Annotated in this window: 58 protein-coding genes and 2 pseudogenes (2 of these 60 cut by a window edge); 15 read left to right on the plus strand and 45 right to left on the minus strand. The window is 70.7% G+C overall.

The features are described 5' to 3' along the window. Positions 1–324 carry the 3' portion of a bacterial proteasome activator family protein gene (locus ACPXB1_RS07910; RefSeq protein ID WP_355587316.1) on the plus strand. 279 nt of this gene lie to the left of the window's left edge, so only the last 324 of its 603 coding nucleotides appear in the window; its start codon lies off the left edge, out of view; its stop codon occupies positions 322–324. Positions 325–331: 7 nt separating this feature from the next. Here ACPXB1_RS07910 and ACPXB1_RS07915 read toward each other — a convergent pair whose 3' ends face one another. The 3 genes from ACPXB1_RS07915 to ACPXB1_RS07925 all read right to left on the minus strand — a co-directional run bounded on the left by ACPXB1_RS07915 (position 332) and on the right by ACPXB1_RS07925 (position 2,922). Further along, positions 332–1,144: an HAD family hydrolase gene (locus tag ACPXB1_RS07915; protein ID WP_355587314.1), complete on the minus strand. Its 813-nt coding sequence runs from the start codon at positions 1,142–1,144 to the stop codon at positions 332–334. After that, positions 1,144–1,965 (minus strand): HAD family hydrolase, encoded by an 822-nt coding sequence (locus tag ACPXB1_RS07920; RefSeq protein WP_355587312.1) that lies wholly within the window; start codon positions 1,963–1,965, stop codon positions 1,144–1,146. Before ACPXB1_RS07920 ends, ACPXB1_RS07915 begins: the two co-directional genes overlap by 1 nt. Positions 1,966–2,175: 210 nt before the next feature. Continuing rightward, on the minus strand, positions 2,176–2,922 hold the full coding sequence (locus tag ACPXB1_RS07925) for a hypothetical protein (RefSeq protein ID WP_425734998.1): 747 nt from the start codon (positions 2,920–2,922) through the stop codon (positions 2,176–2,178). Between the two features lie 172 nt (positions 2,923–3,094). Between ACPXB1_RS07925 and ACPXB1_RS07930 the strand changes: the two genes are divergently transcribed. From ACPXB1_RS07930 to ACPXB1_RS07940, 3 genes are all read left to right on the plus strand, one after another. Further along, positions 3,095–3,526: an OsmC family protein gene (locus ACPXB1_RS07930; protein WP_355631962.1), complete on the plus strand. Its 432-nt coding sequence runs from the start codon at positions 3,095–3,097 to the stop codon at positions 3,524–3,526. A gap of 168 nt (positions 3,527–3,694) precedes the next feature. Further along, the gene (locus ACPXB1_RS07935) at positions 3,695–4,042 is read left to right on the plus strand and encodes a metallopeptidase family protein (RefSeq protein WP_197281399.1); all 348 of its coding nucleotides are present in this window, start codon (positions 3,695–3,697) and stop codon (positions 4,040–4,042) included. Positions 4,043–4,148: 106 nt separating this feature from the next. Beyond that, positions 4,149–4,871, plus strand: coding sequence for an AIM24 family protein (locus ACPXB1_RS07940; protein WP_425734999.1), 723 nt, complete (start codon positions 4,149–4,151; stop codon positions 4,869–4,871). A 75-nt stretch (positions 4,872–4,946) separates the two neighbouring features. Here the strand turns inward: ACPXB1_RS07940 and pheA are convergent, their stop codons facing one another. The 5 genes from pheA to ACPXB1_RS07965 all read right to left on the minus strand — a co-directional run bounded on the left by pheA (position 4,947) and on the right by ACPXB1_RS07965 (position 8,413). Next, positions 4,947–5,903: a prephenate dehydratase gene (gene pheA / locus ACPXB1_RS07945; protein ID WP_355587305.1), complete on the minus strand. Its 957-nt coding sequence runs from the start codon at positions 5,901–5,903 to the stop codon at positions 4,947–4,949. Between the two features lie 10 nt (positions 5,904–5,913). Then, positions 5,914–6,498, minus strand: a complete 585-nt coding sequence (locus tag ACPXB1_RS07950; protein WP_425735000.1) for a hypothetical protein — start codon at positions 6,496–6,498, stop codon at positions 5,914–5,916. An 85-nt stretch (positions 6,499–6,583) separates the two neighbouring features. Further along, positions 6,584–6,973, minus strand: a complete 390-nt coding sequence (locus tag ACPXB1_RS07955; protein ID WP_355587303.1) for an ACT domain-containing protein — start codon at positions 6,971–6,973, stop codon at positions 6,584–6,586. Positions 6,974–7,048: 75 nt separating this feature from the next. Further along, a complete protein-coding gene (locus ACPXB1_RS07960) occupies positions 7,049–7,507 on the minus strand; it encodes a hypothetical protein (RefSeq protein ID WP_355587301.1) in 459 nt (152 codons plus the stop codon). A 165-nt stretch (positions 7,508–7,672) separates the two neighbouring features. Next, entirely contained in the window at positions 7,673–8,413 is a 741-nt protein-coding gene (locus ACPXB1_RS07965) for a hypothetical protein (protein WP_355587298.1), read from the minus strand. Between the two features lie 163 nt (positions 8,414–8,576). Between ACPXB1_RS07965 and ACPXB1_RS07970 the strand changes: the two genes are divergently transcribed. Next, the gene (locus tag ACPXB1_RS07970; protein ID WP_355631959.1) at positions 8,577–9,806 is read left to right on the plus strand and encodes an arginine deiminase; all 1,230 of its coding nucleotides are present in this window, start codon (positions 8,577–8,579) and stop codon (positions 9,804–9,806) included. 26 nt (positions 9,807–9,832) lie between these two features. Here ACPXB1_RS07970 and ACPXB1_RS07975 read toward each other — a convergent pair whose 3' ends face one another. The 13 genes from ACPXB1_RS07975 to ACPXB1_RS08035 form a co-directional block, all read right to left on the minus strand. After that, complete coding sequence (locus ACPXB1_RS07975; protein WP_355587293.1) at positions 9,833–10,720, minus strand: DUF5926 family protein; 888 nt, start codon at positions 10,718–10,720, stop codon at positions 9,833–9,835. Positions 10,721–10,781: 61 nt separating this feature from the next. After that, complete coding sequence (locus tag ACPXB1_RS07980; RefSeq protein WP_355631968.1) at positions 10,782–11,198, minus strand: ATP-binding protein; 417 nt, start codon at positions 11,196–11,198, stop codon at positions 10,782–10,784. A 61-nt stretch (positions 11,199–11,259) separates the two neighbouring features. Beyond that, a complete protein-coding gene (locus ACPXB1_RS07985) occupies positions 11,260–12,711 on the minus strand; it encodes a PAS domain-containing sensor histidine kinase (RefSeq protein ID WP_355587292.1) in 1,452 nt (483 codons plus the stop codon). Between the two features lie 52 nt (positions 12,712–12,763). Next, a complete protein-coding gene (locus ACPXB1_RS07990; RefSeq protein WP_355587290.1) occupies positions 12,764–13,552 on the minus strand; it encodes a glycerophosphodiester phosphodiesterase in 789 nt (262 codons plus the stop codon). Between the two features lie 10 nt (positions 13,553–13,562). Further along, complete coding sequence (locus ACPXB1_RS07995; protein WP_355587287.1) at positions 13,563–13,898, minus strand: rhodanese-like domain-containing protein; 336 nt, start codon at positions 13,896–13,898, stop codon at positions 13,563–13,565. Positions 13,899–13,956: 58 nt separating this feature from the next. Continuing rightward, positions 13,957–14,919, minus strand: a complete 963-nt coding sequence (locus ACPXB1_RS08000; RefSeq protein WP_355588425.1) for an LCP family protein — start codon at positions 14,917–14,919, stop codon at positions 13,957–13,959. 168 nt (positions 14,920–15,087) lie between these two features. Continuing rightward, positions 15,088–16,119: an LCP family protein gene (locus ACPXB1_RS08005; protein WP_355588423.1), complete on the minus strand. Its 1,032-nt coding sequence runs from the start codon at positions 16,117–16,119 to the stop codon at positions 15,088–15,090. Positions 16,120–16,616: 497 nt separating this feature from the next. Beyond that, positions 16,617–17,018 (minus strand): hypothetical protein, encoded by a 402-nt coding sequence (locus tag ACPXB1_RS08010; RefSeq protein ID WP_355587284.1) that lies wholly within the window; start codon positions 17,016–17,018, stop codon positions 16,617–16,619. An 86-nt stretch (positions 17,019–17,104) separates the two neighbouring features. Further along, positions 17,105–18,328, minus strand: coding sequence for an LCP family protein (locus ACPXB1_RS08015; protein WP_355631956.1), 1,224 nt, complete (start codon positions 18,326–18,328; stop codon positions 17,105–17,107). A 76-nt stretch (positions 18,329–18,404) separates the two neighbouring features. Then, complete coding sequence (locus ACPXB1_RS08020) at positions 18,405–19,382, minus strand: NAD-dependent epimerase/dehydratase family protein (RefSeq protein ID WP_053651553.1); 978 nt, start codon at positions 19,380–19,382, stop codon at positions 18,405–18,407. A gap of 93 nt (positions 19,383–19,475) precedes the next feature. Further along, on the minus strand, positions 19,476–21,167 hold the full coding sequence (locus tag ACPXB1_RS08025; protein ID WP_425735001.1) for a solute symporter family protein: 1,692 nt from the start codon (positions 21,165–21,167) through the stop codon (positions 19,476–19,478). Further along, positions 21,145–21,510: a DUF485 domain-containing protein gene (locus ACPXB1_RS08030; protein WP_355587277.1), complete on the minus strand. Its 366-nt coding sequence runs from the start codon at positions 21,508–21,510 to the stop codon at positions 21,145–21,147. The genes ACPXB1_RS08025 and ACPXB1_RS08030 overlap by 23 nt, the downstream gene beginning before the upstream one ends. A 169-nt stretch (positions 21,511–21,679) precedes the next feature. Further along, on the minus strand, positions 21,680–22,432 hold the full coding sequence (locus tag ACPXB1_RS08035; RefSeq protein ID WP_425735027.1) for a flavin reductase family protein: 753 nt from the start codon (positions 22,430–22,432) through the stop codon (positions 21,680–21,682). A 475-nt stretch (positions 22,433–22,907) separates the two neighbouring features. On the opposite strand from ACPXB1_RS08035, the pseudogene ACPXB1_RS08040 reads away from it, so the two are divergent. The 3 genes and pseudogenes from ACPXB1_RS08040 to ACPXB1_RS08050 form a co-directional block, all read left to right on the plus strand. Then, a pseudogene (locus ACPXB1_RS08040) lies at positions 22,908–22,994 on the plus strand (XRE family transcriptional regulator); the annotation flags it as partial. After that, a pseudogene (locus tag ACPXB1_RS08045) lies at positions 22,954–23,691 on the plus strand (DUF5753 domain-containing protein). The pseudogenes ACPXB1_RS08040 and ACPXB1_RS08045, both read left to right, overlap by 41 nt. Continuing rightward, a complete protein-coding gene (locus tag ACPXB1_RS08050) occupies positions 23,688–23,894 on the plus strand; it encodes a DUF397 domain-containing protein (RefSeq protein WP_425735002.1) in 207 nt (68 codons plus the stop codon). The pseudogene ACPXB1_RS08045 and the gene ACPXB1_RS08050 overlap by 4 nt, the downstream one beginning before the upstream one ends. Positions 23,895–23,931: 37 nt before the next feature. On the opposite strand, the gene ACPXB1_RS08055 is transcribed toward ACPXB1_RS08050, so the two are convergent. The 5 genes from ACPXB1_RS08055 to ACPXB1_RS08075 all read right to left on the minus strand — a co-directional run bounded on the left by ACPXB1_RS08055 (position 23,932) and on the right by ACPXB1_RS08075 (position 27,750). Beyond that, positions 23,932–24,444 (minus strand): S26 family signal peptidase, encoded by a 513-nt coding sequence (locus ACPXB1_RS08055; RefSeq protein WP_425735003.1) that lies wholly within the window; start codon positions 24,442–24,444, stop codon positions 23,932–23,934. A gap of 14 nt (positions 24,445–24,458) precedes the next feature. Then, a complete protein-coding gene (locus ACPXB1_RS08060; RefSeq protein ID WP_425735004.1) occupies positions 24,459–26,288 on the minus strand; it encodes an ABC transporter ATP-binding protein in 1,830 nt (609 codons plus the stop codon). Positions 26,289–26,350: 62 nt separating this feature from the next. Further along, positions 26,351–26,554, minus strand: a complete 204-nt coding sequence (locus ACPXB1_RS08065; RefSeq protein ID WP_355587269.1) for a hypothetical protein — start codon at positions 26,552–26,554, stop codon at positions 26,351–26,353. A gap of 90 nt (positions 26,555–26,644) precedes the next feature. Then, positions 26,645–27,202, minus strand: a complete 558-nt coding sequence (locus ACPXB1_RS08070; RefSeq protein WP_355587267.1) for a TlpA family protein disulfide reductase — start codon at positions 27,200–27,202, stop codon at positions 26,645–26,647. After that, positions 27,199–27,750 (minus strand): MauE/DoxX family redox-associated membrane protein, encoded by a 552-nt coding sequence (locus ACPXB1_RS08075; protein WP_355587264.1) that lies wholly within the window; start codon positions 27,748–27,750, stop codon positions 27,199–27,201. The genes ACPXB1_RS08070 and ACPXB1_RS08075 overlap by 4 nt, the downstream gene beginning before the upstream one ends. A gap of 152 nt (positions 27,751–27,902) precedes the next feature. Here ACPXB1_RS08075 and ACPXB1_RS08080 point away from each other — a divergent pair, with 152 nt between their 5' ends. Then, entirely contained in the window at positions 27,903–30,659 is a 2,757-nt protein-coding gene (locus ACPXB1_RS08080; protein WP_355587262.1) for an ABC transporter permease, read from the plus strand. A 12-nt stretch (positions 30,660–30,671) separates the two neighbouring features. On the opposite strand, the gene ACPXB1_RS08085 is transcribed toward ACPXB1_RS08080, so the two are convergent. Then, positions 30,672–31,421 carry an ABC transporter ATP-binding protein gene (locus ACPXB1_RS08085; RefSeq protein WP_355587260.1) on the minus strand — a complete coding sequence of 250 codons (750 nt, stop codon included), beginning with the start codon at positions 31,419–31,421 and terminating at the stop codon, positions 30,672–30,674. Positions 31,422–31,616: 195 nt separating this feature from the next. On the opposite strand from ACPXB1_RS08085, the gene ACPXB1_RS08090 reads away from it, so the two are divergent. Further along, complete coding sequence (locus tag ACPXB1_RS08090; protein ID WP_355587258.1) at positions 31,617–32,384, plus strand: AfsR/SARP family transcriptional regulator; 768 nt, start codon at positions 31,617–31,619, stop codon at positions 32,382–32,384. A 22-nt stretch (positions 32,385–32,406) separates the two neighbouring features. Here ACPXB1_RS08090 and ACPXB1_RS08095 read toward each other — a convergent pair whose 3' ends face one another. The 12 genes from ACPXB1_RS08095 to ACPXB1_RS08150 all read right to left on the minus strand — a co-directional run bounded on the left by ACPXB1_RS08095 (position 32,407) and on the right by ACPXB1_RS08150 (position 46,482). Continuing rightward, on the minus strand, positions 32,407–34,110 hold the full coding sequence (locus ACPXB1_RS08095) for an ABC transporter permease (RefSeq protein ID WP_355587256.1): 1,704 nt from the start codon (positions 34,108–34,110) through the stop codon (positions 32,407–32,409). Further along, positions 34,095–34,859, minus strand: coding sequence for an ABC transporter ATP-binding protein (locus ACPXB1_RS08100; protein ID WP_355587253.1), 765 nt, complete (start codon positions 34,857–34,859; stop codon positions 34,095–34,097). The genes ACPXB1_RS08095 and ACPXB1_RS08100 overlap by 16 nt, the downstream gene beginning before the upstream one ends. A gap of 89 nt (positions 34,860–34,948) precedes the next feature. Next, positions 34,949–36,589: a cation acetate symporter gene (locus tag ACPXB1_RS08105; protein WP_355587250.1), complete on the minus strand. Its 1,641-nt coding sequence runs from the start codon at positions 36,587–36,589 to the stop codon at positions 34,949–34,951. Continuing rightward, complete coding sequence (locus ACPXB1_RS08110; protein ID WP_355587247.1) at positions 36,590–37,003, minus strand: hypothetical protein; 414 nt, start codon at positions 37,001–37,003, stop codon at positions 36,590–36,592. A gap of 37 nt (positions 37,004–37,040) precedes the next feature. Further along, positions 37,041–39,161 (minus strand): DUF4153 domain-containing protein, encoded by a 2,121-nt coding sequence (locus tag ACPXB1_RS08115; protein ID WP_355587246.1) that lies wholly within the window; start codon positions 39,159–39,161, stop codon positions 37,041–37,043. Continuing rightward, entirely contained in the window at positions 39,158–40,237 is a 1,080-nt protein-coding gene (locus ACPXB1_RS08120) for a sensor histidine kinase (protein WP_355588419.1), read from the minus strand. Before ACPXB1_RS08120 ends, ACPXB1_RS08115 begins: the two co-directional genes overlap by 4 nt. Continuing rightward, on the minus strand, positions 40,237–40,914 hold the full coding sequence (locus tag ACPXB1_RS08125; RefSeq protein WP_355587244.1) for a response regulator transcription factor: 678 nt from the start codon (positions 40,912–40,914) through the stop codon (positions 40,237–40,239). Before ACPXB1_RS08125 ends, ACPXB1_RS08120 begins: the two co-directional genes overlap by 1 nt. 122 nt (positions 40,915–41,036) lie before the next feature. Beyond that, positions 41,037–41,699 carry a DUF5701 family protein gene (locus ACPXB1_RS08130; protein ID WP_355587241.1) on the minus strand — a complete coding sequence of 221 codons (663 nt, stop codon included), beginning with the start codon at positions 41,697–41,699 and terminating at the stop codon, positions 41,037–41,039. Positions 41,700–41,764: 65 nt separating this feature from the next. Continuing rightward, entirely contained in the window at positions 41,765–42,523 is a 759-nt protein-coding gene (locus tag ACPXB1_RS08135) for a LytR/AlgR family response regulator transcription factor (protein ID WP_355587240.1), read from the minus strand. Next, on the minus strand, positions 42,520–43,746 hold the full coding sequence (locus ACPXB1_RS08140) for a sensor histidine kinase (protein WP_355628436.1): 1,227 nt from the start codon (positions 43,744–43,746) through the stop codon (positions 42,520–42,522). Before ACPXB1_RS08140 ends, ACPXB1_RS08135 begins: the two co-directional genes overlap by 4 nt. A gap of 38 nt (positions 43,747–43,784) precedes the next feature. Beyond that, positions 43,785–45,356, minus strand: a complete 1,572-nt coding sequence (locus ACPXB1_RS08145) for a sugar transferase (protein WP_355588417.1) — start codon at positions 45,354–45,356, stop codon at positions 43,785–43,787. A 265-nt stretch (positions 45,357–45,621) separates the two neighbouring features. Then, on the minus strand, positions 45,622–46,482 hold the full coding sequence (locus ACPXB1_RS08150; RefSeq protein ID WP_355587235.1) for an Fpg/Nei family DNA glycosylase: 861 nt from the start codon (positions 46,480–46,482) through the stop codon (positions 45,622–45,624). A 24-nt stretch (positions 46,483–46,506) separates the two neighbouring features. On the opposite strand from ACPXB1_RS08150, the gene ACPXB1_RS08155 reads away from it, so the two are divergent. After that, positions 46,507–47,781: a glycosyltransferase gene (locus ACPXB1_RS08155; RefSeq protein WP_355628434.1), complete on the plus strand. Its 1,275-nt coding sequence runs from the start codon at positions 46,507–46,509 to the stop codon at positions 47,779–47,781. Between the two features lie 221 nt (positions 47,782–48,002). Here the strand turns inward: ACPXB1_RS08155 and ACPXB1_RS08160 are convergent, their stop codons facing one another. The 5 genes from ACPXB1_RS08160 to ACPXB1_RS08180 all read right to left on the minus strand — a co-directional run bounded on the left by ACPXB1_RS08160 (position 48,003) and on the right by ACPXB1_RS08180 (position 51,774). Next, positions 48,003–48,722, minus strand: a complete 720-nt coding sequence (locus tag ACPXB1_RS08160; RefSeq protein ID WP_355587232.1) for a CDP-alcohol phosphatidyltransferase family protein — start codon at positions 48,720–48,722, stop codon at positions 48,003–48,005. Further along, positions 48,697–49,764, minus strand: coding sequence for an iron-containing alcohol dehydrogenase family protein (locus ACPXB1_RS08165; RefSeq protein WP_355628431.1), 1,068 nt, complete (start codon positions 49,762–49,764; stop codon positions 48,697–48,699). Before ACPXB1_RS08165 ends, ACPXB1_RS08160 begins: the two co-directional genes overlap by 26 nt. After that, the gene (locus tag ACPXB1_RS08170) at positions 49,752–50,483 is read right to left on the minus strand and encodes a phosphocholine cytidylyltransferase family protein (RefSeq protein WP_355628428.1); all 732 of its coding nucleotides are present in this window, start codon (positions 50,481–50,483) and stop codon (positions 49,752–49,754) included. The genes ACPXB1_RS08165 and ACPXB1_RS08170 overlap by 13 nt, the downstream gene beginning before the upstream one ends. Before the next feature lie 77 nt (positions 50,484–50,560). After that, the gene (locus tag ACPXB1_RS08175) at positions 50,561–51,328 is read right to left on the minus strand and encodes a hypothetical protein (protein ID WP_355587225.1); all 768 of its coding nucleotides are present in this window, start codon (positions 51,326–51,328) and stop codon (positions 50,561–50,563) included. Next, positions 51,325–51,774, minus strand: a complete 450-nt coding sequence (locus ACPXB1_RS08180) for an NUDIX domain-containing protein (protein ID WP_355587222.1) — start codon at positions 51,772–51,774, stop codon at positions 51,325–51,327. The genes ACPXB1_RS08175 and ACPXB1_RS08180 overlap by 4 nt, the downstream gene beginning before the upstream one ends. 114 nt (positions 51,775–51,888) lie before the next feature. Between ACPXB1_RS08180 and ACPXB1_RS08185 the strand changes: the two genes are divergently transcribed. The 4 genes from ACPXB1_RS08185 to corA all read left to right on the plus strand — a co-directional run bounded on the left by ACPXB1_RS08185 (position 51,889) and on the right by corA (position 55,562). Further along, positions 51,889–52,281 carry a CBS domain-containing protein gene (locus ACPXB1_RS08185; RefSeq protein WP_355628425.1) on the plus strand — a complete coding sequence of 131 codons (393 nt, stop codon included), beginning with the start codon at positions 51,889–51,891 and terminating at the stop codon, positions 52,279–52,281. 86 nt (positions 52,282–52,367) lie between these two features. Beyond that, a complete protein-coding gene (locus ACPXB1_RS08190; protein ID WP_355587218.1) occupies positions 52,368–52,826 on the plus strand; it encodes an ester cyclase in 459 nt (152 codons plus the stop codon). A 105-nt stretch (positions 52,827–52,931) separates the two neighbouring features. After that, positions 52,932–54,026, plus strand: a complete 1,095-nt coding sequence (locus ACPXB1_RS08195) for a PLP-dependent aminotransferase family protein (protein ID WP_355587215.1) — start codon at positions 52,932–52,934, stop codon at positions 54,024–54,026. Positions 54,027–54,413: 387 nt separating this feature from the next. After that, positions 54,414–55,562: a magnesium/cobalt transporter CorA gene (gene corA / locus ACPXB1_RS08200; RefSeq protein ID WP_355628422.1), complete on the plus strand. Its 1,149-nt coding sequence runs from the start codon at positions 54,414–54,416 to the stop codon at positions 55,560–55,562. Positions 55,563–55,672: 110 nt separating this feature from the next. Here the strand turns inward: corA and ACPXB1_RS08205 are convergent, their stop codons facing one another. Further along, positions 55,673–56,042 carry the 3' end of a hypothetical protein gene (locus ACPXB1_RS08205; protein WP_355628419.1) on the minus strand. 410 nt of this gene lie beyond the right edge of the window, so the window shows 370 of its 780 coding nt (coding positions 411–780); its start codon lies off the right edge, out of view; its stop codon occupies positions 55,673–55,675.

A 56,042-nucleotide genomic window follows, 5' to 3' on the forward strand; every position in this document is an offset into this window, starting at 1 on the left:
GAGCTCAAGGAGGGCCTCGCCCCCGAGCTGCGCGACGAGCTGGAGCGGATCTCGCTGCCCTTCACGGAGGACAAGGCGCCGAGCGAGGGTGAGCTGCGGATCGCGCACGCCCAGCTCGTCGGCTGGCTGGAGGGCCTCTTCCACGGCATCCAGGCGGCCCTGGTCGCCCAGCAGATGGCCGCCCGGGTGCAGCTGGAGCAGATGCGCGGCGGCCGGCAGGCACTGCCCAGTGGCCCTGGCGGTCCCGGCGGGATGGTGCCCGGGATGCCGGGCATCGGCCAGCCGGCCGGCGGCGAGGGGCACAGCACCGGCCAGTACCTGTAATCGGCGCTCAGCCCACCTCGAAGATCTTCTCCAGGTACGCCGCCACGCCGTCCTCCGAGTTCGCCGACGTCACCTCGTCGGCGACCGCCAGGACGGCGTGGTGCGCGTTCGCCACCGCCACGCCGCGCCCGGCCCAGGTCAACATGGGTACGTCGTTGGGCATGTCACCGAAGGCCACGACGTCCGCCGCGGCCACGCCGAGCCGGTCGCAGTACCAGTCGAGCCCTGCCGCCTTTGTCACCCCGGCAGCGGAGATCTCCACCAGCCCGGACGACGACGAGTGCGTCGCCTCGGCGAGCCCCGCCACCGCCGAGGCGATCAGCGCGGCGAACGCGTCCGGGTCCTGCTCGCCGGCCCGTGCAAGCAGCTTCACAGCAGGCAGGGACAGCAGCTCTTCCGGCGTCTCGATCGGCCGGATGCCGTCGGGGTCGACGTCCCAGCGCAGCGGGTAGTGCGTCTCGTGACGCATCTCCCGGCTGTCCAGGATCTCCACGGCGAAGCTGATGCCTGGCACCTCGGCACGTAGCCGTTCGGCCACCTCGGCGAGGTGCTGCGGAGCGAGCGGATCGGCCCGCAGCACCTCGTCGCGCACCGGGTCGTAGACCACGGCGCCGTTGGCGCACACCGCCGGCAGCGGCTGGGCCAGCTGTTCGTACACCATTTTGAGCCAGCGGACCGGACGGCCGGTGACAAGCACCACCGGCGTGCCCTCCGCTACGAGCCGGGCGAGCACGCCGGCGGTGCGGGCGCTTACCGTGTGGTCGTCGCGGATCAGCGTGCCGTCAATGTCGGTGGCGACGAGTCGAGGGGTCTCTCCCATCACCGGGACAGTAGTCGGTCCAGGTAGACGGCCACCCCGTCGTCGTCGTTGCGCAGGGTCACCTCGTCGGCGATGGCGCGCACCATCGGGTGCGCGTTGGCAACCGCCACCCGGGACCAGCCGGCCCACTCGAACATCGGCAGGTCGTTGGGCATGTCACCGAAGACCAGCACGTCACCCGGGTCGACACCGAGGGTCTGTGCGACAGCCGTCAGCCCGGACGCCTTGTCCACGCCGGGCGGGCAGATCTCGATGAAGCCGAGCCCGGCCTGGGTGAGTGTCGCGATGTGCGGCGGGATGACCTGCCGGGCCACCGCCAGCAACTCGTCCACGTGGTGGTCGGCGGTCCGCGCGAACGCCTTGATCACGTCACCGGAGAGGCACTCCGCGCGGCTGCGTGCCTCGAACCGGTCCTGGTAGGGCCAGCTCGCGTGGTAGTCACCCCACAGCGGGGCGTCGTGCTCGTCGGACGCCTCGACCATGACAGTCAGCGGGCCGGCCGCCGCCTCCAGGTCGGCGAGCAACTGGGCGACCACCTCGCCGGCCAGCCGCTCGTCGCGGAGCACCACCGGGCCGGTCGGGTCGCTCTGGTCGACGACCCGACCGCCACCGGCCATCACCAGGAAGTCGGCGGCCCGGATGTCGTTGCGGGTCAGCTCGGTCAACCGGGGGCCGCGTCCGGTCGCGGCGACGACCGGAATTCCGGCGGCCCGCACCCGGTCCAGCACCCCATGGGTGTACGCGGAGACGGTCTCGTCGCTGCGAACCAGCGTTCCGTCGAGGTCGGTTGCGATCAGCTTGGGCAGTCCCGGGCGGGTCATCGTTCCTCCTTCGCCCGCCGCCGTCGCAGCCTGCCGTACGGTCCTGGATCGAGACCCGGCGTGACGGCGGGCAGCAACCGTACCTCGCGTGAGCGGTCGCAACCACGGCTTCCAGGCGAATCGGGAACCAACGGGCGCCCTACCGTCGGTGTCGCCGAAACGGCAGGTCAGGCGGGTGCACCCGGACCCGTCGGGGTCAGGGCGCGCAGCTCAGGCCGGAGGTTGGGGGTGCGTGAATGGTGCCGCCGACGTGACGGTCAGGTCGGCCGGCGCGGGCAGGCCGTCCTCCGGGGTCGAGGCCCGGTCCCGGCGGCGGCGCCAACCGCGCTCCGGTGGCCCGTCGTCGGGGTGGTCGTCGGCAGTCGGCCCCGCCTGCACCTGCTCGGGAGCGCTCGGGGCCAGCCGCAGGGCCGCCCCGAGCAGCACGCAGGCGACGAACGCCATCACCAGACCGCGGCCGTACTCGACCCGGAAACCGTCCTGCGGTGCGTAGAAGTAGGTCCGCTGACCGCTGTCGTTAAGCGTCGCCGTGGCTGCGATCAGCAGCGCCAGCAGGGCTCCGGCGAGGGCGAGCCCCATCAGCCGGGCGTTCTGCCGGACCGACGCCGTGCCCCGCAGCGCCAACGCGACGGTGCAGACCAGGCCGAGAAGACCCACCAGATAGCCGACCCCGAAACCGCCGATGTCGGACACGCCGGCCGGAACGTCGATGGTGCTGGCCCCGACCGGCCCGCTGTTGGGCAGGGTCATCACCAGCCACTCGCCGATCAGCGAGGCGACCCCGGCGACCGCGCCGAGCCCGGCGAGCAGCAGGGGCAGCCGGGGGTCGCGGGTGAAGCCGGTGAGCGACAAGCCGAAGCGTCGACGCTCGGTGGGCTCGTCGTCGCCACCCCACTCGATCACGCTCGGCCCGTCGGACGGGTCGCCCTGGCGGGGGATCGGCAGCTCATCGGACATCGGCCATCCTTCCGCCGGTCACGGGCCTGCGTCGAATCATGGCACAGAGCGAGTGGCTGGTCGCGTTGGCGAAGTCGCCCACGCCGAACCGCGATCAGGTGACAGGGATCGCAGGGCGGGCGTCGGTGCCGGTCGGTCGCTCGGCGGTCACCTTTCCGCTAGCGTTCTCCTCATGCCAATCCGTACCGCTTCCGCACAATGGCAGGGCAATCTCACCGAGGGTTCCGGCACGGTCCGCACCGGTAAGGGCGGCCTGTCCGGCAACTACTCCTTCAAGTCACGCTTCGAGGAGGGCGAGGGCACCAACCCCGAGGAGCTGATCGCCGCGGCACACGCTGGCTGCTTCTCGATGGCGTTCTCGAAGGGCCTCGCCGACTCCGGCTCGACGCCCACCTCCGTCGAGACCACCGCCAAGGTCCACCTGGACAAGACCGACGCCGGGATGACCGTGACCCGGATCGACCTGGAGACCGTCGGCCAGGTGCCTGGGATCGACGAGGCCGAGTTCCAGAAGCTCGCCGAGGCCGCCAAGGCGAACTGCCCGATCTCCCGCCTGCTCTCGCCGGGTGCCGAGATCACCCTCACCGCTCGCCTGGCCTCCTGAGGCGACGGACCTCTACCCCGTACGTTCACGGAGGGAGCCTCCGCCCGACCGGGCGGCCGCTCCCTCCGCGAGCGCGCGGGCATCGCGCCTTCGCCGCCGGCCCTCGATCAGGTCCCGCGGCGTGACCGGGCCGGTCGGCCGGACGTCGGGCACAATGGTGGAGTGCCGGTGGAGATGACCCGCGAGCGTTTCGAAGAGCTGGTCGGTGACGCCCTCGACGAGGTGCCCGGCGAGCTGCTCGGCCTCATGAACAACGTCGTGATCCTGGTCGAGGACGACCCGCCGCCCACCGAGCCCGACCTGCTCGGCCTCTACGAGGGGCACGCGCTCACCGACCGGGGCTGGGACTACGCCGGCGTGCTGCCGGACCGGATCTTCATCTACCGCCGCCCGATCCTGCGGATCTGCGACAGCGACGAGGACGTCGTCGACGAGGTGGCCGTCACGGTGGTCCACGAGATCGCCCACCACTTCGGCATCGACGACGCACGGCTGCACGCGCTGGGCTGGGGCTGACCCCGCGCTACGGCCCGCCAGCGGTACGCCGCTCGGCTGATGGTCCGTGCTTGCTGGAGTCGCCTACCGTCGGTGCAGCAACCGCGACCTTTCAGGAGGCACCCTCATGCGCAGCGAGCTGTTCTCCGCCGAGAACCTCGAGAAGGAGTCCGCGCAGCCCGGCATGCGGCTGCAGAGCTCCAAGATGTTGAAGATCGAGCTCAACGGTGAGGCGATGGCCCGGGTCGGGTCCATGGTCGCCTACCAGGGAAACGTGCAGTTCCAGGCGTTGGGCTCGGGCGGGCTCGGCAAGTTTCTCAAGCAGAAGCTCACCGGCGAGGGCGTCCCACTGATGAAGGTCACCGGCCAGGGTGACGTCTTCCTCGCCGAGTTGGCAAAGGACGTGCACATCATCGACCTGGAGCCGGGCGACGCGCTCTCCATAAACGGCTCCAGCGTGCTCGCCTTCGACTCGACCCTCCAGTACGACATCAGGATGGTCGGCGGCGCCGGCATGACCTCCTCGTCGGGCCTGTTCAACTGCGTCTTCAGTGGGTACGGCCGGATCGCCATCACCACCAAGGGCACCCCGGTCGTGCTCAACGTGGACGCCCCGACCTATGTCGACCCGCAGGCAGCGGTCTGCTGGTCGGCAAACCTCCAGACCGGCTACCACCGCGCCGAGCAGCTCGGTCTCGGCACGCTGCTGGGCCGGCGCACCGGTGAGGCGTACACGATGAGCTTCGCCGGTCACGGCTTCGTGGTGGTGCAGCCGTCCGAGGAACCGCCGGTCAGGGGCAGCGGCGAGCAGCAGCAGGAGGGCGGCCTGCTCGGCGGCCTGCTGAGCTGACCCGATCGGTTGGCTGGGCGGGCGCTTCAGTCGTGCGGGGTCGCCAGCCCAGCCCAGCCCGCCAGCCCAGCCGGGTCAGGTCAGCTCGCCGGTGCGCAGTCGGGCCAGCCAGGCAGCCGCATCGGCGTAGTCGACGTCGGAGAGACCGGCCGGTGCCGGTACGGGTCGTTCTCCGGCTGTCTCGGCCCAGCGGTGCCGGGGATAGGAGCCCAGGAAGCGGACGTCGGCGCAGACCCGGTGCAGCCCCTGCAACGCCTCGCCCAGCCGCACGTCGGCCACGTGCCCTGTGCAGTCCAGGAAGAAGACGTACCGACCCAGGGCCTCGCCGGTCGGCCGGGACTCGATGCGGGTCATGTTGACCCCACGGACGGCCAACTCCATGAGCACCGTCAGCAGCGCACCGACACGGTCGTGGGCGATGTAGACGGCAAGCGAGGTGAGGTCGTCACCGGTCGGCGGCGGGGGCGGGCCGGGGCGGGAGGCCAGCACGAACCGGGTCACCGCGTCGGGGTGGTCGGCGATCTTGTCGGCGAGCAGCGCGAGCCGGTGCCGGGTCGCCCCGATCGGCGCGCAGATCGCCGCGTCGAACTCACCTGAGCCGGCGCCTGCGGCGGCTGCGCCGTTGGAGAGCACGTCGAACACCACCGCGTCGGGCAGGTGGTCGCGCAGCCAGCCCCGGCACTGGGTGGACGCCTGCGGGTGCGCCGCGATCGTGCGGATCGACGGCAGCGACGTCCCCGTCCGTGCGGCGAGCACGAAATCCACAGGCAGGATCACCTCGCGGGTGATCACCAGCGGGTCGCCCTCGATCATCTCGTCGAAGGTGATGCCGACCGCCCCGCCGATCGAATTCTCCAGCGGCACCAGCGCGGCATCGGCGTCTCCCGCCCGGACGCTGTCCAGCGCCTCCCCGACACTGCGGGCGGGCGTACGGCTGCCGTGTTCGGCGGCGGGGATCGTGCGCAGGGCCTGTTCGGCGAAGGTGCCCTCCGGGCCGAGATAGACGAAGCGCGTGGGCGGTGTTCCGGGCATGTCGACCAGCCTACGCACCCGATCCGGGCGGTGTGCCGGCGTCACAGGCGAGGGTGCGGATCCCGACCGGCCCGGTGGCCCGGACCTCGATGGTGCACACGTCGGTGCCGGCGGTGACCAGCTCGGGGGCGCTGGGTCGCCCCCGGGTGACGACCTGGAGTTCCTCGTGCCCGGTCACCGTGACCACGGTGTACTGCCAGTCGGCGGCGCAGAGCGGCCCGCTGCGGACCTTCACCTGCACGTTGCTCGGGAGGACTCCGGTCCGGCCGCGTAGCAGCCGGAGGACCTGCTGACCGGTCGGCCCGCTCCGGCAGGCGGTGGCGACCAGGCCGGCATCGGGCGTGGCCGACGGGGTGCCGACCGGAGGGGCGGTGGGCACGGCGGTGGGCGATGCCGTCGGAGTGCCTGTCGGCCCGGGTGCAGTGGGCGTGCCGGTGACCGTTGGCACGCCGGATGGCTGCCGCAGCTCAGGTGGGGCCCCGCAGCCGGTCAGTGCCACGATCGTCAAGAGCGCCGCCAGGATCCGGGTCACGGGCAGCGTTCGGACCGTCGCCTGCGGTGGGGGAGACGGGCGGCGGAACGGGGTGAACGGCACGGGCCGATCCTCGGGGGCATCGGGGAAGGTCGCGGCCGGGGGGTGGCCGAGCCCATCGTAGGGCGAGCGGCCGGCCGGGTGAAGCTCAGCCGAGGACGCGGTGCCCGGCGCGCTCCAGGGCGGCAGTGCCTTCGGCCAGGCGGACGATCGGCACCAGCAGGTAGTCGGTGTCAAAGGTCGAGAAGGTGACCACGTTGACCCGGGCTTCGGTGAGCGGCGCGACGAGGGCCGCAAGCGTTCCCGTGGCGGCCACGCCGTCCGGGCCGGCGACCTTGAGGCAGCGCCAGGAGGTTTCCACGACCGCCTGTGCCGGGGCTCGGGTGGTCGGGCAGATCACCGATATCCCGTCGGCGGTCCAGCTCACAGTTACCACCTCGGCGCGGTCCAGTTCGCTCGACAGCGCGTACGGCAGGGCGGCGCCGGGGGCCAACCGGCACACGGCGTACTCCCCTGGCAGCAGAGCGATATCGAGCATGAGGGCACCTTACGGTGTCGGTGTGGGCCGACGCCGACATCGCCGCGTGCGGTGAACGCCACACTCCGCCGCAGGTCAGACCTCGGAGAAGAAGGTGAGGGAGCCTGCCACGGCGCCGTGGGCGTGCACCGGGGTGGAAATCGCGTCGACAGTCGCGTCGGAGCTGCCCGCCGCGGCGCCCTGCACCCGCAGCAGCCCTCTGGCGAGACGGCCGGAGGAGAGCGCCAGCAGGGGCGGGATCTTGTCGATCTCGGCCTCGGTCAGCTCGCCCCGGTTGGCGGTGAAGTCCAGCAGGCGCAGCCCGCCGTCGAGCAGCGGCCGCCCGATCAGGCCGGCCGGCTCGCCCAGGCAGAGCAGCTCGCAGCCGGCCGTGGAGATGGCGACCACCCGGGTGTCGGCGTCGATAAGCAGGCACGGCTCGTCGGCCCGGCAGACCGTCGAGGACCACTGGCCGAAGTTGTCGAACTCCGGCTCTGTGGAGGCTCGCGCCGCCGGCACGAACACTTCCGAGAGCGAAAGTTCGACGTGGGCCACCGAGCCTCCTATGTACACCGACGGACTGTCCACGCTAGCCGGTCTCCGACGGGACCACCGAGCGCACCTTGTCACCGGGCCGCACGGTCGAAACCGGGGCGGTCGGTGACGGCGCGGGAACCGGTGGGGGGTGGGAACCGGGGCCGCGTGGCGTCGTCGGTGACGTTACCGGTGGTGGGCCGGCTTGTCAGCGGCCGTTCGGCCCTCGTCGTACCACCGGTAGTCGGCCGTTGGACGGTACGTGCCCTTCAGCCAGGTGCTGGGATGCTGCGCCACCCGGGACAGCTTCTCGGCAGTGGCGGGGCTGATCCGGCTGCCACCGGCCACGAGGAGCCGGTCGAGCTCCCGGTGGGTCGCCATCAGACAGTCCTTCGGCAGGCCGTAGACGCTGATCACGCCGGAGCCCACGAAGGTCAGCACCGGCGACACCGGAATCGTCAGCCCCACCGCGTCGCTGAGGGCCTTGCTGGCCCGCTTGGCGTCCCGACGGGCCTCGGCCACGTACGGCGGCCGCTTGCCGTTGATTTGCACCACGTCACCGGCGACGAGGACCCGGGCGCGACCGTGGTCGGCGATGGTCACCGCGAACAGGCCGCTCGGCCCGATGGCGAGGAACCCGGCGCGGTCGTCCTGAGCGCGGTCGAGCAGGGCGTCCGCCACATCAGTGCGGGGCCATTCGATGACGTGCCAGGCTGGCCCGAGGTGGTCGAGCTGACCGAGTGCCCGTGCTCCGGCCGCCTCCAGCCGACGTGCGCCCCGCTCGGCACGGCGGCGGCGCGCCCATTCGAGCGGTGTCGGACGGATCGGTTCGAGAACCCCCGGCGACTCGACGCGGGGGTGGGGCACGGCGGCGGGCGGCAGTGCCCGACCGGTCGGTACGGCTCGTCGTGCGGGAAAGACAGTCATCGCGACCTCCGGCAAAAGGTCCCTCGAAGTTATGTCCTCACTACCCTACGTTGCCAGTCCCGGTGTTCGGCAAGCCGGAGCGCCGGAGTGACTGTGGATGAATGCCATATTCATCCACAGTTCTTTTGTCGGATGCCGCTAAACCCTGCCCTACGCTGCGGGGGTGACCCACTACGTCGACAGCGAAGTCGGCCGGCTCGGCACCGTGCTCCTGCACCGGCCCGGCCCGGAACTGGCCCGGCTCACCCCCCGCAACAACGACTCCCTCCTGTTCGACGCGATCCCCTGGGTGGGCCGTGCCCAGGAGGAGCACGACGCGTTCGCCGCCGCGCTGCGCGAGCGCGGTGTCGAGGTGCTCTACCTGGCAACCCTGCTGGCCGAGACACTCGCCGTCGCCGACGCCCGGGCCGAACTCACCGAGCATGTGCTGCGCTCCCCCCGGCTCGGCGACACCCTGCGCGCCCGGGTCGCCGACCACCTCGCCTACCTGGATCCGGTCGCGTTGGCCGACGTGCTCACCGCGGGGCTCGCCCACGAGGAGCTGCGGATCAGCCCGGAGCGGCCGGGCGGGTTGGTCTACACCCTGATGGACCGTCACGATTTTGTGATCGATCCGCTGCCGAATCTGCTGTTCACCCGGGACTCGTCGTTGTGGATCGGCGACCGGGTCGGCGTCACAAGCCTGGCCATGCCGGCCCGCCGCCGGGAAACCACACTCACCGACGCCATTTACCGCCACCATCCACGCTTCGCCGGCACCGAGTTCGTCTACCGCCCCCACCTGGAGCACCTGGAGGGCGGGGACGTGCTGCTGCTCGCTCCCGGCGTGCTGGCGGTCGGGGTGGGCGAGCGCACCACACCGGCAGGCGCGGAACGTCTGGGCCGGCAGGTCTTCGCCGCCGGGCTGGCCCACACCATCCTCGTGGTGCCGATCGCCCAGGAACGCGCCACCATGCACCTGGACACCGTCTGCACGATGGTCGACGCCGACGCCGTGCTGATGTATCCCAACATCGCCAGCACCCTCTCGGCGTACACGGTGATCGCCGGCGCCGACGGCGAGGACCCGCGGGTCGACGGCCCTGCGCCCTTCCTGCGGGCCGCCGCCGACGCGATGGACCTCGACCAGCTCCGGGTCATCGACACCGGGCTGGACCCGGTCACCGCGGAACGCGAGCAGTGGGACGACGGCAACAACACCCTCGCCCTGGCGCCCCGGCTCTGCGTCGGCTACGAACGCAACACCGCGACAAACGCGCAGTTGGAGCGGGCCGGCATCGAGGTGATCCCGATCGCCGGCTCCGAGCTCGGCTCCGGCCGGGGCGGCCCCCGCTGCATGTCCTGCCCAATAGTCCGCGAGTCGCTGAAGGAAGGGCCCCCTATTAACGCCTGATGCATAACAAGGGGCCCCTCCTAACGTCAGCGCAGGGTGAGCTGGCGACCGAGCAGACCCTGACGGGCACGGCGGCCGGCGGCGTCCAGCGGATCGGTGGCGGCGAGCGCCTCCGCGTACCGCTTGCTGAACTGCGCCACCGGGTCCTCCCAGTCGGTCGCCGGCGCCTGCTCCGGCAGGTCCCAGACCGGCACCAGCCGGCCGTGCGCGCGGAACATGCCAGCGAACTTGGTCTGCTCGCCGAGCGTCAGCGTGCCGGCCGCGCCGAGGCGGGCCAACGCGTCCAGAGCGGCGTCCTCGTCGTCGGGCAGCACCCAGCGCACATGTGCCTTCTCCGGGACCTGGCACCAGTAAGCGGCCTTCGCCGCGGCCATCCGCACAGTCGGGTAGATGGCGGCGTTGGCCCGCTCCAGCGACGCCTGGACGGTCGGGTCGTCCGCCGCGCCGGGATCGAGCCAGAATTCGAACCCGTCGTGCATGGTGATCTCCAGCGGGCCGTCCACCAGGATGTCCTGAAGTCGAGGGCCCGGGCCGGGCAGCGGCGGCACGGCCACCTGGCCGCCCGGCTCGGTCCGCAACGCGCAGAGCAGCGCCTCGGCCAGGTCGCGGGAGACGTCGCCGGACTGCTGGTGCCGTTGCAGACCGATGAGCACCTGGCCGTCCGGCTTGGTCACCGCCGGTGCGGCCATCGGCAGCACCGTGGCCAGCGTGACAGGCCGGTCGCCGAACTCCTCGACGACGGCGGGCGCCAGCCGTAGCGGCGCGGACGCGGCGGGCACCAACTCCCGCAGCGCGATCCATTCAGGCTCGTCGGCCAGCCCTTCGAACGGTCGCGGCACGAAAACGTCCCGCACCTTGTCCTTCCGGGGGGCGGTGTCGACGGCGGCGCGCTGGCTCTTTCGACGCTTGCTCACGGCGTCACAGCCTAGAGGGCCCGCCTGCCCGTCGTGGGCCGGACCCGCCTCGGACCGCCGTTCAGCCCGCCGCCACCAGGTCCGAGCGGCTCGTCGCCGCCGGCTCGAACTCCGACCACACGCGCTGACCCATGCCGTCGCGCTCGACACCCCAACGCGTGGCCAGACCGGCCACGATGTGCAGACCTCGCCCGTCGGCGGCGTCCGGGTTTGCCGTCCGGATCCGTGGCCTGGTGCTCGCGCCGCCGTCGGTCACAGCCAACTGGACGCGCGGACCCTCGGCCGAGGGCCGCAAACGCCAGGCCACCCGGACCACGCCGCCGGGCAGCGGCCGGGCATGCCGCACCGAATTGCCCACCAGTTCGGCGAGGACCGCGATCAGGTCCGCGAGAAGCACCGGGGGTACGACGTCAGCCAGATCGTCGGCCAGCCGGTGCCGGGCCAGCCGTGCTCCAGCGGGATGGTGGGGAACCACCACGCACCACGCCCGATCCCTCACTGCCGCTGCCACCGTCGCCTCCACGTCGCGCCGCCGCCGGTCAACCGCGCGGCAGTCGCACCTCTGCGACCGTACCGCCGTCGGTCCTTGGACGTAGGGATACCCATCCATTCTGCTGTTCAACGATCCGGCGGACGAGATAGAGGCCGAGCCCTGCCCCCGGGTAGCCGCGCCGGTCGCCGGACTCGCCCTGCCAGAACCTGTCGAACGCCCGCTCCACGTGCTCGGGACGGATGCCGATCCCTCGGTCGCTGACCCGGAACCCGACGAGCTGACCGTCGACCCCGGCCGTGATCTCGATGGGGGAGCCCGGCGGCGAGTACTTCCCGGCGTTCGTCGCCAGCTCGGTCAGCACAGTGGTCAGGCTGGGCCGGTGGCCGAGCGCCTTGGGCAGGTCGGCGGGAAGGCGCAGCACCAACCGCCGACGCAGCTCGACAGGCAGGTCGACGACTGCGGCGCGCAGCGCCTCACCGAGGTCGAACGGGCTGGGCGGGTCGTCGCCGGGGCCGGTCTCCGCGGCCGAGGAGAGCAGCCGGTCGACAAGCCGGGCCAGCTCGTTGGCGCGCTGCCCGATCACGCGGGCGGCCTGCCGACGATCGGCGTCGTTGAGCGAGTCCCAGTGGTCGGTGAGGGTGTCCGCGTACCCCTTGATCACGGTGACCGGGGTACGCAGCTCGTGGCTCGTCACAGCGACGAACAGCTCCCGGTCGTGGTCGCGGCGCTGCTGGTCGGTGATGTCGCGGAAGGTGACCACCCGCAGCGCACCCGGGCCGGGCAGCTCGCCGGAGGTGATCCGCAGCCAGCGCCCGTCCGGGAGCCGGTGGTCGCGGACCTGGCCGGAAGGCGGCAGCGGCAGCGGCAGCGGGCGGCTCAACGCCTGTTCGGCGGTCTGACCGGTGACCTGGGCGGCGGCCGGGTTCCAGAGTCGGACGGTCCCCTCCCGGTCGACAACTGCCAGTCCGTCGGCGAGCGCCGCCACCACCGGCCCGTCACCGTGCACCGGCAGCCCGCTCGCGTCGCCGTACATGTGCGCGATGCACGAGGCGAGGTAGGCGACCACCGCCTGTTCGTCGCCCGGCTCGTCGTCGCCCGGGTAGAGGGCGTGCAGGCTGCCGACGGTGTGCCCGCCGATCTCGGCCCGGGACACCACCATCCGGCGTAGCCCGCTGCCGGCCAGCTCGCCGGAGAGCTTGCCGTTGAGGTCCGCCACGCGGACCTGGCGCGCCCGTGGCCCGGAGAGCAGGCAGACGGTGTCCGGGTCGTCGGCAGCCAGTGGACGGCCCAACGCCCAGTTCGCAGCGCCGGTCGCCGCGATCACCCGGCCGCCGGTCGGGCCGAACTCGACGAACGCCATACCTTTCGCCCCGAGCGCCGGCTGGGCAGCCTGGAGCAGCTGGGTGAGGACCGGCAACCCCGCGTCCCCAGAATTGATCATCTCGATCACGACAGCGTGGCCGGCGATGAGAGCGGGAAAGTCGATACGCTCCGGCATGTGCCGAGTCTGCCCCGGAGATTCGGCTTTCGGCACCCCCGGTCGACGTCGATCAGCGATCCCGTCGGGCGAGGGCGTGCGCCGGCCGGTCGGTGATGATCCCGTCCACTTCGGCAGCCAGCATCAACTCCAGATCGGCCGGCTCGTTGACCGTCCAGACGTACACCTGGTTGCCTGCGGCTCGCAGCGCGGGCAGCAACTGCGGCCGGGCCCGGACCAGGCTGATGCCCGGCCCGGCGATGCGGGCGCCGAACGGCAGCCGACCCGCCGGCCACCAGCGTGGCAGCACCTCGAGCAGCAGCACCGTGGGCAGCGTCGGAGCCAACTCCCGGACCCGCCGGACCGCAAGCGGGGAGAACGACATCACGGTGACCTGGACCGGGTCGTCGGGTGCCGGGTCGGCCAGCCCGTAGCGCCGCAGCAGGGCGACCAGCCGCCGTTCGACGTTCGAGCCGTAGCGGGACGGGTGCTTGGTCTCCACAAGCAGCCGGACGGGCCGCCCGGCGGCCAGTACGGCGTCGAGCAGTCGCGCCAGGGTCAACAGCCGGGTGTGCGACTCGTCCGGCGGCAGGTCACCGCTCGGGGCGCTGCCCGGATGCCAGGAACCGAAGTCGAGCGCCTCCAACTCGGCGAGCGTACGTGCGCTGACCAGACCGCGGCCGTTGCTTGTGCGGTCCAGACGTCGATCGTGCACGCAGACCAGGTGCCCGTCGCGGGTCAACCGGACGTCGCACTCCAGCCCGTCGGCGCCCTCGTCGAGGGCACGCAGGTAGGCGGCGAGAGTGTGCTCCGGAAGGTCGTACGAGGCGCCGCGGTGCGCGAAGACCAGAGGCCCGCCCATGCCGACCGCCTCAGATGACCTGGCCGGGCTGTCCGTTTCCGTCGACCACCGGCCGGCCGACGGCTGCCCACTGGCGCATCCCGCCGTCGGCGTTACGCACCCGGTCCCAGCCGTTGTTCACCAGGTAGGCGACGACCTGGGCGGAGCGCCCGCCGGAGCGGCAGACGACCGCCACATCCTGGTCGGTGGGCACCTCGGCCAACCGGGCCGGCAGTTCCATCATCGGCAGGTGATGGGCGTTGGGGGCGTGGCCTGCCGCCCATTCGTCGTCCTCCCGCACGTCGAGCAGGTAGGTGTCGTCGGCGATCTCGGTCACGGGCACGGTGGGAACCTGGGGTCCGAACACAGGGACCAACATTAGATCCTCGTCGGCCGGTTCGGTGCCGACCCCGCCGTCGACACCATCACAACCGGGTCACCCAGCGCGGGTTGGCCTGCGCCCAGGCCGGCAGTCGGGTGCTCCGGACGGCTTCGAACAGCCCGTTGCCCCCGTTGTCGAGCACCACGTACGAGACCTCGTCGATGGTCTGCGGCGACGAGGGCACCTGGACGCCGCGCATCCCGTCGGGCGGCAGCGCACGCAGTGCGAGGAGCAGATCCTCCAGGGGTACGCCGTTGGTGTCGACAGTCAGCGAGCCGCCGACGGCCCGGAGTACCTGATCCAGTTTCATCGGATCCGTACGCAGGTCCGCCTGGCCGGCGCTGTCCAGCATCGCCCGGAGCAACTGCTGCTGGTGGCGCTGCCGGTCGTAGTCACCACCCGGCAGGTCGTAGCGCTGCCGCACGTAGTCCAGCGCCTGTGCCCCGTCCATCCGCTGGCAGCCGGTGGGGAAGACCCGGTTGGTGTGGATCGAGCGGACCTCGGTGTCCACGCACATCCGTACGCCGCCGAGCAGGTCGATGACCTTCCGGAAGCCGGAGAAGTCGACGAGCGCCGCACCGTCGAACCGGAGGCCGGTGAGCCGGCTCAGGGTGGCCGAGAGCAGTTGGGCGCCGGCCTGCCCACCGCCGCCACGCTCGTACGCCGCATTGATCTTGTCTTGGCCGCCGCCGAATCCGTTTGTGGGTGGGATGGCGACAAGCAGGTCACGCGGGATGGAGACCAGGTACGCCTCGCGCCTGCCGGCGGGCACGTGCACGATGAGGATGGTGTCCGACCGCTGGTCGGGTTCGCTGCTGCCGGCACGCCTGTCGGTGCCGATGAGCAGGTAGTTGAGCGGCCCGTCCAGGTCGGTGCGTCCGCTGCGGGCGTCGTCGTCGAGCAGTTGCTCCCTGGTCACCGAGCTGTCGTACCGGTGCGAGAGTGTCTTGAGACCGACAACTGTGAGCCCGGCCAGCAGGACGAGGGCCAGCCCGACGCCGAGCATGATCCGTGAGCCACGGGCACGACGTGACCGGGCGGTGCCGACCTGGCCCACCACGTTGCGTCCGGACCTGGACGTGTCCGCCTCCCCGCAGCCGTTACGTGAAACGTGCTCACGTCAGGCTACGGTCGGTGATGGAACCGTCGCGGGCTTTCCCCCACATCGGCCCGCTCACTTGCGGGTGGAGATCACCTGGGGGTTGGCGAAGACGAACTCGGCAAGCTTGTCCTGCTTGATCGCACGGAACATGGCCATCGTCTCTTCGCTGAGCGCCTCGGCGCCGGTGCCGGTGCTGTGGAAGGTGCCGTTGTTGGTCTTGAGCATGGTCAGCTCGTTCGCGGTCACCCCGCGCATGGTGTAGATGAAGCTCTCGATCGACGTGCCGCCGGTGTCCAGCACGAACGCCTTGCCGGCGGCTTTGATCAGCTGCTGGAGCTTCGCCGGCTTGGTCAGCATTTCGCCGTCGCTTGCCTTCTTGGCCATCGCCTTGATCAGTTGCTGCTGGTTCTGCTGACGGTCGTAGTCGCCGTTGCGGAGGGTCTTGCGCTGCCGGGAGTAGTCGAGCGCCGCCCAGCCCTCCATCTCCTGGCAACCCTTCTTGTGCACCACCGGGGTCCTCGGCTTGCCGGTCTTCTTGGCGTCCGCGTTCCACATCGGCTTGCCGTCGACGTACGACATGTGCAGCGACTCGACCTCCTGGGTGACGCAGATCCGCACCGTGCCGAGCGCGTCGATGACGTTCTTGAAGCCGCCGAAGTTGATGATCGCCGCACCGTCGAAGCTGACCCCGGTGAGCCGTTTGATCGTCTGCGCCATCAGTTGGGCGCCGCCCTCCCAGCCACCGCCGTTGGCGGCGCCGGCCTGGAACGCGCCATTGATCTTGCCGGTGCCGCCGCCGTAGCCGCTCTTCGAGAAGGCGGGAATCTGCGCCTGGGTGTCCCGGGGGATGGAGATCAGGTACGCCTGGTCGTGCGAGGCCGGGATGTGCAGGATGATGATGCTGTCCGAGCGGACGTCGTCGGCTGCCCAACGCTCCCGCGCGTCCACGCCGAGCAGCAGCATGTCGATCGGGCCGTCCAGGCTGGCCCCGCCCTCGGCGTCGGACTTGCTGGCGTCACCGAGCAGGTTGCGTTGCGCGATGTCCCCGGTGGCCTGGCCGATCAGCACCTTGCCGCCGACGATGCCCACCCCGCTGCTGAGCATCAGCACCGCACCGAAGATCACAGTCAGGCGCGCCCAGAGCGGATCCTTGCGCCGGGGCCGCTTCTTCGACGGCCCCTTTCCACCCGACCGGCCATTGCCACCACCCGGCGGGCGATCGCCTGGCCCACCACCTGACCGGCCCGGCTGCACTGGTATGGATGCGGCAATTCGACCGCTCGGCGCGGCTGAGGTAGGGCGTCGGCTGGCCTGAACCGGCATTCGTGCTCCAGTTCGTGATCAAGATGGGGCGGCGACCACTGTACGTGCATCAAATCGACTTGGCGAGTTCATCCGGATTCAATTCGGACGTCAGGTGCAGCCTACCGGCGATCGGCCTATCTCGATGACCCGTCGGGGTAGTTGCGGTATGACGCACGCCTCATTCGAAGAAAATGACCCTCGGTGATCGAGTTGTTCGCCGAAGGTGAGCGCCGGTCGGAGTAGTGGCCGTCAGGCCGGGGGTCGGGGGCCCGGCGTGCACCGGACCCCCGAATGGGTCAGGTGCTCGGCCCCGGGATGGTCGGGTACGCGCAGGTGGACGCCGAGTCGATGCGGATTCCATTGGTGATTCCGAAGTAACCGACGTCGTAGATCTTGTTGGGCTTGCCGGAGGGCATGCACCTGATGAGCCCATTGGTGTAGCGGACGTATACAACGTCATCATTGCGGCTGTTGACGCCGTAGACGACGGCTGCCCCGTTGGAAACCGACTGGAAGCCGGAGGTCACGACCTGGTACCTGTGATCGAGGTTCTTTTCGAAGTCGTAGAGGCACGTGTACGGGTACGGACAGCCGAGCGCGGCCGCCTGGGCGGGTGCGGGGGTGACTGCCAAGGCTGTCGCCGACATGAGTGCAGCGGTAGCCGACGCCTGGAGTGCCCGTCGCAGTTTGCCTGCCATCGATTCTCCTCTCGGTTACATCGATCGTGGTGCCAGGCAAACGTAGAACGCGGTGAATTTGCCGGTCAAGGCAAATGCGGTGCCGCTCAGCCGCCGTCGTTGCTCTTCGGCGGATTGGCTTTGACCCAGTCCGCCATGGTGTCCGCCGACATGGCCCGATACATCGCCAGCGCCTTCTCCCGGTCGGAGACCACCACCGACTCACCGTTAATCGTCTCGCTGCCCGAGTTGGGGCTGGTCAGAAATGTGAGGTTCTGTCCACGCAGGTTACGGAACTGCACTGCCATGTCTGTCAACGAGAAGTCCTGGTCGACCGTGACGGCAGCGGTCACCGACTTGAGGAAGTCGTTGAGCTTCTTCGGGTTCGCAAGCGTGCCGGTGCTCGCCGCCTTGTCCATCAATGCCCGAAGGAATTCCTGCTGGTGCCGCATCCGGGCGAAGTCGCCGTCCGGGAACTGTTTGCGCTGCCGGATCCAGTCCAGCGCCTCGGTGCCGTCCATGTGGTTGGTGCCCTTGGTGAACGTCCGGTACGGCTTGTGGATCGAGGTGATCGTCCGCTCCACCTTGAGGTCGACGCCACCGAGGGCGTCAGTGACCTCCTTGAAGCCGCCGAAGTCGATGGCCATCACGTGGTCGATCCGGACGTCGGTGAAGCACTCCACGGTGCGGACCGCCAGGGGCAGACCGCCGAACGCGAACGCTGCGTTGATCTTTCCGCGCTGGCCGGAGCCGCAGTCCGCGCCGGCGCTTTCCGGGATCGGCACGTAGAGGTCACGCGGAACGGAGACCAGGTAGGCCTCCTGGTGGTCGGCCGGAATGTGCATCACGATGATCGTGTCGGCCCGCCACTGGCTCTTGGTGTCGACCGGCGCGTCCGGGTCTCGGGAGTCGCTGCCGACCAGCAGGATGTTCAGCGCGCCGTCCACGGCCTTCGCCGGTCGGCCGCCGGTGATCTCCGCGAACGGGTCGGTGCGGGCCAGGTCGTTGTTGAGGTTGCGCGCGTACATCCAGGCGCCGAGGCCGCCGAGCAGCGCCAGCACCAGCACCGCGACCCCGGCTACCAGGCCGATGCGCCCCCAGCGTGGCCGTGGGCCACGTCGCCCCGAGCCGCCGACACCCCCCGGGCCTCCCGGACCTCTCGGCCCGGCCGGGCCGCCCGGCTGGCGCTGTTCATCGTCGTGCGACGGGTACCAGCGGGCCTCCGTCCGGCGGGCGCGTCCGGAGGCGCCCCGGTCGGAGCCGGGCACCGAGGCGCGGCCGGCGCTGCGGTTCAGGTACGGCTGGGGAACGCCGGCAGAGGTCGCTGACATGTAATTCAGGGTACGTAGCGGGAGCCACTCCCGCCCCCAGGCGACACTCAACGATCGGCGGTCAGCGGCGCGCCGGTTACCCTAGCCGCGCCCGGAAATACTCGATCGTGCGTCGTAGGCCGTCTTCGGGCGCGACGGTCGGCTCGTATCCGAGCAGTTCCCGGGCGAGGCCAAGATCGGGGCGCCGCATCTCCGGGTCGTCGGCGCTGCGCGTGACGTACGTCACCTCCGATGTGCTGCCGGAGAGTGACACGATCAACTCGGCGAGTTGCCGCATCGTGAGCTCGTGTTCGGTGCCGCAGTTGACAGGGCCGGTCTCCGTCGAGTCGAGCAGCAGCAGGATGCCCCGCACCAGGTCCTCGACGAAGCAGATCGAGCGGGTCTGGTTGCCGGTGCCGTGCACGGTGATCGGCTCGCCGCGCAGCGCCTGCGAGATGAAGGTGGGGATGGCCCGCCCGTCGTCCGGGCGCATCCGCGGGCCGTACGTGTTGAAGATCCGGACGATCGCAGCGTCGAGCCCCCGGTAGCGGTGGTACGCCATGGTGGCCGCCTCGGAGAAGCGCTTCGCCTCGTCGTAGACGCTGCGTACGCCGATGGGGTTGACGTTGCCCCAGTAGGTCTCGCGCTGCGGGTGCTCCTTCGGGTCCCCGTACGCCTCGGAGGTGGAGGCCATCAGGAACCGGGCGCCGTCGGCGACCGCGCGGTCAAGCAGGTGCAGGGTGCCCACCGAGCCGACCCGGAGGATCTCCACAGGCAGTTGGGCGAAGTCGGTGGGGCTGGCCGGCGAGGCCATGTGCAGGATCGCGTCGAAGCGCTCGGCCAGGGCCGGGTGATGGGCCGGCAGGCCCTCGGAGATGTCCGCCTCGACCAATGTGAAGGTCGGCCGGTCCAGCAGGTGGGCGACGTTCTCCTTCGAGCCGGTGACGAAGTTGTCGAGCGCCACCACCGTGCAGCCCCGGGCGATCAGCGAGTCGACCAGGTGTGAGGGGACGAAACCGGCGCCGCCGGTGACGAGAACGCGGTGACCGGAACCGAAGCGCTCAGCAACCTTCATGCCGGTCAGCCTACCGATCCCCGTATGTAAGGAAGGGACCCCTGTTAACGCCAGGCGTTAACAGGGGTCCCTTCCTTACAAGATGGGCGACGGTCAGTGGGCGCCTGCGCCGGTGAGGGCGCGGACCTCCAGCTCCGCGTACTTGTCCTCGTCGTGCTCCTTGGAGATGACGGTGCCGATCCACCCGCACAGGAAACCGAACGGGATCGAGAGGATGCCCGGGTTGGACAACGGGAACCACTGCCAGTCGTGGTCCGGGAACATCGAGGTCGCAGCCCCGGAGACCACCGGTGAGAAGAACACAAGCAGTACGGCCGACAGCAGACCGCCGTAGATCGCCCACACCGCGCCGGAGGTGTTGAACCGCCGCCAGAACAGGCTGTAGAGAATCGCCGGCAGGTTGCCCGACGCGGCGACCGCGAAGGCCAGCGCCACAAGGAACGCCACGTTGAGGTTCTGCGCGTAGATCGACAACAGGATCGACACCGCGCCGATCACCAGGGCGGAGATCCGGGCGACCCGCACCTCCTGCCGCTCCGACGCTTCGCCCTTCTTCATGACGTTCGCGTAGAAGTCGTGCGCCAGGCTGGAGGAGGAGGCCAGTGTCAACCCGGCGACGACCGCCAGGATGGTGGCGAAGGCGACCGCTGCGATGATCGCCAGCAGGGCCGCCCCTCCCAGGTCGCCACCGAAGAAGTCGATACCGAGTGCCTCGGCCAACTGTGGCGCGGCGGTGTTGCCTGCCTTGTCCTGCGCGGTGATCGCCTCGCTGCCCACCAGCGCCGCCGCACCGAAGCCGAGGGCCAGGGTGAGCAGGTAGAAGGTGCCGATGATGCCGATCGCCCAGAGCACGCTCTTACGGGCCGCCTTCGCGGTCGGCACGGTGTAGAAGCGGATCAGGATGTGCGGCAGACCGGCGGTGCCGAGCACCAGGGCGATGCCGAGGGACAGCAGGTCGACCTTGTTGTAGAAGGTCTGTGTCGCGTTGCCGGCCACCTCGACGCCGTAGCGCAGCCCGGGTTCGAGGAACGCGCTGCCCTTGCCGGACGAGGCGGCGGCGTCACCGAGCAGCGACGACAGGTTGAACTTGTACTTCGCCAGCACCAGCAGGGTCATCAGCAGCGCGCCGCCCATCAGCAGGAACGCCTTGACGATCTGCACGTAGGTGGTGCCCTTCATGCCGCCCACGGTGACGTAGATGATCATCAGGGCGCCGACCAGGATGATGGTGGCTACCTTGGCGGTGGCGGCGTCCATGCCGAGGAACGTCGTGCCCGGCCGGATGCCCAGCAGCAGCGCGACGAGCGCACCCGCGCCCACCATCTGCGCCAGCAGATAGAAGATCGACACCGTGATCGTGGAGACCGCCGCCGCCGTACGCACCGGACGCTGACGCATCCGGAAGGCGAGCACGTCCGCCATCGTGTACCGGCCGGAGTTGCGCAGCAGCTCGGCGACGAGCAGCAGGGCCACCAGCCAGGCGACCAGGAAGCCGATCGAGTAGAGGAAGCCGTCGTAGCCGTACAGCGCGATGATGCCGGCGATGCCGAGGAACGAGGCGGCCGACATGTAGTCGCCACCGATCGCCATGCCGTTCTGGAAGCCGGAGAACGACCGGCCACCCGCGTAGAAGTCGGTAGCCGTCTTGGTCTGCCGGCTGGCCCAGATCGTGATGGCCAGGGTGACCGCCACGAAGACCAGGAAGAGCGTGATTGTCAGGTTGCGGGCGGTGTGGTTTGTGGCCTCAGCCGCCAGGAACGTCTCAACCGCGTGGACCGTCTTCACGGGTCACCTCCCCGATCTCGGCGCGGATGCGGTCGGCGATGGGGTCGATCTTCCGGTCGGCGTACCGGGAGTACAGCCAGGCGATCAGGAACGTGGAGACGAACTGGAGCAGGCCGAAGACCAGTGCGACGTTGATATTGCTGCCGAACAGCTTCGTGCCCATGAAGTCCCGGGCGTACGCGGACAGGATGACGTAGAGCGCGTACCACAGGAAGAACGCGACGGTCATCGGGAAAACGAAGCCGCGCAGCGCGCGCCGCAGCCCGGCGAACTCGTCCGACCGTTGTACGGCCAGATACTTGTCCGGCTGGGAAGCGGTCGGCGCGGGTGTGTCCGTGGACATCTGTGGATCACCACCTTCACAGGCGTCGGAGGAGTTTCGCGCACGGTAAAGAGCGCGCTCCCGGACGGGGAAGGGTGAGATCGACACCGGTCGTCGAGTGCGCCGAGCGGTTGCCTGGCTGCGCCGAGTGACTCAGCTCACTCCGGTGACCGGTCGGCGGGCAGCCTGATCAGCCCGGCAGCTCGTGATAGCGCCCCCGGTAGTGCAGCAGGGGAGTTGCCTCCCCGGTCAGGTCGACCGCCTCGATGGTGGCCTCCACGAGCAGGCCCCAGCCGTACTCCCGGGCGGTGTCCAGCCGGCATCCGGCCCAACCACCCGCGTCCGCCGGCACCGGCCCGTACGGCGTGTCGATCCACTCGCCGGTCGCGAAGAGGCCACCCGGGGCGGGAAAGAGGCCGGCGAACCGGTCGGCGAGTTGCCGGTGCGGTGGGCCGAGTGGCGCGACCGCGAACCGCCCCGCCTCCTCGACCGCCGCCCACAGGTCGGACTCCGGGTCGATCAGCCCCAACAGCCGGTCCGGCTCCCCCTCGGCGACCAGCGTGGACGAGACTGTCAGCCCGGCCGGGCCGGGTGCCGTCCAGAGGGTCACCGGCGCGGCGAGCCGACCACGCAGCCGGCGAACCGGCGACCGCTGCCCGCTCGGCACGGCGAACGGGTCGGTGTGATGGATCTCGGCACCCGGCTCATGATTCACGTGAAACATTGTGCCGCCCCGCCCTCGCGCCCAACCCAGGAAGCGCTCGTGCAGGTCACTGGGTCGTCCGTTGAGCTGGGCGAGTTGACTGCCCGCCTCCGCCATCGCGGTGCCCAGGTAGACCAGCAGCGCCAGGCGGTCGTGCCGGTATTCGGCGAGCAGCGCCAGCCGCGCTGGTTGGCAGGGCCAGGGCGGGCCGCAGCCGCGACACCGCCAGAGCGGCCGCATCGGCAGGTGCGGGCGACTCACCACCGCCGTCCGGTCGGCAGCGTCGGCGGGGCCGGTCGGCCGCCGTTCGCCCGCCAGGTCTGCGCCGGGGTCAGCCAACCGGCACGACCCGGTCGCGGCAGGGCCACCGTCGGCCCCGTCGCCCACGCGGGTCGTTGATCCGGCGGGCCGGCCGGCCGCTCCGGCCCGGTCGCGCCCGGCACCGCCGCCGGTGCCGCCATCTTCCTTCTCCGGTACGACCACCGCGCCCCGTTCCTGCCGCCTATGAACCCGAACACGGCTGATCTCCCTCCGGTTGACGGGGGCCGCCCCGATAGGGGGATGACCGGGGCGGCCCGAACGCAGGACCGGACGCCGGGACGTCGCCTCCACCGACCGGGCCGCGTGCAATCCACCCTGGACCGAGAGGCGCGGACAGGGGAGGATGCCAGGGCTTACTACGCAGCGGGGTCACGTACTTACCGGAGAGGTAAGGATGAACGTCGAGATGTGGGTACGGGCGTTGAAGGCCGCCCGAGCGGGTGCCGACATGTCCCAGGAGGCATTGGCGACCGTCACCAGATGGAGTCCGTCCACGGTGGCGGCCATCGAGACCGGCCGGCGTCGGCCGACTGGAGTTCGCGGTCGCCGCGGACGAGGCCCTAGCCACCGGCGGCCTCCTCGCCGAACTGTTGATAGCTGCCGACCGACAGCGGCTGCCGACCTGGTTCGTTCCGTGGCGCCACCACGAGGAGCAAGCGACCCGGCTATGCGAGTTCGAGCCGTGCCTGATTCCTGGCCTCCTTCAGACCGAGGACTATGCCCGTGCGGTGATCTCCGCCGGTGGCCTCAACCCGGTCGACGTGGTGAACGAGTTGGTCGCAGTCCGGATGGAGCGACAGCAGTAGTGGCAGCGTGCAGAGCCGCCGCAGTGCGTCTTCGTCCTGGACGAGATCGCCCTACGCCGCCCGGTCGGCGGACCAGCGGTACTGGATGCTCAGCTTGGTCAACTGCTGAAACTTGCCGCCCAACACACCGTCAGGCTGCACGTCGTGCCGCTCGACGTCGGAGCCCACGTCGGCTTGACCTGGGGCTTCCTGCTCGCTGAACTACCGGACGGTGAACGGGTCACCTACGTCGAGGATGTTGCTCGCGGGCATGTCATCGACGACCCGGAAGTAGTCCGTCTGGTTGGTCGGAAATGGGATAGCCTGCTCGGCGAGGCACTGTCAACGGGTGCTTCGCTGGATCTGATCCGGAAGCTGAAGGTGACGCCATGACCGTTGCTCAACCGCGTTGGCGTACGTCCACCAGGTCCGGTGACACGGGTGGAGCCTGCGTCGAGGTGGCAGACAATCTGCCCGGTGTCGTCCTGGTCCGGGACAGCAAGGACCGCTCGGGCCCGACCCTCACCTTCGCCCCGGCCGCGTGGCGTGGCTTCATCGCCGACGCCGCTCAGGTTCCCACTCGACGCGACGGTTAGCGGCGGGGCCTACCTCGCCGGCGGTATCGGCGGTTCCTCACGCTGGGACGCCGGGGTTGGTGCGGGCGTCGGAGAGGTCGCGGGCCTCGTGGCCCGCGGTCGACAGCAGGCGCAGCCCTCGCCCGAGCACCTTCTCGTGGGGCAGAGGGCCGAAGGTGCGCGAGTCGTAGCCGACGCTGTCGCCGATGACGACGATCGTCCCGGCGGCCACGGTCGATCCGGCACCGACGACACCTTCCGGCAGCGGGTCACCGGGAACCGCTGCCACCCGTTTGACCAGCCACCGTGCCAGCATGTCGGACCGCTGCTCGGGCATCGCGGACCACTGATGGTCGTAGCCGGGTGCCTCGAACACCACGATGTCCCCGACGGTGACCTGGTTGCCGGCACATCTGCGGACCAGCAGCAGGTCGCCATGTCGCAGGCTCGGTTCCATGCTCTGCCCTGACACGCGTACCGCCACCTGCCGGCGACGAAGGCCGCGCAGTGCCAGTGCGCCGCCGGCTGAGACGACAACCGCGGCCAGTACGCCGATCCACAAAGCGGGCATGGCTCCTCCTGTGCTCATCCGGCATGCGTCTCGGTGTGCTGGTAGCCCTCGGCCTGCATCCGGAACAGCTCGGCATAGCAGCCGTCGGCGTCGATAAGTGCCGAGTGGGTGCCGCGCTCGACGACCTGGCCCGCATCGAGCACCACGATCTCGTCGGCGTCGCGCACAGTGTTGAGGCGGTGGGAGATCAGGATGCTCGTACGACCATGGCGGTGCTCGGCCAGTTGACGGTGGATGCGCTGCTCAGCCATCGCGTCGAGCCCGGAACTCGGCTCGTCAAGGATGAGCAGGTCGCGCTGCCCGCGCAGCAGCGCCCGGGCGAGCGCCAGCCGCTGCCACTGGCCGCCGGACAACAGAACACCCTGTTCCTGGGCGGTGTCGTAGTCCACGAAGGTCCGGGACAGCAGTGTGTCCGCCCCTCGGGGGAGCGCCTTCAGCACGTCCAGGATCTCCGCCTGCCCGGCTGCGGCGTTAAGCCGCTCCTCGCTGAGGTCGAACTCGTCGCGTCCGTCGACGTCCCCGAGCGCGATGTTCTCGCGTGCGGTCAGCTCGTAGCACATGAAGTCCTGGAAGACCGCTCCGATGCGCTGGCGTAGTTCGTCGATCGGGATGTCGCGCAGGTCGATGCCGTCCCAGTAGATGGCACCCCGCGTGGGGTCGTAGAACCGGCAGAGCAGTTTGATCAGCGTGCTCTTCCCCGACCCGTTCTGCCCGACCAGGGCGAGGGAGCGACCGGTCGGGATGGTGAGCGTGACTCCGCGCAGCGCCCAGGGGTGCTCGTCGTCGTAGCGGAACCACACGTCGTCGAGTTCGATGCCGCTCCTGGTGCCGGGGAGGGCTCGCCCGAGCACCCGGGGTTCGGTGGCCGGCGATTCGGCGATCAGGTCGCGGTAGTGGGTCGTCAACAGATTGGCGTGGTGCCCGGACGCGATATATCCGACGAGCGCCGCCAGTGAGGACTGCGTACCCCCGGCGACTACGACCAAGGCGCCGATGTCACCCGGACTGAGTCGACCGGCAGCCGCCGCCAGCAGTGCCCAGCAGAGCGTGCCTCCCAGGAGCCCCGCGGAGAGCATCGCCAGCGCTGACTGCACCATCAGCTCCCGGCGGTCGGTGCGCCGTCGGGCACGATTGCTGCTTGTGAGTTCGGCGAGCATGCGATGCCGAAAGAGCCGGTGGGCGCCGAACAACCGGCTCTCCTTGGCGGCGCTGAGACTCGTCATCAGGTCGGTGAAGAACGCCTCACGCCGCTCCGCCGGGCTGATCTGCCACATCATGTCCATCCGGCGCCCACTGAGCTTCAGTTCCGCGATGAGCGCCGGCACCGCGGCGGCGACCAGAACGCCGGCAAGCCACGGTTGGATCGCGATGACGGTGGCGAGCATCCCGCCCAGGGTGACGACAGTCCGTCCCCCGGCGATGAGGCTTTCGACCACTTGCGCCGGGCCGCTCTGGCTGGCCTGTTCGGCCAGACGAAGACGGTCCCGAAAGCTGGGCTTCTCCAGGGTGGAGAGCATCTGGAGTCGGGCCAGGGCGGCGTAGAGATTCGCCTTGGCCAGAACAGCGACGGCCCGCCGGAGTTCCGCCTGGAGGAACCGGTGCAGGGGCGCGGCGGAGGCGGCGACGAACGTGATCACCGCGAACGCGACAGCCAGTGCCTCCAGTCCGCCCCGCCCCGGTTCGGAGAGCCGGTCCAACGCCAGTTTCACCAGCCACGCGGAGCCCACCGGCAGGAGTCCGGTGACGAGTTCGAGGACCGCGAGGCCGGCCAGTGGGCCACGGGCAGCGGTCCAGGTGAGGCGCAGGGCGGTGATGGAGCCCCCGCGTTTCGGACGAGTTGGCATGGACTCTCCAGTAGAGAGAGCAGGGCCCGGCGGCCGGAAGGCCGCCGAGCCCTGACCCGGGGTCAGCAGGTGCCGGCGGGACCACACGGGTTGCAGACCCAGTAGTAGCCCCCGGCTCCGTCCGGGCACTTCTGGCAGACCCGCTTGTAGGCGATGCCGCCGCTGCAGTAGCAGTACAGGGTGTCTCGGACGCAGGCTGCCTCTGCGGTGACGCCCGGAACGAACCAGGCCAGCATGCGGTCAGCGGCTCTGTTGATCAGTTTCATTCGCCCTCCAATGGGTGGTGGATGCCGGCGTCTGTGGTGCTACCGGTGGCCGACCCGCGCGGCTGCAGCCGACACCGGAGCGATGCCCGACTACGTCCGGGTGAGGGTGGGTGCGATGAACTGTTGAATGTCCTGCACGTTCGCGGACACCACTCCGTCGCGGACGGAGACCATTGTCGGCAGGCGGTCCACACCCATGGCGGAGCTCACCGGACCCATCGGGGACTCGACCACGACCCGCCCGGCGCGCTCCGCGAGCTCGATGAACCGGGCCCGTTCGGCGAGGTCGCGCCCGTCGTCGTCGATGACGACCAGGACCCGGTCCGGACCGGCCGCCGCGACCAGGTCGACGAACCGGGGCAGGTGCTCGACGCAGGGTGCGCAGCCGGTGGAGAAGAAACCGAGATAGGTCTCTCCGCTCGCCGCGAAGTCCTCTGTGATCGGCTCGCCGGTCAACGTACGTGCCGTGAAGGACGGCAGGCGTTCCCCGACGGACGGACGAGCCGGTCCGAGGGAGTCCGCTGGCGTGCTCACCGCTAGTTGCTCGGTCAGTGCGCGGAGTCGACGGATGACGCCGAAGAGCAAGAGCAGATTGAGGCAGCCGAGGGCTCCGACCACCACGACCGCGGTAAACAGGACGTCGTTCACGTTCGTTTCCTCCGTTGGGGAACGGCCCTGCCGGGCATCGGATCGGCGAAGACTGCGACGAAGTCGACGAAGAACACGACAAGGAGCGCGCCGGCCACGGCGGCGATGACGCTGGTCGCGACCTCGGCGGACGACGAGGCACCGAACGGCGGAGCGGCGAGACCGGTCACGGCGACGGCCAGCAGCAGCGCGTCCCGGCCCAGATGGACCGGACTGAGCAGGCGGCGGGAGGCGCCGAAACAGTGGCAGGCGACCGGTATCCCTCGACGCACTGTCAGCCCCGTGACGACGAGGAATCCCGTGATCAGCACGGCGGCGAGAGCGAAGCCGGCGGTCGAGGTGCCGGGAAAGAGGAGCAGGAGTACCACGAGGACCTCGCTGGCGGCCACGACGACAGCCAGTGGCCCGACCAGGCCGGCCGGCAGCAGCCGCATGGCCGCCAGCATCGAACGGAAGCCGGCCCGCTCCGGCGCGCTGCGCAGCTTCACGGCGGCGGCGGCGAAGACGAGCCCGAGCAGGATCCGGGCGGTCAGTTCCGCATACCGCACGAGCAACTCCTCCCCCTGAACCGACGGGTGCGACACGGAGTCTGGAGGAGCCCTGTTGGTTAATTGTTGTCGATGTGTTGTCGTCGCGGGCAGGAAAATGTCGCCTGCCGTAGCTGCTTGCGATCAGTGGCGCCGACATTCATGATCGTCAAGTGCGTCGAATCATCTGGGCCCAGTTGCGACGCCGGGCCGGCCGGACTCTGGCCATGTTCTTCGCGATCGTCACGGCGACGATCGGATTCGTCGTACTCACGGGCAACACCCGGACGTCTCAACTGACCGTCGCCGGTGAGGTGAATGCTCACTTCCGCGGCTCGTACGACATCCTGGTCCGTCCCACGGGGAGCAGATCGGCCCTCGAATCGGATCGAGGGCTGTTACGGCCCAACTTCCTGTCGAGCCGGTACGGCGGCATCACCCTCGATCAGTGGCGCGGGATCACCAAGGTCCGAGATGTCGAGGTCGCGGCGCCGATCGGCAATCTCGGGTATTCCCCGTTCTTCGCCGGGCGCCGTTTCGACCTCACCGCACTTGTCGACCGCAGCGCCACCCGGCAACTGATCCGGCAGCGCCGGGTGTGGAGCGCCGACCGCGGCCTCACCGTCGCGGAGGAGTCACCGGAACTCGTCTACGTCACTAAACGGCCGGTCATCCGGCCGGTGGACGAGGACCCGGTGAACGGCACACAGAAATACGCCGACGGCCGGACCCGGCGCAACCCGTGCCCGGACGGCATCCCTCCGCCCGTGCTGGAGGTGCGGGAGGACGGCGACGAGGTGCCCCTGTGTCTGGCCAGCGGGGAGGGGACGCGACGGCGGCCGGCACTGGTCGTCGAGCTCGACGCGGATGGTCTCTTCCACTACCCCTCCTCCACGCCGGGTCAGCCGTCCCCTCGTCTCGACCCCCTGGCCCTGGTGATGATGTCCTACTCGGTGGCGGCGATCGACCCGGATTCCGAGGCGAAGCTCGTGGGGCTCGACTCGGCCATGACGTTCGGCCGGTACCTGGAACCGGACCGGTCCGGTGGCGAACGACGCCGGTTCGACGGCCCGGTCAACCTGGTGCCCGCCATCGGCACCGCAGCACCGCAGATCGACGAAAAGGTGTTCGTCCGCGCGGAGCGGGTGACCGCCGACCCCAGCGCCGGGGACCTCGGCCGGTTGGCGGAGCTGGCGGATGCCGCCCCCGCGGAGGCCCGGCTGGACACCCCGCCGGTGGATTCGGTGGACGCCCAGCAGTCCGCCCGAACCGACGGCACACTCTATTTCGCGGGTGGGTTGTTGAGCCGGATCGGTCGGTCGGGTGCCGTGGAATACCAGGTGGACCCGGATGGCACTCTTCGACCCGAGCCGCGACGGCCCGCCGGTGCGGCCTGGACCGAACCTGTGGGTGCCCCACCCCAGTTGTGGAACGACACGGCGCTACGCGAGACCACAATGATCCGTTCTGGTGACCGGGCGGGCGCCAATCAGATGGGCGTCGGGCTCGACCCGATCGGCTTCTTCGACCCGACCCGGCTCACCCAGCGGGACCCGCTCGCGGAGACACCGATGGAGACGTACGACGCGAACGTGCTCAGGGGCGCCCGGACGGTGGACCGGGAGTTGCTGGGTGACCAGCCGCTGTCGCCAAACAGCAACCCCGGCGGGTACCACAGCCCGCCGCCGGCGTTCCTCGTCTCGCTCAACTCGCTGGCCGCGTTGACCGGGGAAACCGCGCCGATCAGCGCTGTGCGGGTCCGGGTCGCCGGCATCGACGGGTTCAACTCGGTCAGCCGGGAACGTGTCCGTCGGGTGGCCGACGACATCAGCCGGGCGACCGGGCTGGACGTGGAGGTGACGCTTGGTGCGTCGCCGTCCGCGCAGACAGTCGTCCTGCCGGCTGGCCGGTACGGTCGGCCCGAGCTGCGCCTGAGCGAGGGTTGGACCCGCAAGGGCGTGTCGGCAACGATCGCTGAGGCGGTGGACCGCAAGAGTCTGGTGCTGTTCGGGCTCATCCTGGTCGTTTGCGTCCTCTTCCTGGTCAACGCGGTGAGCGCCGCAGTGCGCGAGCGGCATCGGGAGCTTGCGCTCCTTTCCTGTCTGGGCTGGAGCCGGGCGCGGCTGGTCGCGTTACTGACCGGCGAGACGATGCTTCTCGGTGTGCTGGCCGGCGCGGTGAGCAGCGTGCTGGCGGTGCCGCTCGGGCTTCGCATCGGCACCGACGTCGGCTGGGACAGAGCGCTCTGGGCCATTCCGGTGGCGGGCGCGGTGGCACTTGTCGCAGGGCTCGTTCCCGCTTGGCGGGCATCCGCGGCGGCACCGTTTAACGTCGTCCGCCGCAGCGGTCGCAAGGTGACAGTCAAACTCGGCCACGGCCGCGCGGGCGTGCTCCGGCTGGCGATCGCGAACCTGCTCCGGGTGCCGGGCCGCACGGCGTTGGGCTGCGTTGCGCTAGCTGCCGGCGTTGCCGGTCTGACGCTGCTCATGGCGATCGTGTGGACGTTCCAGGGGGCGGTCTCGGGCTCGATCCTCGGAGAGGCGGTATCGCTGCGCGTGCGCGGCGCCGACGTGCTCGCGGTGGTGCTCACCGTACTGCTGGGGTTGATGTCGGTTGTGGATGTCCTCTACCTCAACATCCGCGAGCGTGCGGGTGAGCTGGCGATCCTGCGGGCGTCGGGGTGGTCGCGCTCGTCGGTGCGCCGACTCGTCGGTTACGAGGGCGTCGGCATCGGTGTGCTGGGCGCTCTTGCGGGTGCCGCGACCGGATGTGTCGCCGCGGCGTGGTTCGCCGGCGTGCTCGACGTCCGGCTCCTGTGGACCACGGCGGCGGTCGCGCTGGCGGGCGTGGTGCTCGCCGGTCTGGCGGCCCTGGTGCCGGTGATGTTGCTGGACAGACTGCCGCTCGCTGGGCAACTGTCGGCGGATTGAGCACGCCCCCGGTCAGGGCCGTAGCTCAGGCGCCCGCGCCAGCGTCGACTCCGTGTCTGCGCCTGCGTCTGCGGGTCGCGGCACCTCCAGATCGTCGATCACCCGGCCGTCGCGGAGTCGTAGCAGCCGATCACAGCGGGCGGCGACGTGTTGCTCGTGGGTCGCGATGAGCACTGTCATCCCCCTGCCCGACTGCAGCCGCACCAGCAGATCGAGCACGTCGGTGCCGGCTGAAGAGTCGAGGTTGCCGGTGGGCTCGTCGGCGAGCAGCAGTGCCGGCTCGTTGATCAGTGCACGTGCGATGGCGACCCGTTGTTGCTGCCCGCCGGACAGTTGGCTGGGCAGGGAGCGTTCCCGGTCGGCCAGCCCGACCGCGTCGAGCAGTTCGCGCGCGCGTGCCACCTTGTTGAATGTGGTGCGGTACGGCATGACGGGCGCGAGTACGTTGTCCAGTGCGGTGAGGACGGGCAGCAAATGATACTGCTGAAAGACGAATCCGACCGTCCGCCGGTAACGAACCAACTCTTTCTGGCGTAACGCCGTAATATCCTGACCGCCCACCAGAACAGCGCCGGAGTCGGGCACGTCAACGCCGCCAATGAGATGCAGGAGTGTCGACTTGCCGGATCCTGACGCCCCGACCACCGCTGTCATTGTGCCCGCCGTGAACCGGGCACTGACATCATCTACGGCAGCAATCGTCGAGCCACCTGACCGGTAGCGACGACAAACCCGGTCCAGTTCGATCTCGACGCCTGCCACGCTGTGCCCCCATTCGTGCCTGCCCACGGATAGCCCGTGCGAGATGCGTAACCGTCGAGCGGAATCCACGCGACAAACTGTCGACAGCTATCACGATATTCACCTATGCGTCGATATTAGGATTAATAGAGTGCCGTTACAAGATGATCCGGGCGAATATCTAATTCGTTGTTCATCGATCCACGGGGGATGCGGATGGAGCTACGACTGCTGGGTCCTGTCGAGTTGGCGGTGGGGCACCAGGTCTTCGACGTCGGCCCGCCGCAGCGGCGCATCGTGCTCGCCGCGCTCGGCATGACCCCCGCCGCCAGGGTCTCCACCGACCAACTAGTGGATCGGGTGTGGGGCGATCAGCCCCCGGCGCAGGCGCGTCGGGCTCTGCACGCCCATCTGAGCAGGATCCGGCGCATGATGGCCGGCCTCTGCCACCCGACGCAGGAGGACGCCCCTCGTCTGATCCGCCGGGCGGACGGTTACCTGCTGCACCTGGACGCGGACCGGGTCGACGTGCATCGCCTCCGACGGTTGGCGTCGACGGCTCGGAGCCTCTCCGACCGGGATCCGGCGAAGCTCTCCGCGCTACGGTCCCTGGTCGCTATCAGTGACGAGGGTCTGCTCGTCGGCCTCTCCAGCGATTGGGCGAGCCAGGTCCGGGAGAACTGGCGACTTGAACGCCTGCGCCTGCTTGAGATGTGGGCGCGGGCCGAGATGGCGCACGGCAACCTTTCCGGCGTCATCACCCGCATGAGCGCGCTTTCACCCGATCACCTCGTTGCGGAACCACTCGCGGCGATCCTGATGCGTGCTCTCGGCCTTGCTGGACAACGGGTCGAAGCGCTGCGGGTCTTCGACTCCGTGCGTCGCCGCCTGGCCGACGAGTTCGGCGTGGAACCCGGCCCGCAGCTCTGGTGTCTGCATTCCGAGTTGGTGCGCAACGACCCGGGTTGCCTCGCAACCTCCTGAGGTCGAGTGGCTGCCCGGCGGGTCAGCGGCGTGGGGTGACCGTTCCGAGTAGCTCGGGCTGACGCCGGTCCAACACGTCGCCGGCCAGGTACGCGCCCAGCAGCGCCCCGCCCAACCCGTACGCGGCGCCGAGCGGGAGGGCCAGCCACAGCCAGGCGTCACCGAGCAGCGCGGCGGCGACCACCATCGGCACAGCCGCGACCGCCGTAACGATCATGGCGACGAAGGTGAGCAGCCCCTTCGTCAGGCCCGCGCCGCTGTTCATCGCGAACGGGTTGCTCGTCTCCGGCAGCGAGTACGCCGCCAGCACCGAGACGAAACTGTTCACCGCCAGCCCGACGCCGTAGGTGGCGGCCAGGCTGCCGGCGGTCAACCCGATCCAGCCCGGTCGACCCAGCACCACCGCCAGCACCACGCCGACGAACGCCAGCAGTGGCAGGACGTACAGCGAGAAGGCCGTCATCCGGGCGCGCAACTCGACCCGGCCGGGCACACCGGCCACCACGTTCGCGGCGTACGCGCTGCCGTCGAAGCCGAACTGGTTTGCCAGCGTGACCGAGGCCAGCACCCCCACGAAGATCATGGAGACGGTGACAAGCACCGGCGAACTGTCGCCGGCACCCATCGTGAAGCCCTCTCCTCCCTCGACCGCGAAGCTCGCGCCACCGAGGTTGATCATCACGGGGACGAAGAGGCCGACCACGGCGATCGTGATCAGGTTGGCGCGACGGCGGGCATCCCGCCACCAGTAACGGGCCTCACGGGCGACCAGGGCACCGAACCGGTTCCGACGGAACGAGCCGGCGACCCGGGGAAACAGTTGCGCGACGGCACCGCCGGTGACAGTGCGCTGAGCGGGGGCCTTACCGGAACTCGCGGCGCCCACCATCGCCGACTCCAACGACCGCGACCACCAGACCAGCAGGGCGCCGATGGCCGCCGCCGTGATCAGCAACTTGACCGGGGCCGCCCACACCCGGCCCTGCGCCACATCGATGCCGGCGGTCCAGGGTGCGCCGAGCGGCGTCCAGCCGAGCACAGTCGCCGCGCCGGTCAGCCGGGTCCAGTCCGCCTCCCGCAACGCGGCGAGGCCGAAGATCTGCAACGGGCCGAGCAGCGCCGCCGTCACCGCCAGGAGCACTGCCGCGAGGTCCCGCACCCGGCGGGACCGCAGCATTGTCGCGAAAGCGCTGGTGACCGCCCGGCTGGCGGCCACACAGAGCAACAGCCCACCGAGTACGCCGAACACGGCCACCAGACCGGCGGACCATCCCCCCAGTGCCCACGAGGTCAGCACCAGCCCCGACGACGCGATCAACACCGCCAGCACCGGAACGCTCACCAGCGCGGCGGCCAGGAGACCGGCGACCAGCGTGCGACGGGGCAGCGGCAACAACGCGAACCGGGCCGGGTCGAGCGTTTCGTCGACCCCGAAGAAGACCAGCGGCAGCAGCAGCCAACCCAGCACCAGCAGTCCACCGCCGGCCGCCGCGACCAGCACCGCGTACCTGCCGTTGTCCGTCATGCCCGGCGCGGCGAACAGGAAGAAACCGCTTGCGGCGAACCAGAGCCCGAACAGCGCGCCACCGATGAACAGGGCCACCCGCCAGCCCTGGCCCCGGAAGTTGTTGCCCATCACCCGCAGCTTGAGCCGCACGAAGTGCCGTGCGGATACCGCCCGCACCGGACCCGCGGTTGCGGCGTCGACGCTCACCGGGACAGCCACGACAACTCGTCACCGGTAGCGGTGCGCCCGCCGACCACCTCGACGAATACCTGCTCCAACGAGCGGTCGCCGCGTACGTCCGCGAGCGTTCCGACCCGCTTGATGACGCCCTGGGCGAGGATCGCCACGTGCGAGCACAGCCGCTCGACGACCTCCATCACGTGACTGGAGAAGACGACGGTGCCGCCGCCGGCCGCGTACCGGGTGAGGATGTCCCGGATCAGCGCGGCCGAGACCGGGTCGACGGCCTCGAACGGCTCGTCAAGCACCAGCAGCCGGGGGCCGTGCAGCAGCGCGCAGGCCAGGCCGATCTTCTTCTTCATGCCGGCCGAGTAGTCGACCACGAGCGTCCGGCCGGCGTCGCCGAGCGCCAGCACGTCCAGCAACTCCGCCGCACGCTTGTCGACCACCGCCGGGTCCATCCCCCGCAACAGCCCGTTGTACGCCAGCAGCTCCGCACCGGTCAGCCGGTCGAACAGTCGCACCCCGTCGGGCATGACGCCGAGCAGCCGCTTGGCGGTGACCGGATCGCGCCACACGTCGTGACCGAGCACCCACGCCGAGCCCGCGTCCGGTCGCAGCAGGCCGACCGCCATCGACAGGGTGGTGGTCTTGCCGGCGCCGTTCGGGCCCAGCAGGCCATAGAAGGAGCCGGCGGGGACGTCCAGGTCGACGCCGGCCACCGCGACCGTGCCGTCGAACCGCTTGGCGAGGCCACGCAGCGCGAGGGCGGGGTGCTCAACAGTCATGGGCCGACGTTATCGGGCGACCACCACTTCTGCCGTCCGGCGGCAGGCGGACGCGAGGTCATCCCCGTGGCGGACCAGGATGGCCCGCGTCACAGCCGGAGGGCTTCGGGGGTGTGCAGGCGGAGCATCGTGGCCGCGACGTCGACAGGTGCACGTCGTCGGGTCGCCATCGACACCGCGATCATCACGGTGAAGGCCAACGGCACCGTCCAGGCGGCCGGCTGTGCGATCAGCACGGCGGGCCAACCGGACAGCGGTGGGCCGAGCACTGTGACCAGCACCGCGCTGATCGCCGCGCCCCCGCCGACCAGGACCCCGGCGGCGGCACCCAGATCGGTGAGCCCTCGCCACCAGATGCCCAGCACCAGCAGCGGGCAGAAGCTCGATGCCGCGACCGCGAAGGCCAACCCGACCACCTGGGACACGTCCAGCCCGGAGAGGCGCAGTGCCAGCACCGCAGGCACTGCGCCGGCGATCACGGTGGCCAGCCGGAAGCCCCGTACCGAGCCCTGACCGAGCACGTCCGTCGAGATCACCCCGGCGACGCTTGTCAGCAGCCCGGACGAGGTGGAGAGGAACGCTGCGAACGCGCCCGCCGCGACAAGTGCGGCGAGCAGCCGCCCGGTCAGCCCGTCGCCGAGGGCGGCGCCGGGTAGCAGCACCACGACAGCGTCGGTCTGCCCACTGACGAGCAGTTGCGGGGTGTAGATCCGGCCCAGCACCCCGTACAGGGTGGGCAGCAGGTAGAAGACGCCGACAAGTGCCAGCACCACGAGCGTCGTCCGGCGGGCCGCCGCACCGTCGGGGTTCGTGTAGAAGCGCACCAGGACGTGCGGCAGACCCATGGTGCCCAGGAACGTGGCAAGGATCAGCGAGTACGTGGCGAACAGGCCCCGGTCGTCGTCACCGGCAGCGCTGGGCAGCAGCCAGTCCGCTGCGCCGGTAGCCACCCCGGACACCTGCGGCACCGGGTCACCTGCGGCGAAGGTCAGCTCGTCGCCGGGGCGTACCTCGCGGATGTCGCCACCTGGCATGGTGAGGGTCGCGCGGTGCTCGACCACGACGGTGGTCGCGGTCCGGAACGTCGGCCCGTCGGGCGGCGTCACCGCCGGGCGGCCGTCGGCCTGCCACTGCAACGCCAGGAAGATCACCGGTACGGCCAGAGCTGTCAGCTTGAGCCAGTACTGGAACGCCTGCACGAAGGTGATGGCCCGCATCCCGCCGAGCGCCACGTTGGCGGTGACCACTGCGGCCACCAGCAGGGCACCGACCGGGTACGGGGAGCCGGCGAGCGTGGCAAGCGTGAGGCCCGCCCCCTGAAGCTGCGGCACCAGGTAGAGCCACCCGATGAAGATCACGAAAGCGGTGGCCAGGATGCGCAGCCGCCGTGACCCGAGCCGCAGCTCGCAGAAGTCCGGCAGCGTGAACGCGCCGGAGCGGCGCAGCGGCGCGGCCACGAAGAGCAGCAGGGCCAGGTAGCCGGCGGCGAAACCGACCGGGTACCAGAGGACGTCCACGCCGTACTTGAGGACCAGGCCGGCGACGCCGAGGAAGCTCGCCGCCGACAGGTACTCCCCGCCGATCGCCGCGGCGTTCCAGGTCGGGCTGACCACCCGGGAGGCGACCAGGAAGTCGGAGGTGGTCCGGCCCAGCCGCAGCCCGTAGAAACCGATCCCTAGCGTGACCAGGGTGACCGCGACGATGGCCGGGACCACGTAGTCGTTGCCCACTCAGCGCTCCGGCCGCTGCACCAGGTCGGTGAACTCCTGCTCGTTGCGCTCGGCCAGCCGTACGTACGCCCAGCCCACCGCGATCAGGAACGGGAACGAGGCCACGCCGAGCAGCAGCCAGGGCAGGTTGACGCCTCCCACCGTGGTCCGGCCGAGCGACGGCGCGATGGCGAACAGCCACGGCAGCCCGCCCAGCCCGATGACGACCACAAGCGACAGCCGCAGCGCCAGCGCGAGTTGCGCCCGGACCAGGCCACGGACCAGCGCCTCACCGACCTGGGTCTGCTGGGCCAACTCGGCGCGGGTGTGCTCGGCGCGGCTGTCCCGCCGGGTGATCTCGGCAAGCACGATCCGGGCGCGCTGGGGCGGCGGTGTCGCACCGCCCGACCCCACCTCGGGGAGTTGCTTGGCCACCCCGGCAGTCTTGCCCGCCCGGCGCGAATGTCAAGCGTCACCAGCGCCGCAGACCGGGACAGTCCACCAGGCTGCCGGTGACCGGCATCGGGCCGAGTACCCGCCGGGCCTCCTCCCGGCCGAGGTTCGTCGCCCAGAAGCCGTCCTGGGGCAGTTCGGCGGCGATCTGCCCCAGCGCGCACGTCCGCATCGGCTCGGGCAGCCGGTCCAGAGCCGGTACGGCGTCGGCGGAGAGCCCGGACAGGTAGCTGACGTCCAGGCGGCCGGTCTCCAGATAACGGTCGACGTTCCGGTCGGCGATCAGCCGATCCGGGTTGACCAGAGCCAGCCCGAGCAGCGCCAGCACCGCCGTGCCGATCACCAGTCGGGGCAGCCAGTCCGCCCGCAGTCGGGCCACTGCCACCGCCACCAGGACGAAGAGCAGCCCGAGCCACAGCTCGACGGTCGCCACGAACAACCTCAGCCGGGTGGCGCCGTACGCGTCGGCGTAGACCTGCATCCGATAGAGCGCCGAGGCGACGACGACCAGGCTGAGCACTGTGAGCGCGCCGAGGAGCACGCGGACCAGAATCCGGTCGGCGCGGGTCGCCTTCGGTGCCCGGCGGGCCGCGACCGCGATCACCAGCAGGGTGAGGGCGGTGACGGCGAGCAGTTGCCAGAAACCGCCGCGGGCGTACTCGGCGTAGGTGAGCCCTGCCGTGCGCAGCACGTGCCCCGCGCCGCCGAAGAACACAGTCAACTGCACAAGGACGAACACCGTGAACAGGGCGTCGAGCAGCACCAGCGGCAGGATCCACTCCAGCCGGTGCGCCGGCCGACCCGGCGTCGCGCGCAGGCTGGCCAGGTCGGGCGGGCGGTTGACCAGGTACGCGCCGGCCAGCAGGCCCATGCCGACAATCCCCAGCCGCATCAGCCAATTGAACAGACCGGCAAACGAGATGTCCGGCAGGAGGCCGCTCACCAGGTCGGCGAAGACCGCGTCCGCGGATGCGAAGAGCAGGCCGAACAGCGTCAGGAGACCGGCCGAGACCGCGAGGCTCGTGATGATCCGGCCGATCCCGGGCCCGACCGGGCCGGTGCGGTGCAATCCGCGTACCGCCCAGGGCATCGCCCGTACCGCGGCGGCGGGCGGCAGCGTCGCGGCCACAAGCATCCCGAGAGGGGTCCGTCCGCCGGTGACCGCGAGCGTCGCGGTCACCGCGGCGGCGAGCAGGCAGAGCACGAACAGCCAGCCGGCGGCCCGGACCGTGCCCACGGCGACAAGCGCGACCGTCGCGGCGGCCCAGGCGGCCTGCGCCGCCCGCCCCGGTGCCCCCGTGGCATCGGGACGGGCGGTCGCTACCGCCGGAGCGGCTGCCGCTGCCGTGGACGGACTCGGCGTGGTCGCTGCGGGCCGTGCGGTGGTCGGGGCCGCCGGCGGCGTGGCCGCCGCTGGCGTCGGCGTGACTGCCGGCGGTGGCGCGGTGGTCGGTGCGGCCGTCTCGGTGGGCTCCGGTTCGGACCGTGCGGCGGTCGACGCTTCCGGTGACGTCGCGGCGGTCGCAGCCGGCTTCGAGTCGGCCGGCGGTGCGACCGGCGTGGCGGTGGAGGCGGCGGCGGGCGACGGCGTCCCCGGCGGGAGACCGGAGGCAGATGGGGCGGCGGGCGGCGCCGTGGCCGGCGTGGGACCGGAGGTAGACGTGGCGGCGGGCGACGGCGTCACCGGCGTGGGACCGGCGGCGGTGGGGGCGGACGCAGCAGCGGGCGGCGGCGCTTGCCGGGCGGCGGGTGCGTCGCCGGGCGAGGTCTGTCCGGTGCTTCCCGCTGGCGACGACGTGCCCGGCCGGACGGCGCCCGCGACGGCGAGCGCGGCCGTGGCCGCCAGCGCGGCCACCAGCCAGCCGAGGCCGGGACGGACCACCGTCAGCGTCGAGGCACCGAGTGCTGCCGCCACCGCCAGCACGGTCAGGAGCAGCGGGTGCGGGGCGCGGGACGGACCCGGCCAGTGCTTGTCGACGAACGACGGCTGCCGTGGTGGGAGGGGCGGGGCGGGCCAGGGCCGGGACTGGCCAGCTGTCGGCGGGCTCGCCGGGCCGGGACCGAACCAGGGCTGGCCCGGGGCGGGCGGCCGTCCGACCGGTCCGGTCGCCGGAGCGGACGTACTGCCGGGGCTGGTCATGCGGCCTCTTCTCGAAGTGATCCGTTGCTCGGGATGGTGACCTGGATGTGGCAGCCGGGTGCGGTGCCCCTGGGTGTTCCGGCGGGGTCGAGAACGCGGATCTGGCCGCCGTGGAGTTCCACGACCCACCGGGCGATGGCAAGGCCCAGCCCGGTCCCACCGCCGGCCGCCCGGTCGCCGCGGGTGAACCGCTCGAACACCCGGGACCGTTCGGCCGACGGGATGCCCTGCCCCTCGTCACTCACCTCGAAGTGGAGTTGGCCGGCGTGCTCGTCGGCGCTCACCCGTACGGTGCCGCCGGGCGGGCTGTGCCGCGCCGCGTTGTCCAGCAGGTTCGCGAACACCTGGTGCAGCCGCCACGGGTCCGCGTGCACGGTCAGCGGCGCCGCCAGCTCGCCGAGCCGGAAGTGCACGTCCAGCCCTGCGCCGGCCGCGCTGGCGGTGGCGTGCTCCACCGCCTCGTCGAGGAAGTCCCCCACGTCGATGCGGACCCGGCGCAACGGCACCACCCCGGCGTCGAGGCGGGACAGGTCGAGCAGGTCGGCCACGAGGTGGCCCAGACGCTGGGTCTGCGACAGCGCCGCGCGCAGCGCCGCCGGTTCGGGCTCGGCCACCCCGTCCACCATGTTCTCCAGAACGCCCTGCAACGCGGTGATCGGCGTACGCAGCTCGTGGGAGACGTTCGCGATCAGCTCGCGTCTGCGCTGGTCCGCGGCGTGCAGGTCCTCGGCCATCTTGTTGAACGCCTGGGCCAGCTCACCGACCTCGTCGCGGGACGTGGCGCGTACCCGTCGGGTGTAGTCGCCCCGGGCCATCGCCCCGGCGGCGGCTGTCATCTCGCGCAGCGGCGAGGTCATCCCGTGGGCGAGCACCTGGGAGGTGACAAGCGCGATGCAGATGACAGTGATCGACGTGCCCGGTGGGAGCCAGCCGATGCCGTACCAGAAGTAGCCGATGGCCACGGCCCAGGAGGCGACAAGCAGGACGCCGAGCTTCATCTTGATCGAGCGGACCGGATCCAGCGGGCGGGGGAGCACCCGATCCAGCCAGTCATGCACCCGATCCAGCCGGCTGATCACGCGGGCACCTCCAGGGCGTACCCGACGCCGTGGACGGTTCGGATCAGGTCGGCGCCGAGCTTGCGGCGCAACGCCTTGACGTGGCTGTCAACGGTGCGGGTGCCGCTGCCGTCGGCCCATCCCCAGACCTCGGCGAGCAGTCGTTCCCGGGGAAGGACCGTGCGCGGTCGTCCCGCGAGATGCACAAGGAGGTCGAACTCGGTGGGCGTCAGGTGGACGTCCGCGCCGGACCGGCGTACCCGCCGCTCGGCTTCGTTGATCTCGATGTCGCCGAGGCGGATGGCCGGTGGGGCGGGGGCGGCGGCCCGTTCCACACGGCGCAGCAGCACGTGCACCCGGGCGGCCAACTCGCGCATCGAGAACGGCTTGGTGAGGTAGTCGTCAGCGCCGACCGCGAGCCCGACCAACAGGTCGGTCTCGTCGTCGCGGGCGGTGAGCATCAGCACCGGCACCGGCCGGACGGCCTGGATCCGCCTGCACACCTCCAGGCCGTCGAAGCCGGGCAGCATCACGTCGAGTACGACGAGGTCGGGCTGTCCGGCCCGGAACCGCTCGACAGCGCTGGGGCCGTCCCCGGCGATCTCCACCAGGAAACCTTCGGCGCGGAGTCGGGCGGCGACCGACTCGGCGATGGTGCGTTCGTCCTCGACCACCAGGACGCGGCGTTCCTTCATGGGCTCTGACTGTAGGGAGCCGCCGTGGAGATCAGTGGGTCGCGTTGTGAATAACCTGTGGAGAACGGCTCACCCCTGTGGATAACTCCAGGGGTGAGCCGATCGGCCGGCCCAACCGCAGGTCAGTCCAGGCCGACGCGCTCCGGACGAGCCGAGGCGGAGCCGAGCCAGGTGTGCGGGTTGCCGTACCAGCACCAGCCCAACTTCGGCGCGCCCTGACTGATCCACAGCGCAGGCACCCGCTTGTCGCCGCAGCGGGAGCCGACAAGCGAGAAGCACTTGTTGCTTGCCAGCGCCGCCGGGTGCAGCGTGATGAAGGCGAGCCCCTCATCGATCGTGAGCGGCAGCCGGCCCTGTGCGGTCATCCCGTCCAGCGCCGCGGCCGGCGCGAGGTTGCGGAACTCCTCGCCCCGGTCGACGTCGAAGAGCAGGTACGCCGGCCCGGCCGGCACCTCCAGTTCCTTGATCGGGTTGAAGCGCGGCAGGTCGTCCTCCGCGTAGTTGTGGTCGACGAAGCCGGGCTTGCGCTTGCCGACAACCGTGGTGAGTTCGAGGCGGGCCTCCACAGCGATCAGGTCCCTGGTGATGACAAGCAGGAACGGCACCCGGGCGTCGGTGGGCGCCGGCAGGCCCTGGGCGCCCTTGACGGCCTGGGCCCGCAGCGGGGCGACCAGGTCGCGGAAGGCGCTCTCCGGCAGCCCGGCCAGGGCCGGGTAGCCCAGCTCCACGAGCCGGTCGAGTTGGCGGTCGAATTCGGTTTCGACGTCGAACAGAGTCTCGGTCACGGCAGCCTCCCGGAAGTCGTACGACCTAGCGTACAACGTACGGGATGGGTTCTGTCATTCCCGAATCAGCGACTCCAGTCCTGCTTGGCCGCCCTGACCAGCTTGTCCTTCAGCTCCCGGGTGTGCCGCCGGCTCACCGGCAGCTCGGTGGAGTCGACAACCACCACGTAACCGGAGTTGACAAGGCGCAGCTCGGCGATCAACTTCAACTGCACGAGGTACGACCGGTGGACGCGTACGAAGCCCGCATCGGCCCACCGCTCCGCGAGCGTGGCAAGCGACACCCGCACCAGGTGTGACCCCTCCGCTGTGTGCAGCCGGGCGTAGTCCCCCTGCGCCTCCACCCAGCGCACCGCCGACCGGGGCAGCATGCGGGTGGTGCCGGCCAGCTCGATGGGGATCGTCGGATCCTCCTCGGCGCGGGCAAGCGCCGCCGGATGCGACGGCACCACCCGTGAGCCGATCACCCGGCGCAGGGACTCGGCCAGCCGCTCGGCGCGTACCGGCTTGCGGACGTAGTCGGTGGCACCCAGGTCGAACGCGTCCACAGCGCCGTCGTCGTACGCGGTGACGAACACGATCGCCGGTGGCCGGGCGAACCGACGCAGCACCCGTGCCAGCTCCATGCCGTCCAGACCGGGCATCCGGATGTCCAGGAAGACCACGTCGACGTCACCGTCGCGGAGCAACCGCAGCGCCTCGGTGGCGTCCCCGGCGGTGTGCAGCCGGGCCACCCGAGGGTCGGCCCGCAGGTGGTACGCCAACTCGTCGAGCGCAGGCGGCTCGTCGTCCACCGCCAGGACCCGCAGGAACCCAGAGGTCACGAGCCGGCCCGTACACCTGGATGGAACTTCGGCACCCGCATGCTCACCTTCGTGCCCGACCCCAGTCCCGTCTCGACGACCAGGCCGAAGCGGTCCCCGAAGACCGACCGCAGCCGCTCGTCGACGTTGGAGAGGCCGACGTGCTGGCCCGTGTCGTCGCCCGGGTCGGCGGTGGCGCGGGCCAGCTCGGCGATGCCGGCGGTCAGCGCGGTCGGATCCATTCCCACCCCGTCGTCCTCCACGGTTATGTGGCACTCGGCGCCCGCGTCCCGGGCCTCGATGCTCACCATGCCCGTGCCCGGCTTACGGGACAACCCGTGGCGAACCGCGTTCTCCACCAACGGCTGGAGGCAGAGGAACGGCAGCGTCACCGGCAGCACCTCCGGGGCGATCTGCAACCGCACCTGCAACCGGTCGCCGAAGCGCGCCCGCTCGATCGTCAGATACCTGTCGATCGACCGCAACTCCTCGGCGAGGGTGGTGAACTCCCCGTGCGCCCGGAACGAGTACCTGGTGAACTCCGCGAACTCAAGGATCAGCTCCCGCGCTCGCTCGGGGTCGGTACGGACGAACGAGCCGATAGCCGTAAGCGCGTTGTAGATGAAGTGCGGGCTGATCTGCGCCCGCAGGGCACGGATCTCGGCCCGCGCCAGCCGCTCCCGCGAGGAGTCCAGCTCGGCAAGCGCGAGCTGGTTACCAGCCCAGTGGGCGGTCTCCAGGGTGGCCTGCACCAACCCGGGCGCCGGTGGGCTGTCGGAGATCGCCAGCAGCGCACCGACCACCCGGCCGTCCGGCCCGTGCAGCGGCGCCACCACCGCCCCCCGGATCGGGCAGTCGACCCGGTCGCACCGCAGGTCGGCCTCCCCGAGCACCGTCGAACGCCCCGTGGCCACCGACCGCTGGGCCGCCGCGAGCAGTTGCTCGCCGTGGTGCGTGCCACGCCCGTCGAGGGCGAGCACCTGCTCGGCGTCGGTGAGAGCCAGCCCGGCCGCCCCCACCAGGGCCCGCAGATGGCGTACGGCCTTCGCCGCGCCGGCCGCGCTCAGCCCCGCCCGCAGCGGCTCGGCGGCCAACCCGGCGGTGTGCAGCACCTCGTAGGTCGCCCGCTGGGTGGCTGTGGCGATGCCGCGTCGGGCGCGCAGCCGCAACACCGCCAGCAGGGCAGCGGTGAGCGCGGTGACCAGTGAGACGACGCCGACGACGGCGGAGAGGTTGCCACCCACGCAGCGATCCTGGCCCCTCCGGCCCGACAGGCCAAGCCCTAGTACGCGCCCTTGCGGGCGAGCACCACCCCGACGGTGCGCCAGAGGATGCTCAGGTCGTACGCCAGCGACCAGTTGTCGACGTAGTAGAGGTCGAGCCGGACAGCCTCGTCCCAGGACAGGTCGGAGCGACCGGAGACCTGCCACAGGCCGGTCATGCCGGGACGGACCAGCAACCGGCGCCGTACGTCGCCGAGGAAGTCGCCGTCGTCGGCTGGCAGCGGACGGGGCCCGACAAGCGACATCTCGCCCCAGAGCACGTTGATCAACTGCGGCAGTTCGTCGAGCGAGGACGCCCGCAGGAAGCGACCCACCGGGAAGACCCGGGGATCCTCCTTCATCTTGAACAGCATGCCGTCGGTCTCGTTCTGGTCGGTCAGGCTGGCCAGGCGGTCCTCGGCGTCGACGTACATGGTCCGGAACTTCCACACCCGGAACGTGCGCCCCTCGTGCCCCACCCGGGGCTGGCGGAAGAAGACCGGCCCGGGGTCGGAGATCCGGATCGCCACGGCGATGGCGACGAAGAGCGGGACCAGCAGTAGCAGGCCGAGGCCGGCGGCAACCCGGTCCATGAGGTTCTTGGCCAGCAGCGCCGGCCCGGACAGGGTCGGCTCCTCGACGTGCAGCAGCGGCAGGCCCTCGATGGGCCTGATGTGCACGCGGGGGCCGGCGATGTCGGTCAACTGCGGGGCGACCACCAGGTCGACGCCGGAGCCCTCCAACTGCCAGGCCAGCCGGCGCAACTCGCCCGGCTCGGCACTTGCCGACCCGCAGACCGCGATGGTGTCCCCGCCGACCTCCCGGACCAGGGCCAGGACGTCGCGCCCGGCGTGCACAGGCACCGGCGTGGGCATCCCGCGCGCCGCCGCGTACCCGTCGGTGATGTGGATTGCGACCGGCACCAGCCCGGCGGCCGGGCTGCGGGTGACAGCCGCGTACACCTCCAGGCACTCCGGCAGGGTGCCGACCAGCACCATCCGGTGGGCGGCCTGACCGGCCCGCCGACGGATGTTGTGCAGCGCCCAGCGGGCCACGAAACGGCCCCACAGGATCAGCAGGAGCGCCCCGAGCAGCGCCGTGCCGACCGTCCACCGCGACAGCGCGGTCTTGGTGGCGAAGGCCAGGAAGGAGACGCTGGCCGCGACGGTGACGGCGGCTCGGATGACCCGTTTGAACTCGTCCGGCCCGAGCCCCAGATAGCGCCGGTCATAGGCCCGGTTGCTCCAGAGGATGACCACCCAGCCCAGCGGCAGCAGCAGGTAGGAGACGGTGTGGAACCAGGTCGGATCCTGGTGGGTGCCGGAAAAACCGGAGGCGGCCTGGTCGAACAGTTGGATCGCGATCCAACTGGCGAACGCCGCCGAGCCGAAGTCCAGCAGCAGCAGGATCGCGATGTAGGGGCGGTGCCAACGAGAGACACGACGGCGCGCCCTGGTCCACGCCGACCGAGGGACGCCGTTGTGTGACGGCGGCGTCGGCGGCTGGATCTCGAAGCTGTCGACGTGCCGCACGAGTCTGCTCCGGCCTTCGTTGGTTACCGGGCGCTGGAGGCTTGTCGTCACCTCACCCATGTCCTCCCGCATGACACGTGCCGCTCACTCGCCGTGAGGGCCCGGGTCGCCCACCGTCCCAGTCTCCCACGCGGACTCCGACCGGTCGCCGCCCCGAAAGAGATTGGCGACCGATGGTGACGGTGGGATCTGGCCGGCTCCGCACCATTTCAGAAGCCGGGGACCGGGCCACTATACCGATGGATACGCGTGTGGCGAGAACGGTGGACCGGAGCTTTCAGCCCAGTCGGGTCGATTCCGCTCTGTAGTCGCCGAGTTGAGCTACTCACCGTACTAGTCGGGACAACCGTCGGTCAGCGAGCGGTTTCCCGCCGGTCTGGCAGGTCGGGCAGTACTGAAGGCTGGAATCGGCGAACGACACCTCCCGCACCGTGTCCCCGCACACCGGGCAGGGCAGCCCGTTGCGGGCGTGCACCTTCAGGCCGGCGCGTTTCTCACCCTTCAGCTCCGCCGCGCGCTGACCGACGGAACGCTCGACAGCGTCGCCGAGCACCTGCCGCGTCGCCGTGTGCAGGGCGGCGAGCTGGGCGTCGGTGAGCCGATCGGTGATCGCGAACGGGGACAGCTTCGCGGCGTGCAGGATCTCATCGGAGTACGCGTTGCCCACCCCGGCGAGGACCGACTGGTCGGTCAGCACCCCCTTGATCTGCCCACGCCGGCTGCGCAGCCGCTCGGTGAAGGTGGGCAGGTCGGCGGCGAGCGCGTCCGGGCCGAGCTTTGCCACGCCGGGCACCGCCGAAGGCTCATTGACCAGGTACGCGGCAAGCTTCTTCTGGGTGCCGGCCTCCGTCAGGTCGAAGCCGGAGCCGTCGTCGAGACGTACCCGTACCGCGATCGGACCCTTGCCGGGGCGCAGCGGCGTCGTGGACGGGAACGCCTCCCGGTAGTGCAGCCATCCGGCCCGTGCCAGGTGGACAACGAGATGCAGATCACCCTCGATGAGTACGTCGAGGAACTTGCCGTGCCGGCGGGCGTCGACGACAGCCCGGCCGGCGACCGCGGACGGTGCCGGGTCGTACGTCTTCAGGGCGCTTATCGCGGCGATCTCCAGCCGGTCGACACGCCGCCCCACCGCGCGCTGTCGCAGGTATCCCGCGAGCGCCTCAACCTCCGGTAGTTCGGGCACGACCCAACGGTAGCCTTCTTTCCCGTGAGAATCGTGGTGGCACACAACCGGTACCGGGAAGCTCAGCCCTCCGGCGAGAACACGATCGTCGACGCGGAGATCGCCCAGCTCAGCGCCGCCGGCGTCGAGGTGCTGCCGTTCATCCGCAGCTCCGACGAGATCCCGTCGATGTCGAAGGCGGCCAAGGCGCTGCTGCCGATCTCGCCGATCTGGGCGCCGCGTGCCCAGCAGGACCTGAGCCGGCTGCTCACCGCGCATCGGCCGGACGTGCTGCACCTGCACAACCCGTACCCTCTGATCTCGCCCTGGGTGGTGCGGACCGCCCACCGGCACGGTGTGCCTGTGGTGCAGACGGTGCACAACTACCGGCAGGTCTGCTCCTCGGGGATCTACTTCCGCGACGGTGTGATCTGCCAGGACTGCAAGGGACGGGCGCTGGGCCTACCGGCGATCAAGCACCGCTGCTACCGCGACTCGGCTGCCCAGTCCGCCCTGATGGCGACGACCCTGGCCGTGCACCGGGGCACCTGGCGGTCGGTGGACCGGTACATCGCGCTCACCACGGCGATCGCCGACCACCTGCGCGAGTACGGCATTCCGGACGATCGCATCGTGGTGAAGCCGAATGCCGTGCCAGACCCGGGCCGACCGGCGCCGCTGGGTGACGGGTTCCTCTACATGGCCCGGCTCTCGCCCGAGAAGGGTGTGGACCTGCTGCTGGACGCCTGGCGCCGGCACCCCGTGGGCACGCTCGGCACGCTGCGCGTGGCGGGTGACGGCGAGTTGCGCCCGCTCGTGGAGGCGGCAGCCGCGGAGCGACAGGACGTGGTCTACCTGGGCCAGCTCGACCGGGCCGGGGTGCAGGCAGCTGTCGAGGCGAGCGCTGTGGTGATCGCCGCCTCCATGTGGCACGACGTGCTACCGACCGTGATCATCGAGGCGCTGGCCAGTGGCCGGCCGGTGCTCGGCACCGCGCTGGGCGGCATCCCGTACCTGGTCGGCGCGGACGCCCCGCACGAGCCCGCCGGCACCGGCCCGGCGGCTGTCGCCTCGGCCGTCGCCGGCCATTCCCCGCCGCCGGCCGGTCCGTCTGCGATGCCGGCCGGCCTGGTCACCGGCACCGCCGGCTGGGTGGTCCCGCCGGACCCGGCCGCGTTGGCCGCCGCGCTCCCGGTCGCTCGGGCTGGCGCCGCCGCGCTCGCCGCACCGGCCCGGCTGCGGTACGAGCAGACTTTCCACCCCGACGTCGTCATCAAGCGGCACCTAGACGTCTACGCCGGCGTGGCCCGCCCTCGTTGATCCCGGCCTGCCGGCTCCCGCTGCTGTCCCGCCTGGCGGGAGTGCGGAGATCTTGGCAGGAAAACGCCCTTATAGGGGCGGCTTCTTGCCAAGATCTCCGCAACGTGGTGTAGCCCTCGATCGCTGCGTGCCGGGGCAGCGGCGCCGACCACGAAGGCGCCGCCCAGCGTGGTTAGTAAGGGGCCCTTCCTATGCAAAAGGCGATAGTAAGGGGCCCTTCCTTACAGGGAGGCTCGGGCGGAGAAGGCGATGCTCGCCAGCAGGAAGCCGCCGTTGACGATGGTGAACGCCACCATCACCCAGAGGACCAGCGCGGGGGCGACGGCCAGCACCACGGCGGCCACGAAGATCACCGCGCCGTAGTCGCGTACCAGCTTCACCAGGCGGACCGGCAGCGAGGTCGAGGTGACCATGCTTGCCGCGTTGGGGCCGGACTGCATCACCGACGTGACCAGGTTGACCATCCAGGTGCCCGCGAAGGTCGCCACGAGCCAGGTCGGCGTGCCCGGCTCCTGCGCCACCGCCACTGCGGCGAGCGCGGCCACCAGGGCGATCTGCGCGGCCACGTCACAGAGAATGTCGATCCGCGCGCCGGCCGCGCTGCCCTGACCGGTCACCCGGGCGAGCTGCCCGTCGGCGCAGTCCAGGGAGTACGCCACCTGCCAGCCGATCAGGGCGAGCAGACCGACCACCCAGGCCGGTACGTCACCGGCGGCGACCGGCCCGGCGAGCGCCACAACTGTGATCGAGGTGGCCAGCCCGAGCACCAGGTTGGTGAGGGTGAGCGCGGTGGGGCGCAGCCCGAGGCGCTGGGCGACGAGCGCGAAGACGGCGCCCAGCCACTGGCTGATCGACTCGCTGAACAGGCCGCCGCCCCGGTTCACCCGGTGGAAGTCGGCGACGGTGGGACGGGGGTCAGCCAAGCTGGTCGCGGATTGCACCGGCGTAGTCTGCCAGCCGCTCCCGCGTCTCGGTAGGCGACAGTGCCAGGTGTTCGAGGATGGTGTACCGGTCGGGTCGGGTACGCGGCGCGAACTGCACGGCCTCCACGAACTGGTCGTCGGTGAGCGCCACCTCGGCGGGGAGACGCGGCAGACCGTGCCGGGCCAGGCAGGCCGACATCTCCCCGAAGCGGCGTAGATCCCCGCGCAGCCAGGTGCAGAACAACGCTCCCAGCCCGGCGAGTTCACCGTGCGAGGCGGTGCCGGGAAAGAGCGAGTCGACGGCGTGCATGATCTCGTGGCAGCCGCCGCTGCACGGGCGACTGGTGCCGTCGACAGCCATCGCCAGGCCACTGGAGATCAGTGCCTCGGCCAGCACTGTGACGAACGCGTCGTCGGTCATGTCGCCGGGGTGGTTGAGCACCGCCTCGGCGCCCGCCCGGGCCAGCGACGCGGCCAATCCGTCGACGGGTTCACCGCGGACCCGGCGGGACAGCTCCCAGTCGGCCAGGGCGCTGATGTTGCTTATGACGTCGCCGATGCCGGCGCGGTTGTGCCGCTCCGGGCCGCTCTCCACGAAGTCGAGGTCGACGATCACCGCGATGGGGATGTGCACCCCGTAGGAGCCCTTGATCCCGTCGGTGATGAGGCTGGCCACCGGGGAGGCGATCCCGTCGTTGGCGAGGCTCGTCGCCACCGACACCATCGGCAGCCCTCGGCGGGTCGCCGCGTACTTGGCCACGTCTATCGTCTTGCCGCCGCCGATGCCGACCACCGCGTCGTACGACCGGGCGCGGAGCTTGCCGCCAAGGTCGTCGGCGGCGTCCAGCGTCGCCCCGGCGACGGTGAACACGTCGGCCGTCCGCAGCGACGGTCGGATCAGCTCCGCGATCTGGGCACCCTGACCCGGGCCGACCACCACCGCGACGTCACCGCCTGCCGAGATCCGCCCGTCGGCCAGGATCGCGCCCAGGTCGGCGACCGCACCTCGGCGTACGTCGATGTGCAGCGGGGTGAGGATACTCCGGGCTAGTAGAGGCACGCGATCTCCCGCGCGCGGGCCAGGTCGGCGTGGTTGTCGACCTCGACCCAGGGGACGTCGCCGATGGGAGCCGCCCGCACCTCGCCGCCCCGGTCGGCGAACTCCTGGTAGCCGTCCTCGTAGTAGAGGTTCGGATCACGCCGCCAGGTCGCCTTTAGGGCGTCGGCGAGCGCGTCGGCGACCTGCGGCTCGATCAGCGTCGCGCCGATGTACTCCCCGTACGCCTCGCCCGGGTCCATGATCTTGGTGATGCGGGTGAGCTGGCCGGCGGCGTCGAAGGTGGTCTTCATCTCCTCCTCGGCCAGCGGCTTGAGGGTGTCAACGGCGAGCAGGATCCCCGGGCCGCGCTCGGCCAGCAGCGTCTTCTCCACGCTCACCGGGTGCACGGTGTCCCCGTTGACAAGCAGCACTCCACGCGCGAAGTGCTCCCGGGCCAGCCAGAGGGAGTAGGCGTTGTTCCACTCCTCGGCCTTGTCGTTGTGCACAAGGGTGAGGGTGACGCCGTACTTCTTCTCCAGGTCCGCCTGACGGGAGACGACAGCGTCCGCCGCGTAGCCGACCACGATCACGATGTCGGTGAGCCCGACCTCGGCGAGGTTGCCCAGCGCGATGTCCAGGATCGTGATCTCGCCGTCCACCGGCACCAACGCCTTCGGCAGGGTGTCGGTGTACGGGCGCAGCCGGCGTCCTGCTCCGGCCGCGAGCACCATTCCGATCATCGCGACATCCTCCCTCGTCCTGCTCCCGTCACCGGTGGAGGATAGCCCCGGGCGGCCCGGTGACTCCGGTCAACCGGTCAGCCGGGCAGCGCGGCCAGGTCGGCGAGCATCGTCAGTCGCTCGTCCGCGGTGAGGACGGCGTACGGGCCGGCCGCCCGTCGGTCGGTCTCCAACTCGATGGCGAGCCGTTCCGGGCCGGGCGGCAGGGCGGCGACGCTCGACGCGGTGTGCCCGGCGGCCGTCCAGGCGGCGGCGTGCGCGTCGGCCCGGTGGTACCGCAGCGCGCCGAGCCGGTTGAGCAGGAGCACGCCCGCCGGGGCGCCGTACGGCTCGTGCGGCGGCGCCATCGCGGTGAATGCCGAGTTGCCCCGGTCGCCTTCCTCGTCGGCAAGCACCAGGGCGTACGCCAGCACCCGGCCGAGTGACGCCACCAGCCGCGCCACCCGCTCGTCCTGCCCGGCCCACAGTTCGTCGGTGACCTCCGCGTGCACCTGGTACAGCTCGGTGAGGAAGGCAAGCCCGCGTTCGGTGGCGCAGAGCCCGCCGTCCGGGCGGCGGTGGATCATTCCGTAGGCGACCTGCTTGTCGACAGTCCGGCGGCTGACCACCGGATCGAGATACCTGGTGACCGCCGCGAACCCGGCCTCGTCGACGATGCCGCCGGGTGCGGCCAGCCGGGTCCGTAGCTCGACCAGGAGGCCGGTGGCGGCCGGCCCGCCGTACCGTTGGCTCAGCTCCGCTCCGCCCCAGTCGTGACCGGCGAGCATTCCGGCGCGGTACGCGCGGTCGACGGCCGGGGCGACCAGACCGGCGGCCCGGTGGGGCGCCAACTCGATGGTGTTCACAGACCGATCGACCGCAGGACGGCGAAGCCCTCCTCCGCGATCCGCCTGATCAGGCCGTCGTTGACGTCGCGGTTCTCATCCAGCACCGTCACCTCGTGCTCGGCCAGCCAGCGGTACTCGGTGTGCTTGCCTGCCTCAAGTTTCGGGTGGGCGAGGTCGCCGTCGACCCGTACCAGGAAGTCGTGCTCGATCCGGGCCAGGCCGTCGTCACCGACGTAGTGGTATTCGCCCACCGGGCCGAGGACGTGCGACAGGAGCCAGCCGGTCTCCTCGGTGATCTCCCGGCGGAGTGCCTCGTCGACGTCCTCGCCGGGCTCCAGATGCCCACCGACGATGTCCCAACAATTGGGAAAAAGCCGTCGGTGCGGCGACCGGCGCTGGAAGAAGATGCGGCCGTCGTGGTCGACGATCAGCGCGCCGGCGCAGCGCAGGGGGTCGGTGGGCACCGTTTGACAGTAGCGAGCGGTCCGGCGATTCGGCGACGCCGTGGTCTTGTCCAGGAAACATCCACAGACCACCATGTCCCTACCGGATGCCAACGTCGGCAGGGGTGATGCGTGATGCAGGTACGGGAAGCGATGTCCAGCCAGGTTCTCGTCGTCGGTCCGGAGCACACGCTCCGCCAGGCGGCCCAGATGATGTCGGCCCGCGGTGTCGGGTCGGCCGTCGTGATCGACCCGGAGTCCGAAGGGGTCGGGATCATGACCGAACGCGACGTGCTGAAGGCCATCGGCGCGGGCCTCGACTGCGACGTGGAACGCACCCGCTCCCACCTGACCTGGGACGTCGTCTACGCCGGGCCGGAGTGGACGGTCGCCGAGGCAGCCGCCGCGATGGCTCGGGGTGGGTTCCGGCACCTCGTGGTGCTTGACGGCCGGGAGGTCGCCGGAGTGATCTCCGTACGGGACATCATGCGGGTCTGGTCGGAGAATCCGGCGGTCGCCACCACCTGACCGGTCCATACGGGTGTGCCGGCGGAATCGACGGGTAAGGATTCCCTGCGGGCGCGGAGATTCCGCCGCCCGTGGGGGAGGGCCCGATGCGTGACGCGGAGCGCCTGGTCGAGCAGCAGTACGCAATGCTCCTGAGTCGGGACGTGGCCCGACTCCCGGATCTGTATGCCCCGGAGGCTTTCTACTCCATGCCGGGTGTCACGGTCCGCCCGATCGAACTGCCCGCGTTGTTGCGTACCTGGACGGGTGCCTTCCCCGACCTGCGGGTCGACCCGCTGGGCTCGGTGCGGACTTCCGGCGGCGCGGCAGTCGAGCTGCGCCTGTCCGGCACCCACACCGGCACGCTGCACTCGCCGTACGGCACAGTCGCGCCCACCGGCCGGTCGGTGAGCTGGGAGGTGGCGGACGTGGTGCGGGTCCGCCGGGGCCGGATCGTCGCGTGGCGTTCCTACTTCGACTGGAGCCACCTGCTCGACGCGCTCGGCGTGCAGTTGGAGGGGCTTTCCCGGTCGGCGCAGCACGACGCGCTCGCACTTCCGGTCTGATCTGACGGCGACCGGTGGAGTCGGGTCACCCGTCCGGTGGCTCAGGATGCGGACATCGCCGTGCCGTCCGCGCGCGCCCCGCAGTCGCCCGTACGCTCAATGGCCATGACCGCCGAGCAGCTGATCTCCTTTGCCCGTGGGGCGCCCTCGCTGGACATCGTCGATGTCGAGGGCCTCAAGGCCGCCGCCGTACGCGCCTTCGACGCCGACCCTGCGGGGATCACGGCGTACGGCACCTCCGTCGGCTACCTTCCGCTGCGGAAGTGGATCGCCGACAAGCACGGTGTCGAGGCCGACCAGGTGCTCGTCACGAACGGCTCGCTCCAGGCCGACGCGTTCCTCTTCGACCACCTGGTCCGTCCCGGCGACGCCGTGGTGGTGGAGCGCCCGACGTACGACCGGACGCTGCTCAACCTGCAGCGGATGGGCAGCGAGCTGTACGGGGTTCCGGTCGAGCCCGACGGCGTGGACACCGCCGAGCTGCGCAAGCTGCTGGAGTCCGGGGTACGTCCCCGGCTCGCGCACATCATCCCGAACTACCAGAACCCGGCCGGCGTGACGCTGTCGTTGGAGAAGCGTCGCGAACTGCTCGACCTTGCCGCGGAATACGGCTTCATCATTTTCGAGGACGACCCGTACGCGGACATCCGGTTCCGTGGCGAGGCGCTGCCGTCGATGCTGTCGATGGACACCCGCAGCGTGGTGGTCCACGCGTCGAGCTTCACGAAGACGGTCTGCCCGGGCGTCCGGGTCGGTTACCTGGTCGGCTCTGCGGACCTGATCGCCGACATCGCGAAGAACGCGACGAGCCTCTACATCTCGCCCGGCATGGTGTCGCAGGCGATCGTGCACCAGTTCTGCGTCTCCGGTGACATCGACCGCTCGATCGAGACCGTCCGGGCGGCGCTGGGCGAGCGGTCCCAGGTGCTTGCCGAGTCGCTGCGCCGGCACCTGCCGCAGGCCCGGTTCGTCGAGCCCGACGGTGGCTACTTCCTCTGGGTGGAGTTCCCCGAGGACGTCCTGGTGGACAAGCTCGCCCCGGCGGCGGCCGAGCGCGGGGTGGCAGTGGTCAAGGGCAGCGACTTCGTTCTGGACGGTGGGCAGCACGCCCTGCGGCTTGCCTTCTCGGCCGTGACCGCCGATCGGATCGACGAGGGTGTCCGCCGGCTCGCGGAAGCCGTCGAGGCCGTCCGGAGCTGAGGCCCGCGCCGGCCGTCGAGGCTGGCCAGAGGCGACGCCCGCGCCAGCCGTCGACGACTGGCGCGGGCGCATTCTGTCGGGTTCCTGACAAAACGACGATGCTGGCCGTCCGGGGCTCCCGCCCGGGCGGCCGGCGGCTCACAATGCTGCGAGCGTCATTCGTCATACGTCGTGAGCGCCGCAGGCGACTGCGGCCGCCGCGCCGTTTTCGGGTCACGCGTGCAGCACAACCCCCGCCCCCATGGGCGCCGGGTGGGCCGTGTCGTCCTCTCACCCCCCGACGCGACCCGGCCCGCCCGGCGCCGCCCCCGCGACCGCCGTCACACCTGCCGATGGCGACCATCGGCGTAGCCTGCAAGCCGCAGGCGAGCGCGGGGAGGTGTCGAGATGACAGATCGGGAAGATCGCAGCCGGTCGGTGCTGCCGAGCACCGGACGGGTGCTGCGACCCCGGGCGTGGCCGTCCCCGGTGCGGGCGGTGACCCGGATGCTCAACGCCGACGGCTCGCCCCCGACGCCGGCCCCCGCCGGCTCCGGCCGCAGCGGCGTTGTCGACTGCGCGCTGTACGTCGACGGCAAGCGGCAGCCCGGCGACTGGACGTACGCGGACGCGCTCGAGGCGGCCCGCCGCGAGGAGCACGGCTTCGTCTGGCTCGGGCTGCACCAGCCGGAGCTGGCCGAGATGACAGCCATCGCGGAGACCTACGGTCTGCACGAGCTGGCCGTCGAGGACGCGGTGAAGGCAGCGCAGCGGCCCAAGTTGGAGCGGTTCAACGACGTCACATTCCTCGTGCTGCGTACGGCCCGGTACTGCGAGCACGCCGAGCTGACCGAGAACTCCGAGGTCGTCGAGACCGGCCAGGTGATGCTGTTCATCGGCCCGAAGTTCCTGATCAGCGTCCGGCACGGGGACGCCTGCCGGCTCTCCCCGGTCCGCGCCGAGCTGGAGACCAAGCGGGACCTGCTGCTGCACGGCCCGTGGGCGGTGGCGTACGGCGTGACCGACCGCGTGGTCGACCTCTACCTGGAGGTGGCCGAGCAGCTGGAGGACGACCTGGACGTCCTGGAGGCCGAGGTCTTCGACCGCAACAGCCATGGTCGGATCCAGCGGATCTACCAGATGAAGCGGGAGCTTGTGGAGTTCAAGCGGGCGGTGATCCCGTTGCAGCGCCCGCTGATGACGCTTACCTCCCAGGTCAACCGCGAGGTGCCGAAGGAGATCCGGCGCTACTTCCGGGACGTGCAGGACCACCTGAGCCGCACCGTCGAGCAGGTGAACTCCTACGACGACCTGCTGAACTCCATCCTCCAGGCGCGCCTGGCCCAGGTCACCGTCGACCAGAACAACGACATGCGCAAGATCGCCGCGTGGGCGGCCATCGCCGCGTTCTGGACCGGCGTCGCAGGCATCTACGGCATGAACTTCGAGAACATGCCCGAGCTGAAGATGACGTACGGCTATCCCGTCGTGCTGGCCCTCATGCTCGGGGTCTCCCTCGCCCTGTACCGCTGGTTCCGCCGCAACGGCTGGCTCTGACCGCGTACGCCGGGCAACCCGGCACCGACGGGCGCCGACGGGTTTGAGTGCGCGAAAGCGCCGGCGAGCGGGAAACCCGCGTCGCCGGCGCCGGTGCGCTGTCGCTGAGGTCAGCGGCGGCCGTTGGTGCGGGCCGTGTCCTTGCCCAGCGCCTTGGAGATGTCGTCGGCCGGACGGCCGGAGACGTCCTTGGCACCCTCGGCGACCGACGGAACCTTGTCGGTCGGGCGGATGCCGGTCGTCGACGGGCCGGGGGTGGCGGGGGCGGTGGTGCTGGCGCTGTCGCCGCCGGCCACCGCCGAGCTGCCCGCGCCGGTCATCCCGGTCATGGCCGACCCGTCGGTACCCTTCGGCGTCGACGGGGTGCGCACCTCGAACGAGTCGACCTCGTCGCGCATCGGCTCCAGGGTGCGGGTCGGGTCGTACTCGGCCCACTCCTGCTGCTCCCGGCGACGACGCAGAGCGACCGCGCCGGCCAGG

The organism is Micromonospora sp. DT68, assembly GCF_049847245.1.
Lineage (GTDB): Bacteria > Actinomycetota > Actinomycetes > Mycobacteriales > Micromonosporaceae > Micromonospora > Micromonospora profundi.

Bases quoted from the DNA above. Each gene is read 5' to 3' on its own strand.
- ACPXB1_RS07915 (WP_355587314.1), bottom strand. From the start codon at position 1,144: ATGGGAGAGACCCCTCGACTCGTCGCCACCGACATTGACGGCACGCTG.
- ACPXB1_RS07920 (WP_355587312.1), bottom strand. From the start codon at position 1,965: ATGACCCGCCCGGGACTGCCCAAGCTGATCGCAACCGACCTCGACGGA.
- ACPXB1_RS07925 (WP_425734998.1), bottom strand. From the start codon at position 2,922: ATGTCCGATGAGCTGCCGATCCCCCGCCAGGGCGACCCGTCCGACGGG.
- ACPXB1_RS07930 (WP_355631962.1), top strand. From the start codon at position 3,095: ATGCCAATCCGTACCGCTTCCGCACAATGGCAGGGCAATCTCACCGAG.
- ACPXB1_RS07940 (WP_425734999.1), top strand. From the start codon at position 4,149: ATGCGCAGCGAGCTGTTCTCCGCCGAGAACCTCGAGAAGGAGTCCGCG.
- pheA (WP_355587305.1), bottom strand. From the start codon at position 5,903: ATGCCCGGAACACCGCCCACGCGCTTCGTCTATCTCGGCCCGGAGGGC.
- ACPXB1_RS07955 (WP_355587303.1), bottom strand. From the start codon at position 6,973: ATGCTCGATATCGCTCTGCTGCCAGGGGAGTACGCCGTGTGCCGGTTG.
- ACPXB1_RS07965 (WP_355587298.1), bottom strand. From the start codon at position 8,413: ATGACTGTCTTTCCCGCACGACGAGCCGTACCGACCGGTCGGGCACTG.
- ACPXB1_RS07985 (WP_355587292.1), bottom strand. From the start codon at position 12,711: ATGCCGGAGCGTATCGACTTTCCCGCTCTCATCGCCGGCCACGCTGTC.
- ACPXB1_RS07990 (WP_355587290.1), bottom strand. From the start codon at position 13,552: ATGGGCGGGCCTCTGGTCTTCGCGCACCGCGGCGCCTCGTACGACCTT.
- ACPXB1_RS08000 (WP_355588425.1), bottom strand. From the start codon at position 14,919: ATGCTCGGCGTCGGGCTGGCCCTCGTCCTGCTGGCCGGGCTCACAGTT.
- ACPXB1_RS08005 (WP_355588423.1), bottom strand. From the start codon at position 16,119: ATGCTCAGCAGCGGGGTGGGCATCGTCGGCGGCAAGGTGCTGATCGGC.
- ACPXB1_RS08010 (WP_355587284.1), bottom strand. From the start codon at position 17,018: ATGGCAGGCAAACTGCGACGGGCACTCCAGGCGTCGGCTACCGCTGCA.
- ACPXB1_RS08015 (WP_355631956.1), bottom strand. From the start codon at position 18,328: ATGTCAGCGACCTCTGCCGGCGTTCCCCAGCCGTACCTGAACCGCAGC.
- ACPXB1_RS08020 (WP_053651553.1), bottom strand. From the start codon at position 19,382: ATGAAGGTTGCTGAGCGCTTCGGTTCCGGTCACCGCGTTCTCGTCACC.
- ACPXB1_RS08030 (WP_355587277.1), bottom strand. From the start codon at position 21,510: ATGTCCACGGACACACCCGCGCCGACCGCTTCCCAGCCGGACAAGTAT.
- ACPXB1_RS08035 (WP_425735027.1), bottom strand. From the start codon at position 22,432: ATGCGGCCGCTCTGGCGGTGTCGCGGCTGCGGCCCGCCCTGGCCCTGC.
- ACPXB1_RS08050 (WP_425735002.1), top strand. From the start codon at position 23,688: ATGACCGTTGCTCAACCGCGTTGGCGTACGTCCACCAGGTCCGGTGAC.
- ACPXB1_RS08055 (WP_425735003.1), bottom strand. From the start codon at position 24,444: ATGCCCGCTTTGTGGATCGGCGTACTGGCCGCGGTTGTCGTCTCAGCC.
- ACPXB1_RS08060 (WP_425735004.1), bottom strand. From the start codon at position 26,288: ATGCCAACTCGTCCGAAACGCGGGGGCTCCATCACCGCCCTGCGCCTC.
- ACPXB1_RS08065 (WP_355587269.1), bottom strand. From the start codon at position 26,554: ATGAAACTGATCAACAGAGCCGCTGACCGCATGCTGGCCTGGTTCGTT.
- ACPXB1_RS08090 (WP_355587258.1), top strand. From the start codon at position 31,617: ATGGAGCTACGACTGCTGGGTCCTGTCGAGTTGGCGGTGGGGCACCAG.
- ACPXB1_RS08100 (WP_355587253.1), bottom strand. From the start codon at position 34,859: ATGACTGTTGAGCACCCCGCCCTCGCGCTGCGTGGCCTCGCCAAGCGG.
- ACPXB1_RS08115 (WP_355587246.1), bottom strand. From the start codon at position 39,161: ATGACCAGCCCCGGCAGTACGTCCGCTCCGGCGACCGGACCGGTCGGA.
- ACPXB1_RS08125 (WP_355587244.1), bottom strand. From the start codon at position 40,914: ATGAAGGAACGCCGCGTCCTGGTGGTCGAGGACGAACGCACCATCGCC.
- ACPXB1_RS08145 (WP_355588417.1), bottom strand. From the start codon at position 45,356: ATGGGTGAGGTGACGACAAGCCTCCAGCGCCCGGTAACCAACGAAGGC.
- ACPXB1_RS08170 (WP_355628428.1), bottom strand. From the start codon at position 50,483: ATGATCGGAATGGTGCTCGCGGCCGGAGCAGGACGCCGGCTGCGCCCG.
- ACPXB1_RS08185 (WP_355628425.1), top strand. From the start codon at position 51,889: ATGCAGGTACGGGAAGCGATGTCCAGCCAGGTTCTCGTCGTCGGTCCG.
- ACPXB1_RS08190 (WP_355587218.1), top strand. From the start codon at position 52,368: ATGCGTGACGCGGAGCGCCTGGTCGAGCAGCAGTACGCAATGCTCCTG.
- ACPXB1_RS08195 (WP_355587215.1), top strand. From the start codon at position 52,932: ATGACCGCCGAGCAGCTGATCTCCTTTGCCCGTGGGGCGCCCTCGCTG.
- corA (WP_355628422.1), top strand. From the start codon at position 54,414: ATGACAGATCGGGAAGATCGCAGCCGGTCGGTGCTGCCGAGCACCGGA.